The organism is Pedobacter nutrimenti (genome assembly GCF_032678445.1).
Lineage (GTDB): Bacteria > Bacteroidota > Bacteroidia > Sphingobacteriales > Sphingobacteriaceae > Pedobacter > Pedobacter nutrimenti_A.
Map to the genome: position 1 here is coordinate 403,700 of NZ_JAVTSQ010000004.1, position 57,671 is coordinate 461,370.

Here is a 57,671-nt window from a genome sequence, read left to right on the forward strand (position 1 = left end):
AAGCCTAGCAAAGCGCAAATGGAAGCAGACAGAAAAAAAATGGCCGAAGCCCAGAAACAATTGGAGGCTAAAAAGGCAGCCATGAGCCCCGAGGCCAGAAAGAATTTTGAGGATATGATGGAAAAAATGGGTGCCAATAAAGCCATGCAAAATGCACAGCAGGGTTTAAACGATAATGCAAAAGGCAACATGAACGTAATGGTACGGAATACCGATCCGAATATTGTTCCCGATAAAATCTCTGAATTTAAAATTCCCGGCACACCCCAAACCAAGCCTCAGCTAACGGCTTATCTTACACCCATTTTTGCCGAAGCAGATAAACGGATAAAGCCTGAAAGTAAAAGCGCTGTAAAAAGTCTTTTGAACAAAGGCGAAAAAACCGGAAAGTATGCCATGATATTCTGGGCAAACAATGAATTGGACAAAGCACTGTATCTCTTGCTGAATGCCTGTATAACCAATCCAGACGATATGGTTTCCCTCAATAACCTAGGTAGCCTGCTCACCATTTCAGGTTACGCACATAAATCCCTTCCTGTATTATTGTATGCCCAAAAGTTGCTGCCTGGTAGTAGTACCGTTCTCAACAACACTGGTCAGGCTTTGCTTAGCCTGGGCAATGTAGATAAAGCAAAAGGGTTGTTGCTTTCTGCCGTAGCTAAAGATTCTACCAATTCCCAAGCCTACCGCTCGTTAGCATTGATTGCAAAGAAACAAGGCGATAAACCGCTGTGCGCTGGCTATCTTCAGAAGGCCATTGCACACGGTGGTGCGACCACCCAAAATATTAACCTTTTGCAACAGGTGTCACCCACAGCCGATAAATCAGCTATGTATAAGGCCATACGCAATAATTTTAAGCGCTTTTATAAAGATCACAGCATCACCAAACGCTTTGTCATTCCCCCAATACCTAATAGTTACGAAAATGCAGTTTCTGTCTATCCAGAAGTAAATGGCTTTTTCCGTAACCTGGATGCGACCATAAATGAAGCAAAAAAAACAGGTGCACAATTGCAAAAAGAGTACGGCAAACAACTGACGGATAACATGAGTAAACGGATGGCACAAGTGCAACAAATTGTGGCCAATGCCGGAAAACCCGGTGCTGCTAAAATGGTAAAGGATTTAAAAGCTGGCTTTACCAATCCATTTATGGCCCAGGCCAGTATTATGCTGAATGCCATTGATAACCCACAATACAGTGTGTCTTACATCAGCCGGATGAAAAAAGAAACGGCAAACACGAAACAAGGAATTGAAGAATTGAAGCAGGGATTGAAAACGGATTTTGATGATAAAATTGACGCCCTGGTCAAAGAGAAAAGTAAACTGGATGACGGAGAAGGCAAAGGAGCAGCAAACGATCGGGCTGTACAAATTGAAAAAGAACTCTGCGAACTAAAAACAGCAAGACAAAATAAATGGCTGGAAAAATCGGCTGAAATCAATAATCAATATATCCGTAATATGGAAGATCTGATGAACCAGCGTTTGCAGGAATATCTATTTTGGAATACGATTGTGATGCAGTCCATGCAAGATCCCACACCTGTAAACTATCAGGCTTATGCCGGCTACCTCAACGATCTAAACGGTTTCCGTTCGTTGTTTCCATTTTATGTAGATGGCGGTTTGTCAAAACCATGTGGCGATTATTTAAAACCAGATAACAATACAAAAGGAAAAATACAGCAATGGGAAAGAGAACATTGCGAAGTGGATTTTGGATTTGATGCCAAAGTGTTTGGCGGAAAGATGAACTGCGAAGGATTTTCAGTGTATGGCAGTATTCCGGCGGGCGAATTTAGTTACAGCAGAAGCTATGATCCGGTAACCTGGGAAACCACAGGGCATAGTTTTACTGCAAAGGCCGGAAAAGACAAAGAATTTGAGATTGGCAAGCTGGGCGGAAAAATTGGCGCATCTGTAGAAACCACTATCCAGTTTGATGGCAATATGAACCCTGTTGATTTGATCGTTACCGGATCGGCAGAAGCAGAAATAAAAGGACCGATGGGTGGCGGGGTCTCAGCAGATTTAGGTTCTGTAACGGTAAGTGTAAACAGTGGCTTTAATAGTTCAGGACCTGGATTTACACCCTTTGGTAGCAATTTCTTAAAATAGATTATATTCCAATGAAAAAAATAGTATTCATTAGCCTGTTACTTTATGGATTTACCGCACAGGCCCAACAAACCCAACAGGATTGCACTGCCGAAAGTGTACAAAAAGAACCGGGCAGGTTTTTGGATGCTCATATTGGTTATGCAACAGGCGGAGGCAAAGCGGGTTATTCTACAACCGAAATAGCCAACGCAAAAAAAATGATGACCGTGTTTGAAAATATTTGTAAGCCAAAGTTGCAATTTACCGGAGGACAGGCAAAAGCTAGTTTTGGATTAAATTCAAAATCATTTTATAATCAGGAGCAGGTGGGCAGCTATACCTACAACCTAGGTTTTCATCAATTTGTTTGTAACATACAAACACATAAACTGGCCATTGTTGATGAATACCAGGGCGTGCTCAGGGTAATTGCAAATCCGTCGTTTCAAACGGTGTTCCATTCCTTAGAGGGCAGAACTGAGGCCTATAAAATTCCCGCAAACAGCCAGAATATCAATGCCCCCTTTATTGCTGTATATAATTACTATGCTTTTATAGATAACAGGCTGGCGAATGCGATCAATAAAGGAAATGGTTTTATTGACCTGACTACTCAAGGAATAGGCGATCAACTGACCCAAAGCCAGGGAATGGTGCTTGAAAATAAACCCGGCAAAGGTTATGGCTGGAATGGCAGTAATGGCTTTGTGACAATGGGTGCCGTTAGTTTGATATACCGCCATGCCTTAATTACGCATACCGATATTCCTTTTTTTATTCCTGTAAGCCGAAAAAAATTCCTTATCGACTTGCTTGAATTTTATGACCGGGAAAAACCCGAGTTGGTGGCGAATATGCAGGATAGGATAAAGAACCTGGCTAAAACAATAATCGAATCGCAGAAAAATAACAGTAGTTATTTGCAGGATCAAAAAAACAGGCAGGCTGCACAGGAGCAAAGTGCAAAAGACATACTTACAATAAGTGAGCAGAAAAAACAAACTGTCACTAAGTTGCTGCAATCGAAAGATGAAAACTGGCTGAATCAGCAGGCTATTGTCCAAGGAGATAATAAGGCTTTTGCCGTTCCTAATAACCGCAACATCAATGCAAAAGAAATATATGGAAATTTTTACTTCACTGAATTTTATACCGGCACCGAAGGTTTAAAACTGTACCAGATCAACCCGGAGTACCTGAAAAAATATCCGCCTGGCGGCGCCAAGCCAGCTGTTATAGATGTGATGTATCGTTTCAGAACAGGCGAAAAGTTTTTAATGGGCATTAAAGAAACTTTTATCGATCAACTTAACCCAGACGAGTTTAGGAAACTGTTACAATAAGCCGAGGAAATTTGCGAAACGCCATAATCATTTCATCACTATTAAAATTCCAAAAATCATCTTTTTTAATGATTGACTTTCAAGTATTTCCAGACTAGGTTTATAAGAAAAAATTAAAACCATGAAAAAAGTAATTTTTATCGTTTTCCTCACTATAGGTGTAGGAGGGATAGCACAAGCGCAGTTTTTAAATAAACTTAAAGAAAAAGCAAAAATAGCTGCAGGAAATTCAGTCGACCGATCGACCGATAAAGTAGTGGATAAAACAGTAAATAAAACTACCGAGAATGCTACTGATAAGGCATTAAACAAAGTCGGAGAAAAACTGAATAATCTATTTAAAAAGAAAAATAAGAAACGTACAGATACTGTACCATCCTCAATTCCCGATTCAAATAAAACGGCTATCAAGCCCGAAAATCAAAATCAATAAATTATACCGTATAAACCCATACCATCCCTTCCGTCTTTTTTGAAGGATCAAGATTGTACAATTTATAGACGTTATCTAAGGTTATAAATAGAGCCATGTTCAAATGTCGGAAAAAAAGCGTGTCTAAAGCAAATCCTAATGAGGTGCTACTTTGCAAATTGTATTGTAAAAAGAATTGTTCTGTAATAGCTGTGCCGATTTACGTTTTTGCAAGTTAGTTATATATTTATTTCTAACGCTTTGTACTTGTAAAAATATATCTATCTTTGTGCCGGAGGCTTTGCTAGAAATAGCATTGCCTTTTCTTTTTTTATACTACGGCAATACTCCACACAGTACATTTTTGAATATCTCCAATTTCTCTCGAAGTGATATACCTCATAGATTTTACCAATTCCAGGTAGCTGTCTAATTCTCCTCTGCAATCTTTAACTAATTTTCCTGCTCTAAAATTCCAGGATATTATGTAGGCAATAAAGTCTACAATCTGAATTCCTGTAGTCAAGTCACTATGGACAAAAAATGGTTCCGGGATAATTAGAGCTGACCGAGTTCGGCCTTTTAAAGTAGATTTGAAATACCTATCCATTTGACTTAAAACCAGATGACTTGCAGTTTTATCAAGTTCATCAAATACAACAATACCTTGGGGCTGTTCATTTTTATCTTCTAAGAAATAATAAAACCTTTCGAATAGATAAACATAATCCTTCCGAAGCATATTCCTATCACTAGGTATAGTGTCCGGATCAGCAATTATTGAAGCAAATATTTTGCATCTAAACCTTATACAAAGCTCAAAAATTTGTTTAGCATAGTCCAATTTTGCCTGTGCAAGTGCAGTTAGGCCTAGTTTCGTCACAGGTAGATTAGGATCCAAAGCTTTTCTTGCGTGTTCTGTCCGAGTAATTAAAGGTATCGGAGGTAGCTGATTTGCTAAACGAAATGTCTTTCTTTTAAGAAAACTCCTTGCTTTAATTTCATTTTTGTCGTTTCTGTATCTTTTTCCAAAACAAGTAATTTCAAGATCGTGGATAGTTTTAATTAGATTCCATAAATCTTCATCTTTTATAGTTACACCTGCAAGTACCTCATAAGGAGAATCATGATGATCCTGACCACTCTCATCTATAAATAAAAAATACGCCATTTGCTTGTGTTCTTTTAGTTCAAGCCAAATCTAGACAAACTGTTAGCGATAACCAAAAAGAAATAAAATAAAATATAATGATATAATATTGATTATTACTTCTGTTTTTTGTGCGTTAATCTATTTTATTGATATTAAAATGTTTTGGTTACCTAACCATCAGGAGTCTACTAGGGGAGATCCGGTTGAATGGAAAACAGATGGTTACATCTTTAAAACCGGAAAGCAACCTTAAACTGGCAAATAGAGGAAGCTATTAACCTTTATCGAAGGTTGGTCTTTTCCTCCTTTAGCAGAATTATTATTCATTTAAAACAAAAAGATCATGAAAACAGTCTCAAAAAACATCAGACAACCCTGTCAAAAAATGGGTGGAGGCAACGTGAAGTAGCGAACTGACACCCGTCATCGTGAGAAGGAACGACGACACGATCTGATTACAGTATCTATTGTCGATATGTTTTCCAGTGATGTTACAGCACTCAAATCAGATGATACTTTGAAAATTGACGAGCTCAGTGAGAAGTTGCACCAAAAAGAAAGCTAGACTTTCAAATGAAGCTATTGCGCATATCAGTGTTCTATTAATTCTTTAGTAGTATTCATTACGCTGGCATTTCGTAAGTGTACGTTTATAGAAGAAGTTAGTTTATAAGGTCTGTTAAAAGCCTCCTGCCTAACTTTAAAATATTCAGATAGTTTTCTAATTACTTCTTTAGATAACCCCTTTTTGTAATGCAGGATATCAGATACATAACCTTTACTAATTTCAAGTATAGTCGCTAAGTCCTGGGCTTTTAAATGATGATCATGCATAAATGAACGAAGCAGAGCAATAGGATCTTTAGTCACAAAGATATTATGCTCCTCATCGTATTTTTTAATAAGAAGTGTGAGTAATTCAATCTCATCTTGTATTTCCACGCTGCTTGCCTGAGTAAGCAATTCTTCAAGATATGTACAGTACTGATCATACTGATTTCTTGTTTTAATGATGGTGTATTTCATAATGCTATTTTTCATATCTAATACCTATTGATCGTATACTGTAATCGTTGAGTACAGATTTTATCATAATCTGTATGTGTTCCCAGCCAGCAAATAAATAAATGTACTTGTTTAATGCCAAAAGCATATTTACAAATCATACGATAATTATTGCCGCCAATATCAAAAACTACTCTATTGCTGCCCTGCCCTAAAATATCTGCTGTATTGAAAGTGTTTTTAATATCAAGGGGTTCTTCCCAATCAGCGTAGTTTATCTTTTCAATCCAGTCTTCTAATGGAATTTTGCTTGTGGAGTATTGTCGGACAAAATCCTCTAAAGTTTGTTTTTTGATTAAATGAATCCTCATTAGTTATGCAAATATAAGTAATAGTTCTCTTTTTGTGAACTTTTTATGAAATTGATTTGTTTTTACTTTTTTAAAAGTATAAATAATAGTTTAGTAAGAAAAAAAATGTCCTTATTATACTTAGATATGTTTTCTGATCTTAAGAATAACTTATGGTCAATTTCGGAGATGCGTATATGCTGGATGTCGTCTGGTATTTCCTCACTTACCGAGAGGTTGAGGCCCAACCGATTTACGTTTTTGCAAGTTAGTTATAGCTTTAGGCACCCGAAATAATTATCTTCACAATTAGTACGGATAAAAGCGGTAATTTTATTGGTATTCAATCTGGAGGCAAAAATTGCAGTGTAAGTGATTGGAATAAACAACTGGTGATAAAAAATACAGAGATAATGAAAAATGTATATGTCATTTATATAGTCTCCGCAATGTGGACTGCGTGGATAGTCTCGTTTTCTTTAGGGTTTTCATCTGGTTTTGCGAGTTACACTCCTGTAGCGGCATTATTTGGCTCTGTTTTGCTTTTTACAGTGGCCCCACCAGTAATAATTTATAAAACTAATCTTGGACTAAAATTAGGACTAATAGGATGTCTATTCACTATTCCTTTTAATTTTATTTTTGTCAAAGGGATTTTAGAAGACAACGTTTTTAATTGGATAACATTATTAGGACTATCAATACTAGTTTTAGTAGTATTGGGCTTCTTTGTTACGATGAAGTTGATTTTTAAGAAAAGTAATCACCTAAATGAATTCAACGGTAAGTATATAAGACTCGCGCTCTCATCTACACCGATAATTTTGTTCGCTTTATATCTTATTTTATATGGGAAGTACAGGAGTTGGGCTATGTTTGAGGTGTAACGATTGAAAATAAGGTAAGCAATACGATTACGGAGCAAGGTTTTATGATCCTGCAGTAGGGAGATGGAGTGTGGTGGATCCACTATCTGAGAAGAACAGAAGGTCCTCGCCTTATGTTTATGGGAATAACAATCCTATCAGATTTGTTGATCCTGATGGGATGATGGCTGTGCCTCCTTCGACCTTCATTGATGAAAAAGGAAACACTAAGCATGTGGAAGATGGATCAAATGCTATTTATATAGTAAAGGGATCAGGAACTAGTAAGCACTACGAATACTTGGGGTATTCTGGTTACGATACTGATCCAGGAGCTGCCCCCAATTTAAAAACCTTAATTCAAGAATCACAAAATTTAAACGCGTCGAATCCTTCACTTGTGCCTGATGGTCAGACATATTGTAATTTTGCAACTCAAAATGTCATGAAAGCAGTGGAATCAACGATAGAGCCTGTGTTCAGTATGAATAAAAACAATGATGTTGTTATTAATGGAAGAGCTAACGATATGGCTCCTAAGTTAGATGCTTCTGGGGCATATATTGCAACTGATAAAGCAGGTGCATTAGATGCAGCCAAGAGTGGAAACTTAGCCGTTATGTCATATGTTAACCCTCAGCCTGGAAAAAGCGGACATGTGGCCACTTTAAGTGTAGGTGATAATTTATCAAAAGGTCCAGTAGCTAATATTGGCGGAAGTAATGGCTTCAAGAGTATAAGTAAAAGTTTTGGAAACTTACCAGTTAAATACTATATTCTTAATCCAAATGTGCAAACAAAAGATAAACCGAGTACACTATCATTTAATAATCAGCTATGAAAAAAAGATATGTTTATTTATTAATCATTTTTAACTTGTGTTTTTTAAGAAATCTATCTGGTCAGGGAATTACTCCAAGTTCAATAATTGGAGTTTGGCAGGTTTCTACTATAAAGAAGGGATCGACATTGTTAGCCCATTATCAGTTCTTTAAGGATGGGAAATTTATCTATAACTTTAATGGTTATGATGATAGGGGTAGAATTACAAGTGCTGAAGGACTTTATAAGTTGACTGGGAATAAATTATTATTATATATTAAGTCAAGAAATGAGCTTACAGGAGGTGAATTGGTACAAGGAATAGAGGGCTTTCAACAAGAAGAAATTGTTTTGAAGAATACCAAAACAATTAAGATATCTCAGGCATCTAAAGAGCCAATTGAACTTATAATAGAACCCTGTAAGATGAAAAACTCGATTAAATGTATGAAAGTTCAAAATAACGTATATTATCAAATATCAAAAAATCCGGAATTGAAATAGTCTATATTTTAAACAGCAAATGCGTGACAAATGTGTAATGCAATTCATAAAAAAATAGGAATTATTGTAGTTCTATTAATTAATACTTTGTGCCAGTATGTTCAATTTATCGGTAAATTGCTAGGGATGTCACCTCCAGCAATTTCTAAGTGAAGCTGTTGCAGTATTATGAAAAGAAGCCAACTGTGATCAACACCCGCTCTTTATTTTTTACTGCAATAGTTGAGTGGTCCATAAAAATTGAGTGTATTTTTATTAAGTTAGTGCTGTGGATAAATGCTAAAAGCAAAATGAAAAATTCGTGATGCCCAATACATTAAATGTCATTTTAAATGACACATGGATAATATGCAAAGAATATTACTGACCGTTCTCATTTTTTTAAGTAGCTCCTCATTTGGGCAAAATAACCCATCATTTATAGATACCTTATTTTATGGAAAAAACGGATTAAAGAATAAAATGCCAGATATTGGTATAAGTATAGGGATTTTTAAGGACGGTAAGACAAAATTTTATTCATTCGGAAATATAAGTCATGTAAGTAAACAAAAAGTTGACAAGAATACAGTCTTTGAAATTGGTTCGAACACAAAATTATTTACAGCACTCTTGCTCGCAATTGAAATTAAAAAAGGCAACATACCTGATTCCGCATTTATTGACTCTTACGTGCCAAATGAAGTGACTTTGAACCCGGATTTAAAGAACAAAATACGCTTTACAAATCTGGCTTCCTTTTCTTCTGGTTTGCCGACTTTACATGATGACATGTACGATAGCTTACTTTTAGCCAAAGATGCATTACAACCTTACAAACTTGTTGACAAAAAATACCTTTATAATATTTTGAACAATACGTCAAAAGTATCTAACTATGGAAGATACGAATATTCAAACTTTAACTACGGTTTAATTGGCGCTATTCTTGAAAATTTTACAAAGAAGAATTATGCAGACTTACTTCAAAATAATATTTTTAAGCAGTTAGGATTAAGAAATACTTGGACAAGCATCGTTAGAGGCGAAAACAAAGCCGCAGGTTATTACGAAAATAAACAGGTTGAATATTTACAGTTAAATGCATTGGGCCCTGCTGGTATAATAAAGTCTGATGCAGTAGATATGCTTAACTTTATTAAGTATCAATTGCATCCACCAAATAATACATTAGGAGAGGCAATTGTTTTAACACAGCATGTCTTTGTAAACGACATTAATATTAAAACCGGTTTAGGCTGGCATATTCTTAATGATGATATGCACGGAGCATTCTATGTTATGCAAGGAGATACAATTGGCAACTCTTCTCTTTTATACTTTGATAAGAAGTCAAATACTGGAATCGTGATTCTTATTAATCAAAGTAACCATGATTTAACAGGTGTCTTACTCAATTATTTGATAAAAGGTATTCGTGTTGATAAATAGAAAGCGGCGTACAGCATGGGGCTTGTACCATTCTAAAGAATCACCCGTGTCGCTTCAATCAATCTACCCTCAATGCCATAATTGTTTCCCATTCTTATAAAGAAATATTCTTACCAGATTTTTTTCAGCGGTAAGGTATTGATTTTTTGCAAAATTAAATCTCCGGTATGTTTCCAATCAGGTTTAGAAAAAACTATTACACCCGCGCTATCTAGAATAAATGGCTTTTCAATCAGTTTATAGCTTTCATTATGAGGAATTGCAATGTGATAGGCCATATCTTTCGCCATATTATTAAATTTAGCTGATTTTCCATCTGCCGAAATTTTTCCATAAAACAGATGCCGCCATGCTCCATAATTATACACACAAATGTAGGTGATAATATGTACTTTCATATTTAGTAAAAGTGCAATTGGAATTAGCCTGGTTATTGTAACTTCAGTTCTTCCTCTTTCAATATTTGCATAAGAGTGCGAGGTTATTTTTAGTATTATGGATCAAATTGAGATAAAGGAAATTAAGGTAATTAATGCGACACATTTCTCTTTATTTATTCTAGTTTACTTACTGGGGGGATTGGCGTTAACTGCATTTATAGCTAAGCAATCGGGCCATGAGTTTATTTTATGGATTGGCGGTGTCATTTTTGCCCTTTGCCCTATATTGTTTAAAAAACAATACCGAAGTTACTTTACAAAGCTTATCTCCATCAGAATTTCTAAAAATTCTATTGTTGTGGAACATTGTAATAAAGCAACAGGCGAAGTTGAACAAGAAACCGAATATAAATATGATGAAATTGAGTCTTATCAAATGATAAAATCTGGATATGATTACTCCTCGTTTATAAAATTATACTTTAAAGATGGAAGTAAAATCGGTTATACCTTCTTAGAGCAAAGGAATAGTGATAATAGTGGAATAATCTATAAAATATCAGAATATATAAGAGAATATAATGCATCAAGTGCAGACAATAACAATATTTTGCTTAAGCCCAACTTACTTGCTTCACCGTCTGGCGGATATATTATGGCTCTGATAGGTATCGGGTGGTTAGCCTTGCTTATATTTATTATCATATTTAAGCACAAGGCAATTCCGATTGCAGTGATTTCCGGACTCATACTTTTCTTTCAGTTGTGGACTCAGCGGAAGCGTGACGTAGAAAGATATATGGAGGAAAAATAAAACATCACCAAATGTTTGGTAATGAATATAGAAAGTATATTACATGTCCTGCTTGCCACCTCCTCCGGTGTTGGTTGTTCGTTGATCCGGCCTTTTTGCGGTGATTGTTCGACTAAAGTACCTGTTTGCCTAAGTTACGGCGCAGAGAGGGCGGAGAAGCAACGAATCAAGACGAAGCCGGGTATCACCTTTTGGGGCTGCTTTTGCATGGGGCGTGTCGTTTTATAATCCGGCTAAAACTGGGCATCGCTATTTTTTAATCCTAAATTGGCTTAACGGTGAAAATATGTTTTCTGATCTAGCTGAATCTTACAGATTCTGAGGCTTGATCATAAAAACATATTTTCTTGGGTGCAGACCTGGGAGGGTGGTGAAAGAGAGGGCTTTCGTTATTGTTGATTAATTTTTTGAGTTCAGATTACTGTATTTTGTAACGACCTATTTTTATTTTAAAATGACTTCAAAATATTGAAGTACAGGTTTTTATGGAATTTTTTATTTGGAAAAACTATCGTTACACTTGAAGTCATTTTTAAAAAATCAAGTGTAAATTATGAGTAATACGAAGTATGTTGATCCACTTCTTGACCTATCTTTTAAGAGAATTTTCAGTGTTGACCAAAATCGGGACTTGTTGATTGCCTTCTTAAATGAAGTTTTCAAGGGTAGAAAACGGATTGTAGATCTTACCTACAATAAAAACGAACACCATGGGAATAACAACGAGGAGGGATCTGCGATATTTGATCTCCTTTGTACCGGAGATCAGGGCGAAAAAATTCTTATAGAAGTCCAAAACGGCTGGCCCGTTAATTTTAAAAAGCGAGCAATATTTTACACCTCCCGGCTGATTAGTGAGCAGGCCCCCAAAGGAGAGATGGATAAGTGGAAGTATAATATCACTGAGGTGTATTTTTTAGCCATTTTGGATGAGAAACTGAAAGTAGGTGAGGAATACTTTCAAGATATTTGCCTCTGTAACAGGAAAACAGGCGAAATATTTTATGAAGGTTTAGGCTACACATTTATAGAATTGAGTAACTTTGTTAAAACCGTGGATGAATTGGAGTCTGATTTAGACAGATGGCTGTATTCATTAAAATATCTGGGAGAAATGGATGATATGCCGCTACAATTACAGAATAACGCGGTTTTTGAGAAACTTTATAATATTGCAGAATATTCTAATATGACACCGGAAGAGCAAGAAATATACGACAGGGAATTAAAAAGGAAATGGGACAATGAAGCCGTTAAAGAGCAGCAACGCCTCGATTTTGAAGAAGGGCTGACACGTAGCCGTATAGAAGGTGAAGAACTTGGAAAGGAGATTGGAAAGGAGATTGGGAAAGAGCTTGGGAAGGTTGAAAAAGCAATTGAAATTGCTGTATCCTTAAAAAAAATGGGATTGTCTAATGAACAAATCTCAGAAGCTACTGGCCTGTCTATTGAAGAAATAGTAAATCAATAATACCATAAACCAAAACTAACTAACAAGCCCTGGAAGAATTTACAGGGCTTGTTAGTTATCGATCAATTTCATAGTCAATACCCAACAATTCATTGAAAATATTTACTATTGCATCTTGTATTTTGTAAATTTATACATGAATTCATACGGTAGCCTTTCAGATAATGAATTGGTTGATCTGCTTAAAGAAGATCAGCAACAGGCTTTATCTGCCTTGTATTTTCGTTATTGGGATAAACTTCTTTCTGTTGCTGGAAACAGATTAGACAATCCCGAAATTGCCGAAGAATGTGTGCAGGACGTTTTTTTTAGCTTATGGCAGCGCAGAAATGATCTGAAACTCAAATACTCCTTAGCAACTTATCTTGCTGTTGCTGTAAAATATCAGGTGATCAAACAATTGGATAAACAATACCGGTTGCAGGACCGTAAAGATAAATCGCTTTATGCCAGTCAAGAAGTATTTCATCCGTCGGCAGATGAGCACCTATTAGAAAAGGAACTGATGGATAGGATAGAGGTTGCAGTGAACCGGCTTCCCGAAAAATGCCGTATCGTATTTAAATTAAGTCGTGAGCAGGGGATGACCAATAAACAAATTGCAGCAGATCTAGATATTGCCGAAAAGACAGTGGAGGCCCATCTTTCTAAAGCCATTAAAGATTTACGTAACGATCTAAGTTCAATTTCTCCATTGATCCTTTTGTGGTTCTTTGGAAATAATTATTAAAAAAAAATTAAGGAGCACTAAGGGGTATGTGTTTTTTTTCGGACTATAAGGCAAAACAGGTCCAGAATGGAACAGCAATATGATAAAAAACTGTTACGAGAGATTGCCCATCAGCTAAGGGAAGGGACAGTTTCGGATGAACAGCAAGCTTACTTTGACCAATGGTATGTACAGCATGAAGATGAATTGCTGGAACTACCAGAGGGCTATGCTGAAGATTCTTTAGTGATTCGTGACCGAATGCATTCCAATCTTATGGACGCAGTAAAACTGGCTGAAGCTCCTTCTAAAAAAGCATTTATACTTTGGACCAAGTTTATTGCTGCAGCCGTATTCCTGGTTGTTATTGGTACAGTTTTCTACGTTAATCGCAGAAACTTCTTAAGTACTTCGGTTCCTGTGTCTCAACTGGCAGATGTGGTTGCTGGATCAAACAAGGCCATTCTAACTCTTGCTGATGGGAAAAAAATCACGTTAACTGATGTAAGTAAAGGTAAAATATCGGAGCAGGCCGGTGTCCAAATTTCCAAAACACGAGGCGGACAAGTGATCTATCAAGTTGTGGGTCAACAAAACAACGCTTCCAATAGCTATAATACAATAGAAACACCGAATGGAGGACAATATCAAGTGATTCTTCCCGACGGCACAAAAGTTTGGCTTAATGCCGCCTCAAAACTGACTTATCCTGTTTCGTTTACTGGGCGTGCGAGACGGGAAGTCACTTTAGGCGGCGAAGCTTATTTCGAGGTGGCTAAAGATAAGAGCCATCCTTTCCTGGTAGAAAGTAGCGGACAGGAAGTAGAAGTATTAGGTACGCACTTTAACATTAGCAGCTACAAGGAAGAACCCCATACAAAAACTACTTTGCTGGAAGGCAGTGTGAAAATCAGATCTGCTAAAGGCAATGCAGTTGTCCTGAAACCTAATCAGCAAGCAGAACTTAACGGTGACCACTTGCAGGTTAAAGAAGTAAAAGCAGCCTATGCCGTTGCATGGAAGGACGGATACTTTATGTTTAACAATGAAAATCTTGAAACAGTGATGACCAGGATTGCCAGGTGGTATAACGTTCAAGTCGAATTTAAAGATGAGGCGGCTAAAGGCGGTACTTACTTTGGAACCATTAGCAGATATGAAGACATTGCTAAAGTACTGAAAATGCTGTCCAGAACCGAACTGGTCACATTTGAACTAGAGGGAAATACCATTAAGATCAATAAAAAGAAATAAAACAGGCTGACCACCTGTAAAAAGTCAATACCTATTCAACTAAAGACTTCAGTGATGAGGTCAAATCAATTAAACCAAAAACTAAAAATGATGAAAGATCAAAAAAGAATTCCTTGAGAACAAAATGAACAAAATGCATAAATAAAGGGCTTCGATTTGCCGTCGAAACCCTTTGAGCCTGCATTTAGAAACATTGATTAAACAATTATTTCATGAACCGGTAGTGTGTACTAGCCTTCTTACAACAGACACAACACCTTAAACAGACCAATCAAATGTATAAAAATTATACTAATTTTTTTTGTACGCCTCAAGGTTACATTAACAAACTGATATTAATTATGAAACTCACCACTTTCATATTAATGATTACCCTGATGCAGGTAAGCGCTGCATCCTTCGGCCAAAGAGTTACGCTAAAGAAGCGTGGAATAGCTTTGGAAGATGTCATTCTTGAAATCAGGAACCAGACCGGATACGATGTACTCATAGGAACCAATAAGTTCCAAACTTCGCAGAAAATTGACGCAAATTTCCAGGAAAGTAAGCTTTCTGATGTGATGGATCAAATTGTTGAAGTTAGCGGACTATCTTATACCATCGAAGGTAAAACGGTTGTAATTAGAGAAAAAGCCGTGCCCTCCTTTATTGACAGGCTTATGGATAAGTCTGCTCATATTGATATTCGAGGTCGCGTTCTGGATTCTGATGGAAATCCGTTATCTGGAGCAACTGTAGTTGTAGTTGGAAGTAAAAATTCTATAACCACATCTACATCTGGCGAATTTCATTTAAGCAATGTCAATGAGAATGCAAAAATCCGTATTTCTTACGTTGGATACATCACTAAAGAGATCAAAGCAAATGCTGATCTGACCACTATTAAATTAGAATTAAATAATTCTAAGCTAGACGAAGTACAGGTAATCGCTTATGGTACCACAACCAAAAGACTCAATACAGGTAATGTTACAACCGTTAGCGGCAAAGATTTTGAGAATGAGCCAGTATCCAACGTACTGTCAGCACTTGTTGGACGGGTTTCGGGAATGGACATTACTCAGGTTTCTGGACTGTCGGGGGCAGGCTTTAAACTAGATATCAGAGGCAGAAACAGCCTGACCAGCGGCAGCGACCCATTGTATATTATAGATGGTGTACCTGTTCCTTCCGGACCAGTTAATATCATTTCAAATGCAAATAACAATTCCATTGATGGGCTGCAACAGACCGCCATGAATAGCCCAAATGGATACATTTTGAACTATATTAATCCCTCAGATATTCAAAGTATTGAAATCTTAAAAGATGCCGATGCTACTGCAATTTATGGTTCCAGAGGCGGTAATGGGGTAATACTGATCACCACCAAAAAAGGAAAGACAGGTAAAACAACTGTTTCTCTTAATGGTCAGACAGGCTTTAGCCAAATGCCACAGTTAAAAAGCTATTTAAATACCCCGCAATACCTGGAAATGCGCCGGGAAGCTTTTAAAAATGATGGTGTAACCCCTTCCATTCAAAATGCCCCGGATTTACTGGTGTGGGATCCTGCCCGTTATACCAACTGGCAGAAAAAAATATTAGGGGGTACGGCCAATTATACTGATATACAGGCATCTGTTTCTGGCGGAGTTTCAAATTTCCAGTATCTCCTCAGTTCAGGATATAAGAGAACTACAACGATACTTCCAGGAGATTTTGATGATACCAAACGCAGTTTTCATTTTAATATGAACGCTAATTCACAGGACCAGAAATTCAAGGTGAGTTTAACCGGAAATCTGATGGTAGACAATAATCAACTACCGCAATATGACCCCACTGCTGGCGTGCTGCAACTGGCCCCCAATGCTCCTGAACCACTTAATCCGGATGGCACCATCAATTGGGCAAATGGAACCTGGCCCGCTAATCCCATGTCCTATTTGCTGAAAAGCAACAGCATAAAAGTGACCAATCTGGTGCTCAATACCAATCTGAGTTATGAGCTTTTCCATGGCATGCAACTGCAAACAAATTTTGGGTATACCAATTTTTATACTGATGAAACTTCTTTAACTCCCATTGCCGCTCAGATGCCGAGGACAAATAGAACAATAACCGGTAATGGTTACTACGGGAACAACAGTAGCAATACTTTGATTATTGAGCCGCAGGCAAACTACAAGGTATCCATTGCTAAAGGAACGTTATCATTGTTAGCGGGTGCCAATATCACCAGGACTTTTACCAAAGGGCAAAGTATTTATGCTACTGGCTTTAATAGTGATAATATGCTAGAAAATCCAATGGCGGCCACTTCAGTAAATGTTAATTCTGTTAGCAATAGCCAGTACAGGTATGCTGCGGTATTTGGAAGACTGAATTATAATTATGAAGATAAGTATATTCTTAATATCACAGGGAGGAGGGATGGTTCCAGCCGTTTCGGACCAGGTAAAAGGTTCTCTAACTTTGGAAGTGGTGCTCTAGCCTGGATATTCACAGAGGAGAAATTTATAAAGAGTGCGCTACCGTTCCTGAGTTTTGGTAAACTTAGAGCAAGTTATGGCAGTTCTGGTAACGACCAGATTGGTGACTATAACTATCTCCAAACATATGTGCCGCCATTTTTTCCAATCTATGGAGGAACTACCGGAATTTACCCCACCAATCTTTATAATCCTACCTATGCCTGGGAAGTCAATAAAAAAGCAGAAATGGGCTTAGATCTTGGATTTTTACAAGACCGGCTCGTGTGGAATATCAGTTACTATCGAAACCGGAGTTCAAATCAACTCATTTATAGCCCTCTTCCCGCTACAACGGGTTTCTTTGGCATATTGGTTAATCAACCGGCAATTATACAAAACATGGGTATTGAATCTGTTTTGAATACGGTCAATATCAAAACCAAAAATTTCAATTGGTCAACGTCGTTAAATATTACCATACCTAACAGCAAGCTTGTTGCTTTCCCGTATCTGGACCAATCTCCTCTGAAAGACCAATATATTGTGGGAGAACCGATCACCATTAAAAAAGTATACCAAGTGATTGGCGTTGATCAGGCAACAGGCCAATATTCTTATATGGGCAAAGACGGCAAACCAACATTTGATCCAATAGTAGGAACAGACAATATTAGTACGGTCAATGTGGGTAAGAAATTTTATGGCGGTTTAGATAATAACCTTCGCTATAAAAGTTTCACATTAAGTTTCCTTTTTAGATTTGTTAAACAAATAGGCTATAATACACTTTATAACTATATGCCAGGTTCCATGCGCAATCAGCCCGTAGCGGTTATGAATCGCTGGCAAAAACCTGGAGACATCACTAATATCCCACGCTTTAGTCAGAATACTGATTATACCACCGCTACCAATCCATTTTTCAGTGACTTATTTTACTCAGATGCGTCTTTTATACGATTGAGTAATCTTTCCCTGTCCTATGACCTTTCAGATAAGATTGCTAAAAAGCTGCATCTGCAACAATTCAGATTATACGTTTCGGGCAGTAATCTGCTTACAATTACCTCTTTTAAAGGACTTGATCCGGAAAATAACGCGTTCAATTCATACAGCGGCGGCAGTCTTCCTCCTTTACGAACGATGACAGCAGGAGTTAAGGTTTCATTATAAGCCCGGTCTATAAAAATAAATTTTATGTCACTAAAAATAAGCGTTATGTCACTAAAATATAAAACACGCCTTTCTTCAAAGTTATTTTGTCTGACTTTGATTTTCGTAACTTTGTTGTCCGGATGTGAGAAACTTGTAACTGTACCAGATCCTGTTACGCAATTGGTTAGTAATTCGGTTTATTCAAATGATGCAACTGCGGCTGCTGTCCTGACGGGAATCTACGGTAAAATGTCTGGCGATTATGATATGGCTTCTGGCTATACAGGTGTCAGTCTGTTGATGGGGCTGGCTTCGGACGAATTAACAGGCTATACAACGGATCTTACTCAAAGTGCTTTTTATACAAATCGTTTTGCAGGAGGTGCTGATTTTTGGAATGCCCCGTATCAATACATTTTTGTAGCTAATGCTGCTTTGGATGGTGTAAACAATTCGACAACGATCTCTGCAAGTTTGAAGCAGCAACTTCTTGGCGAAGCGAAATTCATGCGTGCTTTCATGTATTTCTATTTGGTCAACCTGTATGGTGATGTGCCCCTGGTTCTTGGCACAGATTATAAGGTAAATGCGGTGGTTACCCGAACTGCCAAAGAAACGGTATACGCCCAAATCGTTCAGGATCTGATTGACGCACAGCAGAGACTTTCAGACGACTATCGGGCACCAGATAATAAGACGACCACGGAGCGAATTCGTCCCAACAAAGGTGCCGCAACTGCATTGCTGGCGAGAGTTTATTTGTATATGGGGAAATTTCCCGAAGCTGAAAGTGAGGCTTCTTTATTAATTAACAATGCGGGAAAATATAATCTTGTTCAGGATTTGAATAATGTATTTCTTAAAAACAGTAATGAGGCCATCTGGCAATTATACCCATCTACTCCTGGCTATAATACACAGGATGGAGTACATTTTGTGTTAACAGATGCTCCAGACAATTACACTAATACGGTTTCTATTAGTCCTTCTCTAATTAGTTCTTTTGAGGCCGGAGATAGCCGTCGCAGTAATTGGGTTGGAAGTATTACTGTTGACAAGAAGACAACTTATTATTATCCTTTTAAATATAAGCTTTACAATTATGGCGACCCTGTTAATGAGTATGTAATGGTCTTTAGGCTGGCCGAACAATATCTCATCCGGGCGGAGGCAAGGGCACAGCAAAACAACATTGCGGGTGCTCAGGCAGATCTTAATATGATCCGGAACAGAGCAAAACTTCCCAATACAAGTGCAAATACAAAGTCAGATTTGTTAAGTGCTGTTTTGCAGGAAAGACGTATTGAGCTCTTTACTGAAATGGGAAACCGGTGGTTTGATTTAAAGCGGTCAAATTTATTAGATCAGGTCATGTCAGTGATTACCCCGCTAAAAGGCGGTGTCTGGACTAGCGATCGCAAATTATTGCCAATTCCCTTAACTGAACTGCAACGCAATTTTAACCTCACTCAAAATCCAGGATATGTTGGTCGTTAGGCAAAAAAGCTAATTTTTAAAGTTTCTACTCATTTTTTAAAATTTCATTTTATGGTTTCTATTATTAAAACTGTGGGGCTTTCCCATAAGTATGGTAGTTCATGGGCAATCCATGACATTAATATCGATATTGGCAAGAAAGGAATATATGGATTATTAGGGTCAAACGGCGCTGGTAAATCAACCACTATGAATATTATTTGTGGTGCACTGAACCAGACGCAAGGGGAGGCTTTTATTAACGGGATTGATATCCGAAAAAATCCGCTTGAGGCAAAAAAGTCATTAGGATACCTGCCCCAACAGGCTCCACTATATCTTGATCTGACCATAACGGAGTATCTGCGTTACTGTGCAAATTTGCGCGATGTAGACAAGAAAAAGATACCTGCGGCTATTGATGAAGTGATGGAGAAGTTTTCGATTACGCATATGAAAGACCGCGTACTAAAAAATCTTTCCGGTGGCTATCGTCAACGGGTTGGCTTTGCTCAGGCTGTTATTCATAGACCGAAAGTTGTGATCCTGGACGAACCTGCTAACGGACTAGACCCGGTTCAAATAGCGGATATGCGAAATCTTATTAAAGAGATTTCTTTTGAGAGAACAGTTATTCTTTCTTCTCATATTTTGCAGGAGATCCAAGCGGTATGCGATGAGATCATTATGATTGAACAAGGTCAACTTGTATTTGCCGACAGCATTGAAGCATTTAACAATTATGTCGCTCCACAGAGCATCATTCTCCTTTTTGAGAATCCACCAGCATCAGATGCGCTAGGTGTTATTCCTGGTATAAGCAGAGTAGAAAAGCTTTCTTCTAAATCATTCAGGGTCTTTTATGGTGGCGATAACAAAACAAATGAATCTATCATCACAGAAAGTGTACGCAATGAATGGCGACTAACAGAACTGACCGTAGAAAAGAATTCTGTTGATGAAATTTTCAAAGAGATAACAAAAAAGGCTATAAAAAGGAAATAATGAAAAAGATATTACATATAACCCGAACAGAACTCTATAATTTTTACTATTCTCCAATTGCCTGGTCCATGTTAGTGCTATTTATGGTACTGACCTGTGCAGACTATTTTAGTGTGGTTCAAAAGTTCTTAACTTTTTATGAGCAGGGTGGACCCTATCTGGAATTTACGAAATACCTTACAGACATAATCATAGACGATGGTCGGCATCCAGGATACTTTGTCAAGATCATCAGTAACCTTTATATCTTTTTTCCCTTGCTCACCATGGGGCTGATCAGCAGGGAAATAAGTAATGGCACTATGAAATTGCTGTATTCATCCCCGGTGCGGATAAGCGAAATCGTTTTGGGGAAATTTCTTGCGATGGTCGCTTTTACTTTTTCTCTGATTGTAGTGATCTTATTTACTTATGTAGCATTATCCATGAGCTTATCCCATCCTGACTATGGACATATGATAGCTGCTTTGGTGGGACTTTTTCTCGTGCTTTGCGCATATGCTGCAATAGGCTTATTTATTTCATCATTAACTTCCTATCCTCTTGTTGCAGCAATAATTACTTTTGCTGTGTTTGCCCTTTTTTCACGAATTGGTGGATTGTGGCAAGATATAGACTGGCTTAGAAATATTACCTATTATCTCAATTTGAGCGGTAAATCAGACCAGCTGATCAACGGGTTTACAAACTCCAGGGATATTGTCTATTTTCTGATTGTTATTGCAACATTTCTCATCTTCACTGTAATTAAAATTAAATCGGGTACCGAATCCATTTCTGTGGGTAAGAAAATACTCCGCTACACAACAGTGGTGTTGATGGCCTCTGTTTTAGGCTATATCACCAGTAGACCGGCTTTAAATATTTACCATGATGCGACCGAGGATCAACTCTACACTATAGCTCCTCCAACTCAAAAGATGGTTTCAAAGCTCAATGACGGGCCACTTGAAATTACTGCTTACGTAAATGCATTGCAATTCAGGTTAGCCAGTTTTGTACCTGCGCAACAAAATAATCTAATTGCTAAATTGTTTGAACCCTATATACGTTTCAAATCAGACATCAAGATTAAATTTGTATATTATTATAATGCAGATTCAACCAATTATTGGTTTAAGCTAAATCCCGGAAAATCAATAAAAGAAATAGCTGCAATTCAGGCCGGCGCGGTTAGCATGAGTATTGACCAGTTTTTACCTCCCGCAGAAGTACATAAACTGTTCAATGTAGACAAGGAAGAAAACCGGCATTTTTTCGTATTGAAATATAAAGGAAAAGAGACCGTTGTTCGAACCTTCGAGGACATTTTGTTCTGGCCTTCGGAAAATGAAATGGCTGCTGCCATTAACAGATTGATCAGTACACCTCCTAAAATTGCTTTCCTAACGGATGAATTAGAGCGGGGTCCGTTCTCTTTACAGACAAGAGATTACAATGCATTGGCAAATAAACTGGATTTACGTTCTTCACTGATTAACCAGGGGTTTGACTTTGAAGCCATCTCCTTGAAAAACATTCCGGCCATACCATTGAGTTATGCAGCATTAACTATAGCAGATCCGCGCACGCCATTTACTGCTGAGAACCTGCAAAAGATTAATGCTTATATAGCTGCCGGGGGGAATCTATACCTAGGTAGCGAACCAGATCGAAAACACATCATTAAGCCGATTTTTGACGGCTTAGGCTTGTCGCTTAGGGAAGGTATGCTGGTTCAGTCGAGCGATAAATACTCAAGTGACTTTATATTCAGTCGACTAACTGATCGGGCAAAAAATTTCTCTCCACGATCCAAGCGTTTTACTGAAGAGCAAATCACCTATTATGGCGACACAACATTAAGAATTGCGATGTCTGGAGCAAGTGCATTAAATTATGAAGAGAAGGATGGATTCAAAATTTCACCACTGTTTACAACCGATCCAAAACTCTGCTGGAATAGGGTTGCTCCAATCAGCAGCGATTCTCTGTCTTTGAAGGTAAAAGAATTGCCCAGCGACGAGCATGGTCGTTTTGTGACCTCACTTTTAATGGAAAGAAAGGTAAATGAAAGAGAACAACGTATCATAGTGGCATCTGATGCCGATTACCTTACAGGAGCTATGTTTGGTGACGAGCCAGAAAGGTATAATAAGTTTTACCCGGCATGGTGCTTTGGCTATTTCTCCTATGGAAAATTCCCTGCAAATACTTTGCACCCAGAGACAGACAATTCATTTAAGATCAAAGTGACAGATTTAGGGATCCAAAAGATCTTCCTGTTCTATTTAATTCCAGGAATTATAATTGTCATTGCTTCGATCATACTTATCCGTCGTAAACGTAAATAATCTGTAATGAAATATTTATTAACCGATGAGCAGACAATCGCTGATTTATCCATCTTTGATAAACCAGGTAAAACGTCTATCTATACCATTTTTAATAAAACAAAAACTCAGGGCGGGGCGCATCGTTTGGAAATGATTTTCAAAAATCCCTGGGCTGATGCGTCTTCCATAAACAGGCATGCAGCATTGTACCAGTTCTTCAGCCAAAAAGAGTTTGTTTATCCTGTTGATCCTATAACCATAGGCATCATTGCATTTTATTTGGAGAATGATGATGTCCGTACCCAAATTAAACCCGAAAGTGAAAGTTTTGGAGAGAAAATCAGGAACATGGTGTCAATTGATGCTGAACGCCAACTTATCGAAGATGGCGTTCAAGCCTGCCTGCGGGTATTCTATCAGCTAAACATTTTTCTGCAGCAGGAGGACAGTATTGCTGCAGAATCACCATATTATGAGCAATTTCGTCGGTTAGAGCAGATTGTATATCATGATTCGTTTAATGGGTTAAGAGAAGCGATGAATAAAGATGATCGTAAACTAGATACGATCAGGTTGGCGGAGTTCGATAAACGGTTACGCTTTGATCATCGGGAATTTGTGTTACAGTTACTCGAACTCTTATATGACCTGGATGTGTACATAGCGGTTGGCCAGGTAGCGCGAAACAGAAAATTCTGTTTCGCCAAAGCATTAGCCGATCGAGAAAACTTTCTACATCTTCATCAAGTATTTCACCCTGCATTGGAGCAGCCCATTGCAAATAACCTCGATATGGATCGTGAGGGTAATCTGATATTCCTTACAGGAGCGAATATGGCCGGAAAATCCACCCTTATGAAATCTATAGGCCTTTCACTGTACTTAGGCCATATGGGTTTTCCGGTTCCTGCAGAAAATATGGAATTTGCAGTAAGGGATGGCATTTTTACCAACATTAATCTGGCAGATAGTCTTAGTGCAGGGGCAAGCCATTTTTATGCAGAGGTACTGCGCGTAAAAGAAATAGCCAAAACTTTGCAAAGCGGCAAAAGGCTGTTTGTGGTTTTTGACGAATTGTTTCGTGGAACCAATGTGAAAGATGCCTATGATGGTACCATTGAATTGACACGGGCTTTTTGCCGCAAGAAGGAAAGCCAGTTCATTATTTCAACTCATATTATGGAAGCTGGTGAAGTCCTGTTAAAAGAAAACCTGAGCATTCAATACCTGTATTTGCCTACCATCATGGAAGGGAATCATCCCAAATATACAAGGGTACTTAAAACAGGAATCACAGACGACAGACAGGGAATGATCATTATTAATAATGAAGGTATCCTGCAAATGCTGGATAACGGATTAAAAAAACAGAAAGAACTATGCAATTTATAACCGATAAGCAAACCCTGGCAGATTTGAATTTGCTGGGAAAATATAAATCAGGCTCTCTGTTCAACTTTTTTAATCGCGTAAAAACAAAAGGGGGAGAGTTGCTGCTGGAAGAAATGTTCCGTACACCGCTTACGGATGTTGTGGGCATCAACAGCAGATCTGCATCTATTCGTTACCTGCAAAAAATAGGTATTGGGTTTGAAATGGATAACGAACCTTTAGAAGACGCCTTACAATATCTTACAGGTGCAAGACCCTCAGGATTTATTGCAAGCCTTTTAGGCTGTTACAGATTGAAAATTCAGGAGATATTGTATCATTCTGATAGTTTTCAAGTACACCAGCAACAAACAAAAGCCATGCTACAGGTATTCAGGTCAGCAAATATCCTTTTAGGGAATTTGGAAAAGCTGGAAGAAAAAGATAATTCATGTAAGTCTTTACAGAGCAGGTTATCTGAGGTCATTAAAAATGTCCCAATCCAGCATTTTGAACTCGATCGGCCGTACTCTCTGCAAGAAACAGCTCAATTTCAGGACTTGTTTCTGAATAAATTTAGAAACCAGGTAGAGCAGTTATTTCATATCCTTTATGAATTTGATGTTCTCATCTCAGTTGCATCTGTTGCCACAGAAAGAAAACTGTCTTATGCTAAGGCAAGCAAAGAAGATTCAGATATTCTTATGGAAGCAGAAAATTTAAAGCACCCCACCTTGAGCGATGCTATTGGTAACAGCTTTTCACTGTCCCGGGAAAAGAATCTGGTTTTTCTTACCGGTGCCAATATGGCTGGTAAATCAACCTGGATGAAAACTTTAGGCGTGTCCTTTTACCTTGCCCATATGGGCTTTCCAATAGCGGCTGACCGCATGACCTTTCAGGTGATGGAAGGTATCTTTACCTCCATCAATGTACCGGATGATATAAATGCAGGGTGGAGCCATTTTTATGCAGAGGTAATGCGTGTGAAATCTGTTGCGAAGGAAGTTAGTGATGGAAAACGATTGTTTGTGCTTTTTGACGAACTTTTTAAAGGAACGAATGTCAAAGATGCTTATGACGCAACATTAGCTGTTACTGAACGCCTTGCCGGTTATAAAACCTGTGCCTTCGTCATCTCCACACATATTATCGAGGTGGGTGAAGCACTGTTAAATACCCCTTCCGTTATTTTTCGATATATGCCAACCATTATGGTTAACTCAAAGCCTCAATATACCTATCACTTAACCGAAGGGATTACTACAGACAGGCAGGGAATGATCATTATTGAGAATGAGAAAATCCTGGAAATACTAGGATAGTCTATTAACCAATTTTAAAAACAAAATGAGATATAAATTTTTAATGACAATACTGCTTTCCGGAATATTTCTGGTAAGCAACGCACAGCAGGTAAAGTTTACCGAATATAACCTGGACAATGGTCTGCATGTTATTCTTCACCAAGACAAAACCGCTCCCGTAGTGGCCGTTTCTGTCATGTACCATGTGGGTTCTAAAGATGAAAATCCTTCCAGAACCGGATTTGCCCATTTTTTTGAACACCTCTTGTTTGAAGGAAGTGAAAACATACAGCGGGGTGAATTTATGAAGATTGTAAGCAGTAATGGCGGAGAGTACAACGCCAATACTTCTCAGGACAGAACATTTTACTTTGATATTTTTCCATCAAATCAATTAGAGCTTGGATTATGGCTGGAAAGCGAACGTATGCTGCATCCCAAAATCGATAATGCAGGTATTAAGGTCCAGAATGAAGTAGTTAAAGAAGAAAAACGTATGCGTAACGACAATAAACCTTACGGTAAGTTTGATGAAAAAATATTTACACATTTATTTGAAGGGCACCCTTACAGCTGGCAGCCGATAGGCTCTATGGCACATCTGGATGCCGCAAAACTGGATGAATTTCTTGCTTTTTTTAAAAAATATTATGTGCCTGATAATGCGGTTTTAACAATTGCCGGGGATCTGGACATAGAAAAAACTAAAGTTCTTGTGGCTAAATATTTTAACGAAATACCAAAAGGTACTCCGGTGGTGAAGAGCATATTCGAATTAAAACCGATGACAAAACAAATCGTAGATACAGTTTACGATGCGAATATTCAAATTCCAGCCATATGTGCAGCCTACCGTGTTCCAGGAATGAAAAGCCGGGACAACAAGGTGTTGGAAATGGTCAGTTCCATTTTATCTGGAGGAGGCAGTTCCAGGCTGAAAATGAAAATGGTAGATGACAAGAAAACAGCTATAGAAGTTGCTGCATATAATTACACACTGGAAGACTATGGCGCATATATAACCTATGCTTTACCCAACAACAATACATCGTTAAATGATCTTTTGACCGACATCGATGCCGAGGTTGTTCGCCTTCAAACTGATCTGATCAGTGAATCGGAATTCATAAAGTTGCAAAATCAATTTGAAAATGGCTTTGTAAGTAACAATACAAAAATGATCAATGTAGCTGAAAACCTTGCAAATGGCTATACATTTCAAAATAAAAACACCAATGATTTGAACGAACAGCTTACCCATATTAAGTCGATCACCCGTGAGGAGATCAGAGATGTAGCTAAAAAATACCTCAACAAGAACCAGCGTGTTGTACTTTATTACTTACCAACTAAATAGACATGAAGAAGATATTTACATTTTTTATTGCGGCTTTATTTGCACAGGGTGCAGCAGCGCAAAAATTAGACAGAAGCCAGAGGCCCAAACCAGGACCTGCACCTATCATCAAATTTGAAGACCCCGTAATCTATAAATTACCCAACGGCATTACTGTTCTGGTGGTACACACCCATAGATTACCGAAGGTTTCCGCAAGTTATAGTATTGATGCGGGGCCAATTTCTGAAGGATCAAAAGTGGGGGTTCTTGGATTATTGAGTGGGATGCTCAATGAAGGAACGACAACAAAAACGAAAGTTCAGTTTGATGAAGCCGTTGACCAGATGGGTGCAGAGGTTAGTTTGACTTCTGGTGGCGGACAGGCTTCGGCCCTGAGCCGTTATTTTAAGGATGCATTTTTATTGATGGCTGAAGCCCTGAGAAATCCATCTTTTCCGGAAACTTCCTTTGAAAAGCTAAAATCGCAGGCCCTTACTAATCTGAAATCTAGTGAACGAAGTTCATCTGCCACATCAGAACGTGTGGTTAATGCGCTTTCATTTGGACTCAACCATCCTAAGGGGCAATTTGAAACGGAACAAAGCATCAATTCCATTACACTTGAGGATGTCAAAGCTGCCTATAAAAACTATGTAACACCTTCAAGAGGCTATCTGACCTTTGTTGGAGATATTGAACCGGAAGACGCAATTGCCCTGGCAACTAGAGCATTTGGAGACTGGAAAGGTAATGCCTTGATTTTACCTGTTTTAACTAAAGTCAATAACCCGGTTAAAACGGAGGTAAATGTTGTAAATATACCTAACGCAGTTCAGTCGGAGATTACGGTAACTAATCTGATAGATCTGCCACTAAGTAGCCCAGATTTTCATGCCGTATTGCTCGCTAATGAAATCTTGGGTGGTGGTGCCGATGCCAAACTTTTTAGAAACCTGCGGGAAAAACACGGTTTTACCTATGGTGCTTATTCCCATACAGGTTCTGGAAGATGGCAATCCACCTTTTCTGCATCAGCATCGGTAAGGAATGAGAAAGTGGACAGCGCAGTGGTTGAATTTTTAAGGGAGATTAATGTAATGCGTATGGAAAAAGTTAGTCCTGAACTCTTACAGAGTGCAAAAAACCTGTATAATGGTTCTTTTGCTTTGGGTTTAGAAAATCCTTCGCGTGCAGCAGGCTTTGCCAGCAATATTTTGATTAATAACCTGCCCAAAGATTTTTACCGTACTTATCTTCAGAAATTGAATGCGGTTACGGCAGATGACGTTTTGCGTGTTAGCAAGAAGTATTTTTCCTACGACAATGCAAGGATCGTTATTGTTGGTAAAACAGATGATTTTTTACCTGGATTAATAAAGTCGGGATATCAGGTTAAACACTTCAACCGCTTTGCGGCACCAATTGAATGATAAAATAAACAAGAAGAGCTTACCAGCGCTTTAGTACTTTGTGCGCGGTATTATTTTTCGATAATAGTTGAAAAAAGACATGCAGTGATGGATTTCCTGCATGTTAATATTAAACAATACATTACATAGGAGGGCGTTCGGTATTACAAATTCCATCATGATCATTTGTGCAGGAATTTACAATTTCGATATAAATGCAGATATTGCGCCTTCATAGGCAAAACTGTAAATGGAAAAACTAACCAAAGACGAGCATTACTGGATTGATGAATTCAGAAAGGGCAATGAAAAGGCCTTAGCTTACTTTTTTAGGTTACACTACCGCTCCTTATGCTATTTTGTGAGTAAGATGATCCAGGATGATGCCGAAGCTGAGGACATAGCAGCCATTTCATTTATAAAACTCTGGGACCGAAAAGATAGCTTTGAAAAGAATGAAAATATCAAAGCATTTTTATTCATAACATGCCGAAATGCAAGCCTAAATTTCTTAAAACAATTGGAACGTAGAACCATCAGACAAGAAGAATACGTTAGGCACCTTAGTGATATTGATGATGTGGTTTTGAACCAAGTCGTAGAGTCAGAGTTTTTAAATGTATTGAATCAAGAGGTGGAGCAACTGCCAGAGCAATGTAGTAAAGTCTTTTCGATGATCTACTTTGAAGGTAAAAAGACTGATGAAATAGCAGAAATCATGGGCATTTCTGTTAAAACAGTCCGTAATTATAAGTCACGTGCTATTGAAATATTGCACAATTCATTTCTAAAAAAGAAGGTTTCTGACGCCCTAATGCTGGCAATGTTCATTTTTTTAAATAAAAAATAAAAATATCAGATTTCACTAGGGCGTTTTCCCGATTTGTTGTTTCTATGTTATATGTGGGTTAATAATAATTGACCAAGTTTATAATTGGCGCTAACAAATAGAAATATGTTTGACAAAGAATTTGATATTGCAACTTTAATCAGCCTCTACCAGAAGGGAGAGATCGATATTAATTCCATGCAAAGGTTAGAGACCTGGCTTGCCGCAGATCAAGCCAACCAGAATCTTTTTGAAGAATTAAGTCAAGAAAACAAACTACAGTCCAAGCTTGCAAAATTCAGGACATTTGACGAGAATTTAGGCTGGGAAAAAGTGAGGAGCGGAATTCCAGAGATTTCTCAAAATGTCCAAGCTGTAAAAAGAATTCCATTGTGGCCTCGTTATTTCTTAGCGGCCGCTATTGCAGCAATCGTCGTTGGTGCCGGATTATTTTATTATAAAGGAACCAAAAACAAAGAATCAGTTAATCATGCCTATGTAAGTGACATTGCTCCAGGTAAAGTCGGCGCTACATTGACTTTAGCCAATGGTAAAAAGATTAGCCTTGGAGATGCACGGAAGGGGGAACTAGCAAATGAGGCAGGAACCAGTATCCTTAAAACTGCTGATGGACAGGTTGTCTATGAAATGAAAGGACACTCCGGAACATCTGACAAAATCAATACTTTGACCACCGCGAATGGTGAAACCTACATTTTAACTTTACCAGACAAATCTAAAGTCTGGATGAACGCAGCCTCAAGTTTGACCTATAGCACTTCTTTAAATCAGCACGGAATTCGAAAAGTACAACTCCAGGGAGAAGCTTATTTCGAGATTTTCAAGGATAAAGCCCATCCTTTCGTTGTACAAACCAATAAACAGGAAATAGAGGTTCTGGGTACCCATTTTAATGTAAACAGCTACAATGATGAACCAGGAATTGAAACAACTTTAATGGAAGGTTCAGTTAAGATAACATCAGGAAGATTTCAGAAGATTCTCAAACCAGGAGAACAGGCAATTAATAAAGGCAACTCGATGGCTGTAAATCATGTCGATGTACAAACTGTAGTGGATTGGAAGAATGGTGACTTCAATCTAGATAAGGTTAATTTTAAGGTAGCGATGAGAAAAATTGCGAGGTGGTATGATGTTGAGATCATCTATGATGCCTCCATTACAGATGATATGGAAACAGGAGGTTGGGTTTCGCGGGGAAGCAATCTATCTTCAATTTTAAAATTAATTGAATCCTCAGGCTTAGTCCACTTTAAAGTCGAAGGGCGGAAAGTATACGTTTACAAATGATTATATCAATTGAACAGATGAATGAACTCAGGCAAATCATCAAATTACAGAAAGGACTTATGGATTAAAAAACAAAAAAATAACCAGATCTTAAAGTAAGACCTGGTCATATTTGGCTCAAGCCAATAAAATTATCAACTAGAAACAGCAGTTGCCTTGTCCGTGGAAAGTAGAGGCATTCTGCATTAACCAAATCAAACAAATGTATAAAAATTATACTAAGAAACTTGGTATGCCTAATAGGCTATACCATAAAATGCTGCTAATTATGCGACTAACCACCGTGATTTTAATAGCGTCTCTCATGCAAGTTACAGCTGCAACCTTTGCACAGCGAATCACAATAGAGCAAAAGAATATACCGCTAAAATCTGTTTTGAAGGAAATCAGGAAGCAAAGCGGATTCGATTTCTTCTATGATGGAAAGATTATATCTGATGATCAAAAAATAGATATAAGCATTCACAATGTAAGCATTGAAGAAGCATTGCGCAGCACTTTTAGCGGGCTTGATCTCAGCTATGAAATTGAAGGGAAAAAAGTAGCTATAAAAAAGAAATCTATGGCCTCTTTTATCGAAAAAATAAAACTGTACCTAGATGATATTAAGGTGTCTGGCCTCGTAACCGATGAAAACGGAAGACCTCTTATTGGAGCTACTATTAAAGTAAAGGATAGTAAAATAATAACTAAAACTGGTCAGGATGGTTCGTTTACATTAAATGGCGTTGATGAGAAAGCCACTTTAATCATTTCATTTATTGGGTACGCTGACAAAGAGGTAAAAGCTAAGTCAAGTTTAGGGTTTATTAAACTTAAATTAAGTGATAATCCACTAAATGAAATTCAAGTTATCGCATACGGTGCACAATCCAAGCGTTTTAGTGTTGCTTCTGTAAATACAGTTACCGCCGAAAATATTGAAAAACAACCTGTAACCAATCCTTTATTGGCCTTGCAAGGACAGGCTCCCGGGTTAGCCGTAACTTCAACCAGTGGTATTCCTGGCTCACAAGTACTGGTTCAGATCAGAGGGCAAAATACCTTAAACTCTACTTTAAACCCTAAAAAACCTTATGATCAGCCCTTATTTATAGTTGATGGCGTTCCGTTTGCTACCCAAAACAATAATGTGAGCCAATTTGCTTCACTTTTGGCTGCTCAAGGCGGATCCGCAAATCTCAGCCCAAGCTCCGTAGGTATCAGCCCATTTAATAATATCAATCCCGCAGATATAGAAAGTATCAGTATTCTTAAAGATGCCGACGCAACCTCTATTTATGGATCAAAGGGTGCTAATGGTGTTATTCTTATTACCACTAAAAAAGGAAAAACTGGTCCTACCTCTTTCAGCCTAAACGTAAACACAAGCGTTAATTCGGTTGGTCGTCCAGTTCAATTGCTAAACACGGCGCAGTATTTGCAGTTGAGGAGAGATGCTTTTGCTTCCGACGGCTTAACACCAAGCAACAATCCGAATAATTTTTCTTCTTATGCCCCCGATCTGACCATCTATGATCAGAATAAATATACCGATTGGGAAAAGGTCATCTATGGTAAAAACCCAACAAATACCGATATTCATGCCACCGTGTCTGGAGGAGCTGTAAATAATACCTTTCTGATCTCCGCTGGTTACAATAAGTCGAGCTATAATTACCCAGGCGATTTTGCTGACCAGCGGTTCTCCCTCCACAGCAATCTGCATCACATCTCCAGTAATTCCCGGTTGACCATCGACCTGATCAATGATTTTGGATATGAGCAAAATCATTCAGCGGGCTATGACGGTGCTCAGGATGTGATTTTTTCGCCTAATTTACCAGACTTGTTGAGTCCTTCAGGTAGTTTGAACTGGAGTTATAAGGGAGTAGATTTAACCACTTACCAGTTTTATGCCTCTCTGCTTCAGCCTACTTATTTGCAAAATTATAATTTTAATACCTCATTTCATATTTCCTATAAATTGCTTAAAGGTTTAACTATTGTAGCTAATATGGGCTATAACCGTAATACAACGAATGAAAACTCTCAAGTCCCAGGTATCTCACAAAACCCAGCGAACATTGTCAGGACAGCCAACTTTTCTACCAACAACGCGCAGGCCATCAATATCGAACCACAAATTAATTACAGCAAAACAATTGGTAAAGGTGAGCTTAGTGCCCTAATCGGCGCAACTTACAGAAAAACGCCAACCACTTCAACCTACACAACCGGAACCGGATATTCGAACGATAACTTTCTAGGGTCAATTAATGGTGTCGCGGTAACTGCCGGTGACGATATTAGCATTGATAAATATGTTGCAGCTTTTGCCCGGTTAAACTATATCTACGATCACGAGTTTATCATCAATTTAACAGGCAGACGTGATGGTTCCAGCCGCTTTGGCCCTGCAAACCAGTTTGGTAATTTTGGCTCTGCTGGCGCAGGATGGATATTCTCGGAACAGGACCTGATCAAAAAATCACTTCATGTATTAAGTTATGGTAAAATTTCCGGCAGTTACGGAACTTCTGGATCGGATGGTATCATGGCTTACCAATATCAATCTTTATTTAAGCCTTTTCCATCTGTTCCTGCTTTTCAGGGTATTGGGCCAAGTTATTCTTCAAACCTGTATAACCCAAATTATAGCTGGGCAACAAAAAAATCACTTAACATATCGTTAGACCTTGGCTTTTTTAATAACCGTCTTTTATTTAATTCTACTTACTACAGAAACCGGGAAAGTAACCAGTTGGTTAATTATCCATTACCTATACAAGCCGGTATTTCCTCGGTACTTGGTAATTTAGATGCAACTGTTCAAAATCAAGGATTTGAATTTTCTATATCATCAACTAACGTTAGAACCAAAAATTTTTCATGGCGAACAAATTTCAACCTGTCGTTTAACCGCAATAAATTACTGTCGTATCCTAACCTGGAATCTTCTTCTTACAGTACTCAGTACGCAATAGGGCAGCCAACTTCTATGGTATATGGCTATCTGTACAAAGGAGTAAACCCAAGCACCGGTCTTTTTGAATTCTATAAAAAAGACGGAACTGTTACCTCTAATCCTGCTTTTGGATTGGCCTCAGCGGGTGGAGATCAGGTCGCTATCGCAGACAGGCAAATTAAATATATGGGTGGCTTTGGAAATACTTTTACCTATAAGCAATTCAGTCTTTATGTTTTCTGTCAGTTTGCCAGCCAGAACGCGCCTAATTATATGTATCAGATATATGGCAGTAATCAACTTGGTTTCTCATTTAACCAACCTTTGGCAGTGCTTAATAATTATTGGAAGGCACCTGGCGATGTTACTCAATTGCAGCGGCTGGCCAGCAGTTACAGCACTCCATTTATTGCTAGCGCAGGTGCATCAGCTGTAAGTACGGCATTGAAATTTTCGCAATCAAACGGGGCTTATAGTGATGATACTTACCTGCGTGTAAAGACCGTGTCGTTTTCTTACGAATTGTCTAAAACACTTATTAACAAGATGCACATAAAAGGAGCGAGTGTTTTTATAAACGGGCAAAACCTACTGACCTTTACGAACTATAAGGTGGGTGATCCCGAGCAACCTGGTTCATTTACTGCCTTTCCTGTACAGCGTGTGCTCGCGTTTGGTCTAAATCTTAAATTTTAAGCAAGGATATGATTATGAAAAAGATAACTTCTAACAGCTATTTAATAGTGATTGTCGTATTATTGATTGCCGGGTCATTTGCATCCTGTAAAAAATTAATCGAGATCCCTAACCCGCCGTCATCGATTACCCGGGAAGAACAATTTGCCGATAGTCTAACTACATTGTCGGCTGTTGCAGGCGTGTATACTTATTACAATTCCGGAAGCGCTTTTGCCTACAGCGATGCGCGTTTAACCTATTTGCCAGGCCTTTCGTCTGATGAATTGATTTATATTAATACGAACGACAATCAGCAGTTTTATAACTACTCATTAACCCCGTTAAACACCGGGATAATTTCATTATGGTCATCTGCTTATCAAAGTATTTACCAGGTAAATACGGTGCTGGAAGGTGTTACTAATAATAACCGCTTATCGGCAAGTTTCCAAAGGCAAATTAGTGGCGAAATGGAGGTTATGCGTTCACTGTATTACTTTAATCTGGTTAATTTATATGGCGATGTACCACTTGTAACGGTAACAGACTATAATACAACCACCCGTTTACCTAGAAGTTCTGTTGCTGCTGTATATCGCCAAATTATGAGCGATTTGGCAGATGCTCGCAAAAAATTAACTGCAACCTATCCTTCAGCAGGCCGGGCGAGGCCAAATTTGTATACGGCAATAGCATTGCAGGCAAAAGTTAATTTATACCAGGGGAACTGGCAAAGTGCCTATAATGGCGCTGACTCGGTTATCCGCTTGAGTGGTTGCAGTCTGGTACAAACCGGACTTGGTAAGGTGTTTTTAACTGGAAGTTCCGAGGCAATATGGCAAATTCCAGGTGCCCAACCATTTGGTGCCGGAGTAGCAGATGCAGTATCTTTTGTGCCCACATCCGGTAGTGCTTTCCCTAATTATTTAATCACATCATTTTTATTAAATGCGTTTGAAACCGGAGATCAACGTCTGGCAAATTGGACAGCTTCAAAAGTTCGGGTTGTTAACGGAGTAAACCAAACGCAATATTACCCTTATAAGTATAAAAACCGCTTATCAAGCGTTACGCCAACCGAAGATCAAATGATATTGAGGTTAGCAGAGATGTACCTGATCCGTGCCGAAGCTGCCGCACATTTAAATAACCTCAGTCAGGCTTTAACAGATGTAAACAGCATACGAACCCGGGCCGGCTTATTGGCCAGTACTGCAAATCCAACATCCCAAACGGCAGTATTAGCCGCTGTTATGAAAGAAAGGCAAACAGAACTTTTTTGCGAATGGGGCAACCGCTGGTATGATTTGAAGAGAACCGGAACTGCTGCAGCAGTACTCGGTGCAGAAAAGACGGGCTTTAGTGCTAATGCTGCTTTATATCCGTTGCCACAGGTACAACTTCAATTAAACAACTTGCTTACGCAAAATCCAGGATATTAATTGAAGCCCTCACGGTCTTATCATCATACAATGGAATGATTATAAGATCGTGAGGGCTTCATCAAAAATAAAATCAAGAAATAAACAGATGAAAAAAAAGAATTTATTAAGCAACATGCTGCTCATTTTACTTTCTGTATTAAGTATTACCACATGTGCGCAAAACAACATAGAGCTTTCTGGCCAGTTGAGGGGGTTGTCCGGGGCAACTGTTAAAATTGGATATAACAAAGACGGAATATTCAAAACCGATAGTTTAAAAGCATCCAATGATAAATTTATCTGGAGGGCAGAATCATTTGATCCGCAGATCATTTCTATTACCATTGGTCATAGTGGCTACTCCTTTTTTGCGCAGCCAGGCCGTATTAGTTTTACTGGTGTTAAAGATTCCATGCAAACTTATCAGATTAGTGGTTCGCAAATGCAGAAAGACGCTGTGGCGTTTAGTGATTATACCAAATCAATAACAGAACTGGAAAATTCGCTGCGGTCTGGCTATAAACAAGCAATTGCAGAAGAGAAGGTGGTATTGGACAAAAAACTCAGCGAATTGGAACAGCAAAAGGAGGGCTTGACCAAACAGTTTATAGTAGCGCATGCTAAAAGCTATTACTCTATCTATCTAATCACCAGACGTACTGGAGGTGGTACTGATTACAAAGAGGTTAAAGCGTTGTACAGCCTGCTCGATGAATCGGCCAAACAGACTGCTGCTGGTAAGAAACTTGCCAGTAAACTAGAAGTACTGAAAAAAAGCATGTTAGGCACTCAAATGACAGACTTTGTACAGCCCGACACCAGTGGGAAACCGATACATATCAACAGTTTTAGAGGAAAATATGTATTGGTAGATTTTTGGGCCAGCTGGTGTGGCCCTTGCCGTGCGGAAAATCCCAATATACTGAAAGTTTACAATGCCTATAAAGACAAAGGATTTACAGTTGTGGGTATTTCACTGGATGATAAAGTTACCAATTGGAAAAAGGCGATTCGTGATGATAAGATGCCATGGACACAATTGTCAGATCTAAAAGGTTGGAAAAATGCTATATCTACCAGTTTTGGGATACAGGCAATCCCAAGTAACCTGCTTATTGATCCTTCCGGGAAAATTGTTGCAAGGGATCTTAGAGGTGCATTGCTTGAAAACAAACTGAAACAATTATTGAATTGATTACTGCTAAGCAATTAGCATCATAAGAAAAAAGAAAAATAATGACGATCAACCTTCGAATAAAATCACTCGCAATATTGCTATTTACATCTTGTGCATTATTTGCACAAAGCTCTAAAAAACATGTTGGCAATTTGCCTCTTGACCCAGCTGTACGCACGGGTAAATTACCTAATGGCTTTACCTATTATATCCGTCATAATGAAGAACCTAAAAACAGGGTGATATTTTACCTGGCGAATAAAGTGGGATCAATATTAGAAACCGATGATCAGCGCGGCCTTGCTCACTTTATGGAACATATGAGTTTTAACGGAACTAAGCATTTTCCTAAAAATGAACTGGTTGATTATTTGCAAAAATCGGGCATAAGATTTGGTGCTGACTTGAATGCTTACACCAATTTTGACGAAACTGTTTACCAGCTACCATTGCCTTCCGATAAGCCAGAACTACTGCAGAATGGATTACAGATCATGCGCGATTGGGCGCAGGAGGCTACGCTAGACCCAGCGGAGATCAATAAAGAACGTGGGGTTGTTCTTGAAGAAAAACGGCTAGGTAAGGGAGCATCCGAGCGTATGCGCCGGGTATATTTTCCTATAATTCTAAACCATTCCAGGTATGCAGAACGCCTACCCATTGGTGTAGATACAGTATTGAATAATTTCAAGCCCGCTACTATCAAGAGTTTTTATCAGGATTGGTACCGACCTAATCTTCAGGCCTTGATTGTAGTTGGTGATGTCAATGTAGACGAAATGGAAAAAAGTATTAAGGCAAAATTCAGCGACCTGAAGAACCCGGTGAAAGAAAAACCACGTACTAATTATACCGTTGCGCTTACCGGGAAAAATCAGTTCATTTCGGTTACCGATAAAGAAAATAGAGTTACTTCTGCAGAAATCCTGATCAAACATCAGGAACAGGAATTAAAGACTGCTGCTGACTATCGCAACTTGATCATCCGCTCACTATTTAACGACATGCTGAGTGCAAGGTATTCAGAATTGACAAGGGAAGCAGATCCACCGTTTATTTCCGGGGGGGCAAGTATCAGTAATCTCATAAAGAGTGTTGACCTTTATTCGGCCAGCGTAGTCGCTAAACCAGGTGAGCTTGAGAAAGGCTTGAAGTCTGTATGGCGCGAAACAGTAAGGGCCTATAGATTCGGTTTTACAGAATCTGAACTGGAGCGGGCGAAAAAGAACTATCTGTCTTTGATAGAGTTTAGTTTTAAACAAAAAGAAAAGACGCCTTCTAATCGCTATGTTAATGAATATCTCCAATACTTTTTAAAGGGTACGGCTGCACCGGGAATTGCTGAAGAATATCGATTAACGCAAACTGATTTGGCAGGCATTACCGTAGCTGACCTGAACGCAGTTTGCAAAGCATATGTCAAAAAAGTAGATCGGGATATTTTGATTATGGCTCCTGAAACAGAAAAGGCGAATTTGCCCAATCAAAGAGCTGTAGAAAATTGGCTTGCACAGGTAGAAGCAGAATCCTTGCAACCATACAAAGATGAAACCAGTAAACTGCCTTTCCTTTTACATGAACCTGTGGCAGGTAAAATCATTAAAGAGGAAAAGGACGAGATTCTTCACACCACTACACTGACCCTAAGCAATGGGGTTAAAGTGGTTCTAAAGCCAACAGATTTTGAGAACAACCAGGTTTTGTTCAATGGATTTGCACCCGGTGGTAGTTCGTTATACAGCAATGCAGATTATCCATCTGCCTATTATGCAGCTACGGTTATAGCGGCAGCAGGCATTGGCAATTACAGTGCAGCGGAACTGGAAAAATATCTCAGCGGCAAACAGGCGAGTGTTGGCATTGCCCTTTCTGAACGCCATGAGCTTGTTAGTGGTGGATCGGCTACGAATGACGTGGAAACGATGCTGCAATTGACCTATGCACGTTTCACCGAACCACGTATGGATAAAGCCGTGTTCGATAGCTTTATCAGCCGCAATAAAGCTGGTCTGGCTAACCGCAAGAACGATCCAAACAGTGTTTTCGCTGATACTGTTAATGCCGTTTTATACCAGGGCAATATCCGACGCAGTGGCTCATCGATCACTAAGCTAGAGCAGGTTAATCTGAAGCGTGCATTTGAGATCTATAAGGAACGTTTTTCTGATGCATCTAATTTTACTTTTGTTTTTATGGGTGATTTTGAAATTAATGCAATTAAGCCTTTGCTAGAGAAGTATTTAGGTGGGTTGCCCGCAACTCATAAAGGGGAAACCAGTAAAGATCTGGGAATACAGCTGCCAAACGGTAAAATTGAGAAAACAGTTTATAAAGGTACTGAACCTAAAGCAAGGGTTAGTCTTATTTTCTCTGGAGCCTTTGATTACAGTGCTGCTGAAGAAATTCAACTGGAGGCCTTAAAAGAAGTGCTGCAGATCAGGCTTACTGAACGCTTACGTGAGGACGAAAGCGGTGTATATGGTACCAATGTAAGTGAAGACGTGAGCAAATATCCGAATTCACGTTATGGTTTTACCATTTCGTTTGGCTGTGGCCCTCAGAATGTAGAAAGGCTGATTACCTCGGTACTGGATGAGATAAACAAACTAAAAACATCTGGACCGTTACAGGTAAATATTGATAAATATAAGGTTGAGGATCAGCGCACCCGGGAAACATCGTTGAAGACCAACAGGTGGTGGATGAGTTATTTAGTTGAGCAACTTCAAAATCAAGAAGATTTGCATGAGCTGAATGCTTATGAGAACAATATAAATAATGTAACTCCAAAGAGTTTAAAAGCTATAGCCAATAAATATTTAAGTGGAAAGAATTATATCCGGTTAGTATTGATGCCGGAAAAGGAGGTAGAAACCAAAACCTCAAAATAACAAAGCATACTAGTAATAACAGTTTAGTAAAATCTAAACAAAAAAGTTCTGGAAATCTTTCCTGGTTTTTTTGTTTAGATTTTCTTTTAAGGTTGTTTTTGGACTCTTTAGTGTAAAGAAAAAATTTCTATTCCTGCATTTTCAAAAATTGAAATGGGGTAACGGATGTCAATATTAATAGGCTCCGTCAAATTGCAGATCTTTTTAAAGTACCTATTGTTGATATGTTTTCCAATGATGTTACTGCACTCAAATCAGAAGATACTTTGAAAATTGAAGAACTCAGTTTGAAAATTGAAGAATTGAGTGAGAAGTTGCATCAAAGAGAAAGCTTGCTGGTTGACCTTCTGATGATTTGTTGCAGTATTATGAGAAGAAATAAACCCATCTAAAAAAAAGTTATCCACATTTTCTTTAGTGCAATCCCACTGCACTGAGTTTGTTTTACTTAGCGTCAAATCTAAAGGCGTTATGAACGAAAACTTATCTTATCTGCTCTTCTTTTTTCCAGGAACCGCAAACTCTGACCAGAACACACCCATATTTAGTGGCAAACAAATAACAGCCCCGGGGATTGATGTTGGGCATACGTCAGACGCGAAAGAAGCCCAGGTATAGGGGAAATCGCTTTTCGTACAGATAAAAATCTCGCTCAAAGATCAGCTTAATGAAGAAAAATAAATGCGTTTTGATAATGAGATTCAAAGCGATGAAGAAAAATAAGATAAATGTTCAGGCCAATAACTAAGACATAAGTACTCACATATGCAATCCATTAATTGCTTTATCATTGACGATGAGCCATCCATACATTTATTGTCCAACCTTCTTGGAGAAAACTCTAGATTAAAACTAGGCGGATATGCCATAAATCTACTCGCCGCCTTAGGTTTATTGCTATCCGCAAGCAATCCTGATGTTTTATTTATAAATATTGATCTTATACTCGATTTTGATTCAAATCTGCGGGAGTATATTTTGAACCATGAAATCTTAGTTGTTGTAACCTCTGCCTATAAAGAGAATGCTTTTCATGCCTTTGAATTAGGTTGTTTTGATTTCTTATTACGACCATTATCCTCTGAAAGGATTTTAAAAACCGTTGGAAGGGTTATTAATAGAAAGAAATGGGCAAAAGAAATTGATTGTTTCTATATTCAATGTGATACCAAAGGGAAGATTGTAAAAGTTCTTTATGAGGAGATTAAGTATGTTGAGGCCAATCAGAACTTTATTGTTATCAATACCGACAATAATAAATATACAACTTATCAAACCATGAAAGGGTTTGAACAAAAACTCCCGGCTCACTTTATCAGAATACATAAGTCATTTATTGTCAATGAAAGGAAAATATGTTCCGTCAATAATGATTGCGTTTATCTTAAAGACAAAACAATTATAAAAATTGGTCCAAACTATCGTGAAAGCCTGCTCAATAAATTATTAGTGAGGCATTAAATTATTTTTGTCCTTTTAAAAGCCATTTTCGTCATTCAAATAGGAGGTTTGATGTGAGAAATTTCGTAATCATATCAATATTAATGAGTTTAGGCATTCATAATTAATGTCTTGGAATGAAAAAAATAGGTTTAATTCTTGCCATGGCTCTAATGTTTCTGTTAGATGCATCCGCCCAAAATGGGGTTGTTAGTCTAGAAAAGGTAATCCCCTTATCACCAAATGCGTCTGCTATTCAGCGATTTGGCAATATTCCTGTCGGGTACACCACGGGAACCGCTGATATTAGCATCCCATTATTTGAATTGCAATCCGGACAATTAAAAGTACCAGTTTCCATCTCTTATCATAATGGTGGTGTTAGAATGAATGATCAGGGTTCGGATACAGGTTTAGGCTGGGCCCTTTCTGCTGGGGGTGTGATCAGCAGAAGCATGATGGGCGGCCAACCAGATGACAGGGTTGATCAGGGATATTGGTATGCTTACCCTGTCAATCTTTATTCAGATCCTTACTTGCAGTATGCGCAGATGCATAAATATGCAGATGGGATCTTTGATACCCAGCCAGATGTATTCAGCTATAATTTTTCTTCTTATTCAGGTAAATTTTTATTTGATAACCAGCGGAACGTATCAGGCATACCTTATACGAATTTAAAAATAACCCCTAACATCGTACCGGGTTCGGGAATCTCAGCATATACCATTTTAACACCCGATGGCACACAATATTTTTTTAATGAACGGGAAAACTCTGATAACAGGGCTTGGGTCTATGATAAAGATCATGATTTTAACCCGTTGTCAATGGATGCAAGTGTGGAAACCATTCAAAAAAATAGTTATTTCAACAGCTGGTACTTGAGCCAAATCATCAGTGCCGATAAGAAAGACACCATTAAATTTGAATATAACACATATGAAGTTACCTATTCCTCTCCAGGAGCTAGTACTTATAAATATGCGATACAAACCGACGCAAATATGAGCCAACAACTGCCTGGCCGGTATGACATGCGTACTGTTATGAAAAACAAGCTGTTTGCAAAGAAAATAAGCAAGATCACCACCAGAAATGGTTTTTTGCAATTTTACGGAACAACCATGAGAAAGGATCTTGCTGGCGACAAACGTCTGGATAGCGTTGTTTTATATACAAATTCAGGGAAGAGGGTTAAAGGATATACGTTGGGATACTCTTATCTTGACGGAACTAGCTTCTTTGCTGATGCCCAGGTTCCTGGTGACCCACCAGACAATTTACGCTTATTTCTGACTTCAGTACAAGAGGTAGGTGCTGGTAAATCACTTCCGCCTTATTTATTTGATTATGAACATTCAATTGCTCTTCCAGCTAAGAATATATCTGGAGGTGACTATTGGGGTTTTGCAAACGGAAAAACCTGGAAATACATAGGCGACTCTCTCACTATTGCACCAGGTTTACCTAGCCAAATATATGATAACTTAACTTCCAGTATAATTGACAGAGTAAAGCAACCTAACTTTGCCTACGCCAAGCAAGGAATATTAACAAAAATCCAGTATCCCACCGGTGGATATTCAACATTTGACTATGAACCTCATAAAGGTATAGGATCCGTTGTCAATGTACCTGTAACTACCTGCGATGGGAACCTTTCATTTACCATATCCAATCAGGATTTTATCAATAATGCCATTATAGGCAAAATTAAAATCACCAATGGAACCTCTGACCTAAGCCCCCTGATCAATTATATGCTTATGGGAAATTATCAGCAATATCCCATTGCTTATGAAGTTGAAATCCGGGATAGTGCAACCAATCAATTACAATTTACCTTTAGAAATAAACCAACAGAGGGGACTGCCAATGGTGGTATTTATAATCCGACACCTACACCTCAATATAAGCGCAGTCTTACCTTTTTACCTGGAAAAACATATCTGATCAAGGCGAGAAACAATGGATATATCTATCCGTCATCAGATCCTGATCTTGCATTTGCCACTATAAGTGTGCCGTCTTTCAATTGTGCTACGACATACGTTCCGCGGACCGACAGCCTAATTGTCGGCGGGGTAAGGGTAAAAAGAATAACAGATTTTAGTGCGCCTAATGGTAAAGCAACGGTAAAAGAATATGAATATGCTGATCCTTTCAGGCCATTACTTACAGGTAATTACATAAATGAACTATTTTACGAGTTTGATACCATGTCAAGCCCCGACCATGTATCAGATCCACCTAATGGTAATGGGTGGTTTTTTTCCTATGAAAAGGAGAAAACCTTATCTGCGATGAGCTCTTATCAATTGGCTGATCTGAACGGTCCTTGCCTCAAATATGGAACTGTAAAAGAAAAACAAATAGATTTTAATACCCAAAAAATTAATGGTTATACCTCTTATAATTTTGATGTCGTTATGGATGGACAGGATGGTGGATACAATATGCCACCATATCCCCCTTTTGTAGACAACACCTGGGCATCTGGTACCTTAATCAACAAGACGGAATGGAAAGTAGATAATAGTGGATTCAAACCAGTCAGCAGTCATGATTATGTGTATTCCGGTATCAAAGACAAAAAGAGCATTTATGGTGAAGCCTATATTAATACCCATCTTGTTCTGCCTCCTACAGCACCTTGGTTTTTGCTTCAGAATAATTATTCTGAATATGCGATTCAACGTTATGTAACCCACAGAGCTTTCCATTATACCAGTAATTACCACACCTTAGATTCAGAAATCACAAAAACCTATACGGATTCAGGAGATACTATTGTTACTACAAAAAACTATACTTACGATTCTAGTACACTGCTTCCTAAAAAGATAGAAACAACAAATAGTAACAAGGATAAAACAGTTCAGTCTATTATCTATCCCTCTGATCTTCAGAATTTGACAGCAACAGATACGCTCACACTCGGCATAAAAGCCCTGCAAAATAGTAATGTACTAAATGCTGAAATAGAAAAGACGACCTATAAGTCTAACCCTGATGGAACTAATAACAGATTTGTTTCTTCTATAATGACCTATTATAAACCTGATGTGGTTTTACCAGGAGGCATAAAGGTAGTTGAAGCCTCCCCACCACCAGTAAATTTTGTGCCTGTAAATGTTCAAAATGGCGCTGTAAGTGTTGATCCATTAAATCAGCTCCGGGTTAAATTTGATAAATATGACAGTTACGGTCATTTAATTCAGCAGCACCTTGAAAAGGGTATGTTTATGAGTTATATCTGGAGTTACAACGGGCAATATCCAATAGCGGAAATCAAAAATGCAGATTATGCAACTGTACAAACCATATTGGGTGCCTCTGCTTTGCTCAGTTTCAACCTGAAAACAAATCCGACAGATATAGAGATTAAAACGTTTCTGACCCCCCTTAGGACTAATTTGCCAAATGCAGAGATTGTTACCTATACTTATATTCCCCTTATCGGGATGACCAGCAGTACCGATGCTAAGGGTCAAACGACTTATTATGAGTGTGACGAATTCCAGCGATTGAAAAATATAAAAGACCGAAACGGAGATATTATTAAAAATTACACTTATTACTATCAACCCTAAATACGCTCATATATGAAAAAGATATTTGTTTTTTTTCTCCTTTTGCTATTTAATAAGGTTTTGCAGGCTCAAACACCAAGCGCAGATCAGAACTATATAATAGAAACTACCCTTAGGACTCCAGGTAAAACCACTGAAAGCCAGCTGATCGGGCTTCCTGTGGCTCAAGCCAACCGCAGTATTAAGTACTTTGATGGATTAGGTAGGCCTCTTCAAATTGTAGATTGGCAGGCAACTCCCACATTGAGAGATCTGGTTACCCCAATTGCCTATGATGCTTTTGGGAGGGAAGAGAAGAAATATCTTCCGTATTCAGGTATTGTAGCCCTTAGTAACGGAAGTTATAAACCCAATGCCCTCAATGAACAGGCTGCTTTTTATACAGACCCAACTAACACTTCAGGCTGGAATGCACCGGGAGTAACCCTTATTCCAGGGACAGCCTTTTCTAAAACAGTATTTGAGGCCAGTCCCCTAAACCGAATCCAGGAGCAAGGTTTTCCGGGAAGCACCTGGCAACCTGTGCCTGGAAGCAGCTCCGGCCATACGGTAAAAAAAGATTATGGAACCAATGCAAGCGACGTTAAACTTTGGAAAATAAATACAAATGGTGCAAGTTCAACAGGTAATTATCTCCCCGCAAAATTATACAGGACTACCTCAAAAGATGAGAACTGCGTGAGTGGAAAGACTGGAACCATTGATGAATACAAAGATTTTGAAGACCATGTGGTATTAAAACGGATCTGGGAGAACGAAACCAAAAGCCTGTCTACTTATTATTTGTATGATGATTTGGGCAATCTGAGTTATGTACTGCCGCCCGCGCTGAATGAAAATGGATTAAACATCAATAGTTTTGCAGAAAATGACGTCAACTTTAACAATTACATCTATGCTTACCATTATGACGGTCGCCAGCGTCTGATTGAAAAGAAGATTCCAGGCAAAGGCTGGGAAGAAATGGTTTATGACAAACTGGATAGGCTGGTATTGAGCCGGGATGCTGTGCAGGCAGCTGCTAATAAATGGTTATTTACCAAATACGATACATTAGGTAGAGCGATTATTACCGGAATCATGAGCAGCGTAGGCACGCGTATTTCCTGGCAAACCCTATTTAATGCAGCAAGTAAAAACTGTGAACTCAGGGACAGTACCAATACCAATGTAACAGGAACTGGCTATACCAATGTGGCTTTACCTGCACATGCAAATGTACTATCTTACTATACCTTGAATTACTATGACGATTATGCTTTTTATCGCAATACTTTTGGCGGCCCAACAGGTACCCAAAGTACGGGTATAGCCGTTAAGTCATTGCTTACCGGGTCTAAAGTGAATATTCTGGGGACTACGACCATGCTGTTGACCACGAACTACTACGATAGCTTTGGAAGGGTTATTCAAACAAAAAGCACGAACCATCTGGGCGGTACAGACGTAACAGATCTGGCTTATAATTTTCCGGGCCAAATAACCAGCAACACCAGAACACACACCGTTGGCTCAACTGTCACAACCATCTACACCGCTTATGATTATGATCATATGGGTCGAAAAACAAAAACCTATGAAAAGATCGGAACCTTGGCAAGCCCACAGGTAGTACTTTCAGAGCTGGTTTACAATGAGGTTGGGCAAGTGACCACTAAAAAGCGAAATAATGGATCAAACACTAATCTTCTCGGTTATAATGAACGTGGCTGGTTGAATGGGAGCAACTCACCAGGTTTTATAATGGCTCTTGGCTATGCAGACGGTGCTATCCCTCAATATAATGGAAATATAGCTAATCAATTTTGGAGTACAGCGGGAGGTGCTGTAAAAGGATATGTCTATGCCTATGATAAACTGAACCGCTTAACCTCCGGAATCTCTTCCGATAACAAAAACGAGCAGGGGGTCACCTATGACCTGATGGGTAATATACTAACCTTGACTCGAGACGCTTTATCCCCGCAAGTGTATACTTATACGGGCAATAGGTTAAATGCAGTAACAGGAGGCTTAACCAGGACCTATACCTATGATCTGAACGGAAATGCCTTGACCGATGGAACAAATACCTTTACCTATAATGTGCTGAACTTGCCAGCGACCGTTACCGGACCTAACGCTTCAACCTACACCTATGACGCTACTGGTAAAAAACTGACCCGGGTAAAAGGATCGGTGACCACGCATTACATTGACGGGATCCAGTACAATGGAACGGCTATAGATTTTATCCAAACCGAAGAGGGGATAGCCAGACCGGTTTCCGGAGTTTACAATTATGAGTATACTTTAAAAGATCATTTGGGCAATGCGAGGTATTCCTTCAACAGTGCCGGGATACAGATCCAAGCGGATGATTATTATCCTTTTGGAAAAACTTTTAATAGTTATGTATTAGGTGCCAGAAATAATTATCTTTATAACAGCAAGGAGTTGCAAGATGGCTTAGAGCAGTATGATTACGGGGCTAGGTTCTATGATCCGGTGATAGGAAGGTGGAATGTGGTGGATCCGTTGGCAGAAATGGATAGGAGAACAAGTCCTTATGCTTACGGGTTTGATGATCCGATAAGGCATACAGACCCGGACGGGATGTTTGGTGAGGATTTCAATGAAGATGAAGATGGCCCTGGACCGAGAACGATGAGCTTATCAAAAGCTACTCAACCCACTGGATCAAGAGCAGGAAATATATTCAAAAATACTTTAAAAGCATCCGGAGCTGCAATTGTTATAGGTTTGGGACCAGAAGACCCAATTGCCGATCTTGTAGCTGGGGGGATTTTTCTCGGTGGTGCTAGTTACGCTTTAGGGACATTAATTTATGATCATTTAAACGGGTCTAGTTTATCATCGGCTGAAGCTAATGTTTCTAGCAAGACAGAGAAAGAGGCTACTACTTCTGAGCCAAAAACTGAGAATTCGGGAAGGGCTGGAAAACAGCAAAGACTTAAGGACATTGCAAATGATGATAAAGAAAGCTCTGCAAACCGAGGTTGGGTAACTCAGGAAAAAAATCAGATAGATCGCGGTAAGAGGACAGGTATTAGAAATCCTCCCGGAAAAGAGTTGGCTCATAAGAGAGGAAAAGAGGCTGCAAAGGGCTATAGTTATGAACATTCGAATTTGCAGGATAAAGACTTACATCGATTGCAGCATAAGCATGATCAAAATGGCAGAAAAAATAAAGAAAATCCAAATTAAATGATAACAAAAGAAGAAGTTGCAAGCGTTTCTCAATTGGACGCATTTGCCAGATATAAATATTTCATAAAAAGAGTTGCAGATAGTGAAACGATTTATTCGTTATCTAAAAATAATGAATTAGCACTTGCCGAAATCGATGGCATGAAATTAGTTTCAATTTGGAGTGCTCCTGAATTCGCTAAAGAATGTGCAGTTAATGAATGGACAGATTATAGTGTGATTAAATTAAGTCTAGATGACTTTAAAGAGGAGGTAGGAATATTGATTTCTGAAAACGCATACTTGATTAATGTTTTTTCAATTAAAGATAAAACTGGGTTTGTAGTAAAATGGGAGGAGCTTTGGAGAGATATAGACGATGAATTAGATGAATATATTTAACAGCATAATAAGAAAAGCCTAGTCCAAAGTCGGGCTTTATTGTTTATTGCCCGTAAGCCTTTCTGGCTTTTGCGTCCCTAAGAAAAGTGTCTATGATGTAAAACAACCAGTAGAATCGGGGTATGCTAATAGAGGGCAATAAAGCCTGGTTCAATCCATAACTTAGAGAGGGCTTATTGAGTTTTAATGGTTTTTGAGTAAATGGGGTAAGGATCATAAGGGACCAAGCGGAACAGTTTTATCTTTTTATGACTAATATTGTTGTGATATTTGTTATATGGAAATGCTAAGTATTCAGGAAAAAAGAGTAATTGTAGTTTTTTGGAAAAATAATATAGAGAATCCTTTTGAAGTGTTTTCTAATTTAAAGAACTTTTGTTTAAGCTATCCGCAGTTTAATTACAACACCATAAGTAATTATTTGAGTAAGGCTAAAGTTGCTTATGAAAATCAGGAAATACGAATAGAACGTAAAAACATTATTTCTAAGCCTAAGCCTGCTCCTGAACCTCGAATTAGAAAAATAGCACCTGTACTAAGAAGGGTTATGATGAAAAATGCCAATGATGAACAACATGACCTGAAATATTGGTTGGGCCGACCAGTTAAAGAGCGAGCTGCTGCAGTTACTTACATTATTTCTCAATCTTTAACAAATGGACAAAGAATGGATAAAACTAAGCTGGTAAAGAAAAGAATGCACGCATGACGTTAGCCGAAGATTTTGAAGATTTTGTTAAATTGTTAAACCAGTACAATGTTGAGTACATGGTTGTAGCTCAAAGTTGTGAGTGATTTTGGATTGCAATCTCTTGGCTTCCAGAAGGAGGATTTTTTAACTGAAGGATTAATTAGCCAAATCGGATACCCACCATTAAGGATTGATGTTCTGAACCTCATTGATGGAGTTAAGTTTAGTGAGGCGATCTTAAATATGTAAAAGATAGAACTCGATAATGATCTTGTCATCAACGATATCGGCCTTAGTGATCTCGTAAAAAATAAACAAGTCTCCGGCCGCAGACAAGACATCACCGATGTTAAGACATTACAAAAGTTAATGAAATCTAAAAAGGGCAGTTTTCCAGATACGTCTAGTGAAAACTAAAACATGTAAATAATAGATATAGTCTGTATCGCTGGTTATTAAAACAAAAGATTAATAGTTTTTTTACGTTTGCGTTTGAATTTGCTCTTCCGTTTGCAATACTTAATTATTTTTTTGATTTTTTATAAAAATAAATATGATGTAATTGTTGAAAAATATAAGAGAATCAATGTCAAATATGCGCTGGTCTATTCATTTTCGAGTGCAATATTCGCATTTGTTTCTGCTATATTACATGGAATGCTAAGGTAATTAAGATGAAAATAACATTGAGCATAAAAAAGGAGTTACAACTAGATCCCGAGAAAGCAGAAGAAAAAATTTTAAAATATTTACAGAAAAAATCATATAAGATTATTAAAGATGCTGCAGGATCAATATCTTTTATTGATGATGAAAACGATAACAGAAAAAGGTATAGATCAGACTTTCATACCAGAATTGGCGAGGGAAGATTTGAGATACAACCAGGGAGTCAATGTACGACAGTAAAATTAATATACTACACTCCAATATTGTTCCCGATATTAATGATGTTGGGATTTATAGTGATTGGAATTTATGCGCAGTCATTCGCAGCGCTTTTGGGAATTTTTATGTTTTTACCTGTATTATTTAAAATTGCTTCAATGAATGAAAATGTATTTAAAGAAATATTGGAATGCTAATTTTGGTGGTGTGTGTCAATAAACACACAAAAATGCCTTGGAGGTAAATAATATGAATTTTAATAATTTGAGATTAAAGTATGAGATATTGCAAAAAACTCATCTTGACTTACATATTGTTCGTCAAAAAGCCATTTCGGAACTGCGAGAAGATAAGTATAGAATAACCCAGGAAACTGATGAACGTATTATATTTGACAATTCTGGTCCGCCTAGATTTGAAATGCGAGGTACGTCTGCGTCCAAACTGCAAACTGGTGTTTTGGAGTTATTAGATATTCCGACGAAAGTCGTTCAGGAGTATATTTGGTTTTAACCTTCTCATGAGAAAGATAGTCCAGCACACGGTTTTTTACTGCTATATATAAATAGGAGGTAATGGAACTTATCTAGGATAAATGAGCCTTTTTTTTCCAAAGCTTTAAAAATATATCTTGTACTGCCGATGAATTACTGGAGCATTTGATAGGCATGTTTGATCAATAAATGATTGTAGCGGTCAAATATTTCGGTATGCGCATAATCATCCCCGCCACGAAAAAGCATGGTCAATTCTTTGTCAAGAATCCTTTTGTAATTTTTCCTGCTCACTGAATCACGAATTTACGCAAATCGTAGACAATTTCATAATTGTTTCCCTCGTTGCTCCAGCGAGTCCTAAATAGAAATATATAAAGTTTGTTCAAGTACAGTAATAAAGGATTCTACAGGAACTTAGCTTATCCCTATTACTGACACGGATAAAAAGTCTAGAAAGAAAGATTAAGAAAAACGTAAGAGAGATGGAGTGAAATGATTATAATATTTGAAAGGTGGCATCCATATTCTGGATGTCACCTTTCTGCAAAATAGAAATGGTTTATTTAGCGTTCTTTTTCTCAGTCACTTCTATGCGGATTTCCTGAGCTAATATTTTCAGATTCTGCATTGCTTTACGTAATCTTGTGCCTGATACGGCGTTGCCAAGGCTGTAAAATTTATCAGCATCCTTTTCTACAGAAGCTACCAATTCTTTGATTTTTGACAGTTTTTCCATTTCTTTTCGTTATTGGATTGGTTCGGCGTATTTACTAAATTGTTTAACAACAAGACCTGATTTTTTCAACCCGGGTAAAAACTGGTCGGTTTTACCTACAATAACGATTCTGGCATTGTCATGACTGAAGTATTTTTTGCTGACACGCTGGATGTCATCTGCAGTAACCGCATTTAACTTCTTAAGATAGGTGCGGTAAAAATCTTTTGACAGGTTATTGATCAGGATGCTGCTCGCAAAACCGGCACTACGCGTAGGGTTCTCTAAACCTAGTGCAAAAGATCCGTTGTATAAGTTCTTCGCATTCTGAAGTACATCAGGGTTTACCTTTTCCGTACGCATCACATTGATCTCTTTTAAAATCTCTACTACAGCGCTATCTACTTTTTCATTTCTTACGGATGCTGTGGCACTGAAAGTCGATTGCAATCGCCCTGACCCTGTATTAGAATAGGCTCCATATGTAAAACCATGTTTTTCCCGCAGGTTTCTAAAAAGTTTGGCATCCGCACCACCACCCAGAATTTCATTGGCGAGCAATACCGCATGATAATCAGGACTGCTCATGGGTAAATCTATAAGATTTGTCACCGTGATTTCCGACTGAACCGCAGATGGCACATTTACGACATCTACTTCAGTTTTGGCAGGATTGTTTACTTTTGCCAGAGCAGGAAAGGTCAAAATCTCACCTTTCCAGTCGCCAAAAGCTTTTATAGCAATTGCCCTTGCGGCCTCTGGTTTAATATCGCCGACAAAAGTCAGGTAACCTCTTGAAGGAGTCACATATTTTTTATAAGCAGCTTTAATATCATCAAGAACAATAGAATTGATGCTTTGCTCGGTCTCAAATTCTCCATAAGGATGATTCACTCCGAATGACAGCACGTTAACCACACGTCCTGAGATAGCCGTTGCGTTGCGCTCGTTGGATTTTAAATTGGTAAGGCTTTGTGATTTCAGTTTATCAAATGAAGCTTGCGGAAAAGCAGGATTTCTCAGGGCATCGGCCATTAATAAAAAAGCATCATTAAAGTAACGGGTCAGCGCAGATGCTTGTCCCCCACCGGCCGAAACGCCGACTTGTGCACCCATCTGATCAACAGCCTCATCAAACTGGGCCTTTGTTTTTGTAACCGTGCCTTCATTAAGCATGCCGTCCAGTAATCCAATCACTCCGGCTTTTGCTCCTTCGGTGATCGGCCCCGCGTCAATCTGGTAACTTGCAGAAACCTTTGGCAATTTATGGTTTTCTACAACGAGAACAGTAATTCCGTTTGGTAAGTTATAGATCACCGGGTCGTCAAATGTAATGGTAGGGGCGGGCCCCGGTTTTGGTCTTTGGCTCCTGTCTAATTTCTGTGCGGATACTGACTGAACAAACAGCGCAGCTACAGCAAATATAAATATCTTCTTCATGTTTATTTCTTTGGAAGGTAATAAAGTAGTATACGCTGATCTTTGTTTAGGTATTTCTTAGCCACATCCCTGATTTCCTCAGGACTGATCGATTTGATCTCTGCAAGCTGTTCGTTAAGGTCATTCGTGTTCTTATTGTGAAAAGTATAGCCATTGGCAAGATTCTCGGCCACTCCAATCATTTTTGTGTTGGCACTCACATACCCGCTCTCAAACTGATTTTGCAATTTTTTAAACTCAGATTCACTAATCAGATCAGTCTGAAGGCGAACAACCTCAGCATCAATGTCTGTCAAAAGATCATTTAAAGGAGTATTGTTGTTGGGCAGGGCGAGTGTAATGTAGGCGCCATGATCTTCCAGCGTATAGTTGAATGCTGAAACCTGCAAAGCGGTCTTTTTTTCATCGACCATTTTTGTGCTCAATCTGGAGCTTCCACCACCTGATAAAATGGTGCTGACCATTTCAAGTACCTTGTTGTCACGGCTTTTCATTCCCGGAGCACGGTAAGCGGCAAATATTGCCGGAATTTGGATGTTAGCGTCATACACCGTGTCCACGATTTGTTTCGTAATAGGTTTCAGGGCAAAAGTGCCTTTAACCACAGGGGCTCCCTTTGGTACCTCATTAAAATACTTAGCAACGAGGGATTTGGTTTTTTCTATATCCAGGTCACCGGCAATGGTCAGCACAGCATTATTGGGTGCATAATACTTTTTGAAAAAAGCAATAAATTCTTCCAGTTTGGCGGCATCCAGGTGCGCCATTGACCCTATTGGCTGCCAGCTGTAAGGGTGTCCTTCAAACAAGTTGGTGAATATGTTCTCAGCAAACTTGCCATAAGGTTTGTTGTCAATGCTCATGCGCTTTTCTTCTTTGACCACTTCGCGCTGGGTTTTTACTCCCGCATCATCGATCTTCGGATGAAGCATGCGCTCACTCTCCAGCCATAACCCGAGTTCAAGTAGGTTTGACGGAAATTCTTCATAATAAAACGTCCTGTCCTGTGAAGTATTGGCATTGTTTTGTCCGCCATTACTGCTCACAATCTTCATGAAATCGCCGCGCTTCATGTTTTCGCTTCCTTCAAACAAAAGGTGCTCAAAAAAATGCGCAAAGCCGGTCCTTTCAGGATCTTCATCCTTGGAACCTACATGATACATTACAGAGACGGCTACCACCGGAGCTGTTTTGTCTTGATGGAGAATGACATGCAAGCCATTTTCCAGGTCGTATTCAGTAAACTTTATCTGTTGCGCACTGCTGCGAAGAAATAGTCCTGATAACGAAAGAATCATTAAAAATTTATATCTCATTTTTTACATTTTTATAAGGGGAATATATTTTCACATGAATTTAACGTCCCTTTAATAGTTAAGTAGAACTGCGGTGACTTTCGGGGTAGTCGAAATGAATTTTTTTATATAAGCAGCTTTAATATCATCAAGAACAATACAATTGATGCTTTGCTCGGTCTCAAATTCTCCATAAGGATGATTCACTCCGAATGACAGCACGTTAACCACACGTCCTGAGATAGCCGTTGCGTTGCGCTCGTTGGATTTTAAAAGCCTCATCAAACAATACGTCACAACAGTTTTGCGTGCTAAAGCACATTTTATTATGGCGACAGTATGTGCTGTGGTCTATGACCACCACGAAAAACAAGACAAAACGATAAATGTTAAAATCCGCGTCTATCACAAAGGTGAGAAGAAAGTGAGCTAGGGTCAAAACTGAACTTTTTTTTCATGCGAAGATCTCAGAGACTACCTGAGAGACAAAGACAGCGATGTGGATTTTATCAAATTCAGCAGAAAACACATTAAAAATCTCATCGAAGTTGCCCGCACCGGAACTGCGAGTAATCAGACAACAGTAGTAAACAGCCTATGCGACTACTTAAAAAGGAAAAGCATATCCATAAATGAAATCTACTCCAATATGCTTACTGTTTACAAGAAATGGTTACGAAGTAACAGAACCATGATACGCATAAACCAATTGGGTAAGCCAGTAGAAACAACAGAGAAGGGCTTAAAAGATGGGGGTATAATCACATGTGTGATTTAAGAACCCTGTTTAACGAAGCAAGGAAATTATACAACAATGAAGACCTCGGAATCATTAAATCAAACAAACATAAATTTAAACAGGTGTTATCTTTCTGATGATGCCCGTTTTCTTATTTAAAGTCCATTTTATATTTCGAGCTGTAAAACGAAAGGAAGCTGACTTTTGTAATCCAAAAATTATCCACAGCTTTGTCATGAAAAATCCTTAAATTGTATTGGGGATAATAACCAGTTAATTTTCATGGAGGAACGACCATTACTAGCTGATTCAGAATTGCTGTTGAGAACAGCAAAGGGAGATCAGCGTGCCTTCAGTGCGATCTATCATCTGTATTACGATAAGATCTATAAATTTTCCTACCGTTTGTTGCTTTCTGAAGAGTTGTCCGAAGAAGTTGTGCAGGAAACAATGCTGCTTATCTGGCTGGGTGGCGATAAGCTTAAAGAGATCAGAAACCTGGATGCTTACTTAAAAGCTGTTGCAAAAAGGAAAGTAATTGCGCTATTTCGCCGTAAGGCCATTGAAGACCGCGCGGTCAAAGAACTAAAAGCGGCCTATTCTGACGTGGACAATGAAACAGAAGAAGGTATCTTATACAGGGAATCCCGTAAAATCCTGGAAGAGGGCATCATGCTATTGCCGAGTCAGCAGCGATTGGTTTACCAGTTGTGTTACCAGGATGGGCTGAAATATGAGGAGGCGGCCGAGAAGCTCCGCATTTCCCCTGGTACAGTTCAAAGCCACATGAAGCAAGCATTGAGATTCTTACGCAATCATCTTTCCAACCATTCGGATATTGCGGCGCTTCTGGTCATATTCCGCCTGCTTTAAAAAATATTTTCATTTCGACTACCCCGAAAGTCACCGCAGTTCTACTTAACTATTAAGGGGAGGTTAAATTCATGTGAAAATATATTCCTTATCCCTTACAAAAAATGAAAAACGAAAGAGCAGTTTATCTTTACAACAAATACTTCAAAAGCGAACTCAGTGCTGAAGAACAGCTGGAATGGGATGCCCTCGGTCTGGATTTCGACAATGACCAAATTTTTCAGGAATTGGTTGATGGTTTTTGGGAGAGCAAAAAAGAAGATGTGCCCGGAATGAATGAGGTTCATGTTTCTTCTGTGGAAGCGTATATTCTTGCGCAGCCTCAGCCGGTTCTAACGGAAGACAAACCGTTTGTTAAAAAGCTATGGCCAAGAATTGCGATTGCCTCGGCGATTGCGTTAATCGTGATTGGTGCTTATTTCTTCAGATCGACATTCACTGAAACCGATAGCAACAACACAGGCCTAGCAGCAGATATTGCTCCGGGTAAGAACGGGGCTACATTGACTTTGGCCAACGGTCAGAAAATTTTCATCGATGATGCTTTGGCTGGGAATATCGCCAATCAGTCGGGCGTGAAGATTTCTAAAACCAAAGAGGGGCGGATCATTTACGAGGTAACGGATCAGGGAACGGATAAGATCGAATACAACACATTGACCACTACACGGGGGGAACAAACCCAGGTGCGTTTGCCTGATGGCTCCCTCGTGTTTTTAAATGCAGTTTCTTCGCTGAGGTACCCGACAAGTTTTGCGAAATCGGCAAAAAGGAGCGTCGGTTTAACAGGTGAGGGTTACTTTGAAATTTCTAAAAATAAGACGCAGCCTTTTGTGGTAAATGCGGCTGGTCAGCAGGTGGAGGTATTGGGGACGCATTTTAACATCAATGCCTATTCGGATGAAAAAGCAGTTAAGACAACTTTACTGGAAGGTTCGGTGCTGGTTGCTCCTGTTTCGACTGACGGATTGGGTGCGGATAACGCTAAAGGCAAAATACTTAAACCGGGTCAGCAGAGTTCGCTGACAAAGCAGGGGATCCAGGTAGCTAATGTGAATCTGGATGAGGTGATGGCATGGCAGAAAGGCTATTTCAGGTTTTACGATGAGGACATTACTTTGATTATGCGTGAGATATCGAGATGGTACAACATAGAGGTGGAGTATTCTGGGGTGTTGCCTAGGATTGGTTTCAATGCCAGAATTGATAAGAACAGCACCATCATAGAAGTTTTGGGGAAACTGGAAAAAACAGGGGACATACATTTTAAAATAGAAGGGAGGAAGGTTATCGTGAGTAAATAATTACTAAAATAGCCATTAATGCCAAATCCCGATTGGAGTCGGGATTTGGGCTATGTTTGGCTTTGTATCATTAAAACTAAATCAACTAAACGCAGTCGGCCTGATGTTTTCGAGGCAATGGCTTACTGCTCAACCAAACTAACTACGAATGTATAAAAAATATACTAACAAATGGGGTGTGCCCAAGGGTCATGTCCATAAAGTTCTATTGATTATGAGGTTAACCACCATCATCTTAATCATGACCATCATGCAGGTAAGTGCATCTACTTTTGCACAGCGCATCACGCTGTCGGAAAAAAATGCGACGCTGAGTCAGATTTTTGATCGCATTTCTGATCAGTGCGGCTATGATTTTGTGTTTAATAGTGATTTGATGAAGGGGACTAAGTTGGTGACAATCAACGTGAAGAATACGGATCTGGAGAAGGTGCTGGAGCAGGTTTTTAAGGATCAGCCGGTTTATTTTTCCATTGAAGATCGGACGATTATAATAACGGGAAAAGAGTCCTCCCTATTAAACAATTTGAAAGACAAAGTCACCAATTTAATAGAACCAGTCGGCGACATCCGCGGAACGGTGACCGACAGCTTAGGGCAACCATTAGCTGGAGCAACTGTAAGTCTTAACCTAAAGGGACACATTCAAGTTGCAATTACTGATAACAAAGGTGAGTTTTATTTCAATAATTTACAACAGGAGCGTTATACCTTGCTCGTTACCTATGTTGGCTACAGCAAACTGGAAAAAGCGGTTAAAGTCGGCGGCAAGGAGGTATCACTTAAATTGGTAATGCACATTGTCCCTTCGGCACTTGACCAGGTACAGGTGATTGGCTATGGTACAGAATCTAAACGTTTTAGTGTTGGATCAGTATACACGGTC

45 protein-coding genes and 1 pseudogene (2 of these 46 running past the window's edge) are annotated in these 57,671 nt (G+C 38.7%); 38 read left to right on the plus strand and 8 right to left on the minus strand.

The annotated features are described in order from the left end of the window. The 3 genes from R2S08_RS09215 to R2S08_RS09225 all read left to right on the plus strand — a co-directional run. Positions 1–2,130, plus strand: the 3' portion of a protein-coding gene (locus R2S08_RS09215) for a hypothetical protein (RefSeq protein WP_316834890.1). 57 nt of this gene lie to the left of the window's left edge; 2,130 of the gene's 2,187 nt are visible here — the last part of the coding sequence; its start codon lies off the left edge, out of view; it ends in the stop codon at positions 2,128–2,130. An 11-nt stretch (positions 2,131–2,141) separates the two neighbouring features. Further along, positions 2,142–3,455, plus strand: coding sequence for a hypothetical protein (locus R2S08_RS09220; RefSeq protein ID WP_316834891.1), 1,314 nt, complete (start codon positions 2,142–2,144; stop codon positions 3,453–3,455). A gap of 121 nt (positions 3,456–3,576) precedes the next feature. After that, complete coding sequence (locus R2S08_RS09225; protein ID WP_316834892.1) at positions 3,577–3,888, plus strand: hypothetical protein; 312 nt, start codon at positions 3,577–3,579, stop codon at positions 3,886–3,888. Between the two features lie 310 nt (positions 3,889–4,198). Here the strand turns inward: R2S08_RS09225 and R2S08_RS09230 are convergent, their stop codons facing one another. From R2S08_RS09230 to R2S08_RS09240, 3 genes are all read right to left on the minus strand, one after another. Next, complete coding sequence (locus R2S08_RS09230; protein WP_316834893.1) at positions 4,199–5,038, minus strand: DUF3800 domain-containing protein; 840 nt, start codon at positions 5,036–5,038, stop codon at positions 4,199–4,201. Positions 5,039–5,611: 573 nt separating this feature from the next. Then, positions 5,612–6,046, minus strand: coding sequence for a type II toxin-antitoxin system HigA family antitoxin (locus tag R2S08_RS09235; protein WP_316834894.1), 435 nt, complete (start codon positions 6,044–6,046; stop codon positions 5,612–5,614). Between the two features lie 17 nt (positions 6,047–6,063). Beyond that, a complete protein-coding gene (locus R2S08_RS09240) occupies positions 6,064–6,396 on the minus strand; it encodes a type II toxin-antitoxin system HigB family toxin (protein ID WP_316834895.1) in 333 nt (110 codons plus the stop codon). A gap of 897 nt (positions 6,397–7,293) precedes the next feature. Between R2S08_RS09240 and R2S08_RS09245 the strand changes: the two are divergent. From R2S08_RS09245 to R2S08_RS09260, 4 genes and pseudogenes are all read left to right on the plus strand, one after another. Continuing rightward, a pseudogene (locus R2S08_RS09245) lies at positions 7,294–7,413 on the plus strand (RHS repeat-associated core domain-containing protein); the annotation flags it as partial. A gap of 9 nt (positions 7,414–7,422) precedes the next feature. Then, complete coding sequence (locus tag R2S08_RS09250; RefSeq protein ID WP_316834896.1) at positions 7,423–8,082, plus strand: hypothetical protein; 660 nt, start codon at positions 7,423–7,425, stop codon at positions 8,080–8,082. Continuing rightward, positions 8,079–8,567 carry a hypothetical protein gene (locus R2S08_RS09255; protein WP_316834897.1) on the plus strand — a complete coding sequence of 163 codons (489 nt, stop codon included), beginning with the start codon at positions 8,079–8,081 and terminating at the stop codon, positions 8,565–8,567. The genes R2S08_RS09250 and R2S08_RS09255 overlap by 4 nt, the downstream gene beginning before the upstream one ends. Before the next feature lie 348 nt (positions 8,568–8,915). Continuing rightward, positions 8,916–9,998 (plus strand): serine hydrolase domain-containing protein, encoded by a 1,083-nt coding sequence (locus tag R2S08_RS09260; RefSeq protein ID WP_316834898.1) that lies wholly within the window; start codon positions 8,916–8,918, stop codon positions 9,996–9,998. A gap of 110 nt (positions 9,999–10,108) precedes the next feature. On the opposite strand, the gene R2S08_RS09265 is transcribed toward R2S08_RS09260, so the two are convergent. After that, the gene (locus R2S08_RS09265) at positions 10,109–10,396 is read right to left on the minus strand and encodes a hypothetical protein (protein WP_316834899.1); all 288 of its coding nucleotides are present in this window, start codon (positions 10,394–10,396) and stop codon (positions 10,109–10,111) included. Positions 10,397–10,493: 97 nt separating this feature from the next. Here R2S08_RS09265 and R2S08_RS09270 point away from each other — a divergent pair, with 97 nt between their 5' ends. From R2S08_RS09270 to R2S08_RS09400, 27 genes are all read left to right on the plus strand, one after another. After that, positions 10,494–11,192, plus strand: a complete 699-nt coding sequence (locus R2S08_RS09270) for a hypothetical protein (RefSeq protein ID WP_316834900.1) — start codon at positions 10,494–10,496, stop codon at positions 11,190–11,192. A gap of 553 nt (positions 11,193–11,745) precedes the next feature. Further along, positions 11,746–12,663 (plus strand): Rpn family recombination-promoting nuclease/putative transposase, encoded by a 918-nt coding sequence (locus R2S08_RS09275; RefSeq protein WP_316834901.1) that lies wholly within the window; start codon positions 11,746–11,748, stop codon positions 12,661–12,663. Between the two features lie 136 nt (positions 12,664–12,799). Beyond that, complete coding sequence (locus R2S08_RS09280; protein WP_316834902.1) at positions 12,800–13,393, plus strand: RNA polymerase sigma-70 factor; 594 nt, start codon at positions 12,800–12,802, stop codon at positions 13,391–13,393. Between the two features lie 66 nt (positions 13,394–13,459). Continuing rightward, a complete protein-coding gene (locus R2S08_RS09285) occupies positions 13,460–14,626 on the plus strand; it encodes a FecR family protein (protein ID WP_316834903.1) in 1,167 nt (388 codons plus the stop codon). 341 nt (positions 14,627–14,967) lie between these two features. Then, positions 14,968–18,255: a SusC/RagA family TonB-linked outer membrane protein gene (locus R2S08_RS09290; protein ID WP_316834904.1), complete on the plus strand. Its 3,288-nt coding sequence runs from the start codon at positions 14,968–14,970 to the stop codon at positions 18,253–18,255. A gap of 45 nt (positions 18,256–18,300) precedes the next feature. After that, positions 18,301–19,734, plus strand: a complete 1,434-nt coding sequence (locus R2S08_RS09295; protein WP_316834905.1) for a RagB/SusD family nutrient uptake outer membrane protein — start codon at positions 18,301–18,303, stop codon at positions 19,732–19,734. A gap of 51 nt (positions 19,735–19,785) precedes the next feature. Beyond that, entirely contained in the window at positions 19,786–20,718 is a 933-nt protein-coding gene (locus tag R2S08_RS09300; protein WP_316834907.1) for an ABC transporter ATP-binding protein, read from the plus strand. Further along, entirely contained in the window at positions 20,718–23,051 is a 2,334-nt protein-coding gene (locus R2S08_RS09305) for a Gldg family protein (protein WP_316834908.1), read from the plus strand. The genes R2S08_RS09300 and R2S08_RS09305 overlap by 1 nt, the downstream gene beginning before the upstream one ends. 6 nt (positions 23,052–23,057) lie before the next feature. Beyond that, positions 23,058–24,425, plus strand: a complete 1,368-nt coding sequence (locus R2S08_RS09310) for a MutS-related protein (protein WP_316834909.1) — start codon at positions 23,058–23,060, stop codon at positions 24,423–24,425. After that, the gene (locus R2S08_RS09315) at positions 24,413–25,729 is read left to right on the plus strand and encodes a MutS-related protein (RefSeq protein ID WP_316834910.1); all 1,317 of its coding nucleotides are present in this window, start codon (positions 24,413–24,415) and stop codon (positions 25,727–25,729) included. Before R2S08_RS09310 ends, R2S08_RS09315 begins: the two co-directional genes overlap by 13 nt. Before the next feature lie 25 nt (positions 25,730–25,754). Beyond that, entirely contained in the window at positions 25,755–27,068 is a 1,314-nt protein-coding gene (locus tag R2S08_RS09320; protein ID WP_316834911.1) for a pitrilysin family protein, read from the plus strand. Positions 27,069–27,070: 2 nt separating this feature from the next. Then, on the plus strand, positions 27,071–28,480 hold the full coding sequence (locus R2S08_RS09325) for a pitrilysin family protein (protein WP_316834912.1): 1,410 nt from the start codon (positions 27,071–27,073) through the stop codon (positions 28,478–28,480). Between the two features lie 229 nt (positions 28,481–28,709). After that, positions 28,710–29,309, plus strand: coding sequence for an RNA polymerase sigma-70 factor (locus R2S08_RS09330; RefSeq protein WP_316834913.1), 600 nt, complete (start codon positions 28,710–28,712; stop codon positions 29,307–29,309). A gap of 105 nt (positions 29,310–29,414) precedes the next feature. Beyond that, complete coding sequence (locus R2S08_RS09335; RefSeq protein WP_316834914.1) at positions 29,415–30,599, plus strand: FecR family protein; 1,185 nt, start codon at positions 29,415–29,417, stop codon at positions 30,597–30,599. A 304-nt stretch (positions 30,600–30,903) separates the two neighbouring features. After that, positions 30,904–34,242 (plus strand): SusC/RagA family TonB-linked outer membrane protein, encoded by a 3,339-nt coding sequence (locus tag R2S08_RS09340; RefSeq protein WP_316834915.1) that lies wholly within the window; start codon positions 30,904–30,906, stop codon positions 34,240–34,242. A 14-nt stretch (positions 34,243–34,256) separates the two neighbouring features. After that, positions 34,257–35,666, plus strand: a complete 1,410-nt coding sequence (locus R2S08_RS09345) for a RagB/SusD family nutrient uptake outer membrane protein (RefSeq protein WP_316834916.1) — start codon at positions 34,257–34,259, stop codon at positions 35,664–35,666. An 88-nt stretch (positions 35,667–35,754) separates the two neighbouring features. Continuing rightward, a complete protein-coding gene (locus tag R2S08_RS09350; protein ID WP_316834917.1) occupies positions 35,755–36,843 on the plus strand; it encodes a TlpA disulfide reductase family protein in 1,089 nt (362 codons plus the stop codon). Between the two features lie 41 nt (positions 36,844–36,884). After that, positions 36,885–39,716: an insulinase family protein gene (locus R2S08_RS09355; protein WP_316834918.1), complete on the plus strand. Its 2,832-nt coding sequence runs from the start codon at positions 36,885–36,887 to the stop codon at positions 39,714–39,716. Positions 39,717–39,940: 224 nt separating this feature from the next. After that, positions 39,941–40,108 carry a hypothetical protein gene (locus R2S08_RS09360; protein WP_316834919.1) on the plus strand — a complete coding sequence of 56 codons (168 nt, stop codon included), beginning with the start codon at positions 39,941–39,943 and terminating at the stop codon, positions 40,106–40,108. A 79-nt stretch (positions 40,109–40,187) separates the two neighbouring features. After that, positions 40,188–40,334 carry a hypothetical protein gene (locus tag R2S08_RS09365; protein ID WP_316834920.1) on the plus strand — a complete coding sequence of 49 codons (147 nt, stop codon included), beginning with the start codon at positions 40,188–40,190 and terminating at the stop codon, positions 40,332–40,334. A 147-nt stretch (positions 40,335–40,481) separates the two neighbouring features. After that, positions 40,482–41,177, plus strand: a complete 696-nt coding sequence (locus R2S08_RS09370; RefSeq protein WP_316834921.1) for a LytTR family DNA-binding domain-containing protein — start codon at positions 40,482–40,484, stop codon at positions 41,175–41,177. A 116-nt stretch (positions 41,178–41,293) separates the two neighbouring features. Beyond that, the gene (locus tag R2S08_RS09375; RefSeq protein ID WP_316834922.1) at positions 41,294–44,752 is read left to right on the plus strand and encodes a hypothetical protein; all 3,459 of its coding nucleotides are present in this window, start codon (positions 41,294–41,296) and stop codon (positions 44,750–44,752) included. A gap of 12 nt (positions 44,753–44,764) precedes the next feature. Beyond that, positions 44,765–47,959, plus strand: coding sequence for a DUF6443 domain-containing protein (locus tag R2S08_RS09380; protein WP_316834923.1), 3,195 nt, complete (start codon positions 44,765–44,767; stop codon positions 47,957–47,959). Next, a complete protein-coding gene (locus tag R2S08_RS09385) occupies positions 47,960–48,343 on the plus strand; it encodes a DUF2750 domain-containing protein (RefSeq protein WP_316834924.1) in 384 nt (127 codons plus the stop codon). It begins immediately after the preceding gene. A gap of 277 nt (positions 48,344–48,620) precedes the next feature. Continuing rightward, complete coding sequence (locus R2S08_RS09390; protein WP_316834925.1) at positions 48,621–49,052, plus strand: hypothetical protein; 432 nt, start codon at positions 48,621–48,623, stop codon at positions 49,050–49,052. A 656-nt stretch (positions 49,053–49,708) separates the two neighbouring features. Further along, a complete protein-coding gene (locus tag R2S08_RS09395; RefSeq protein ID WP_316834926.1) occupies positions 49,709–50,119 on the plus strand; it encodes a hypothetical protein in 411 nt (136 codons plus the stop codon). Positions 50,120–50,171: 52 nt separating this feature from the next. Further along, positions 50,172–50,435 carry a hypothetical protein gene (locus R2S08_RS09400; RefSeq protein WP_316834927.1) on the plus strand — a complete coding sequence of 88 codons (264 nt, stop codon included), beginning with the start codon at positions 50,172–50,174 and terminating at the stop codon, positions 50,433–50,435. 134 nt (positions 50,436–50,569) lie between these two features. Here the strand turns inward: R2S08_RS09400 and R2S08_RS09405 are convergent, their stop codons facing one another. The 4 genes from R2S08_RS09405 to R2S08_RS09420 all read right to left on the minus strand — a co-directional run bounded on the left by R2S08_RS09405 (position 50,570) and on the right by R2S08_RS09420 (position 53,890). Next, the gene (locus tag R2S08_RS09405; RefSeq protein WP_316834928.1) at positions 50,570–50,710 is read right to left on the minus strand and encodes a hypothetical protein; all 141 of its coding nucleotides are present in this window, start codon (positions 50,708–50,710) and stop codon (positions 50,570–50,572) included. A 268-nt stretch (positions 50,711–50,978) separates the two neighbouring features. After that, complete coding sequence (locus R2S08_RS09410; protein WP_316834929.1) at positions 50,979–51,155, minus strand: histone H1; 177 nt, start codon at positions 51,153–51,155, stop codon at positions 50,979–50,981. Between the two features lie 9 nt (positions 51,156–51,164). Further along, complete coding sequence (locus tag R2S08_RS09415) at positions 51,165–52,574, minus strand: pitrilysin family protein (RefSeq protein WP_316834930.1); 1,410 nt, start codon at positions 52,572–52,574, stop codon at positions 51,165–51,167. Between the two features lie 2 nt (positions 52,575–52,576). Beyond that, positions 52,577–53,890: a pitrilysin family protein gene (locus R2S08_RS09420; protein WP_316834931.1), complete on the minus strand. Its 1,314-nt coding sequence runs from the start codon at positions 53,888–53,890 to the stop codon at positions 52,577–52,579. Positions 53,891–54,368: 478 nt separating this feature from the next. Between R2S08_RS09420 and R2S08_RS28875 the strand changes: the two genes are divergently transcribed. From R2S08_RS28875 to R2S08_RS09435, 4 genes are all read left to right on the plus strand, one after another. Then, positions 54,369–54,647, plus strand: coding sequence for a phage integrase SAM-like domain-containing protein (locus R2S08_RS28875; protein ID WP_410479519.1), 279 nt, complete (start codon positions 54,369–54,371; stop codon positions 54,645–54,647). Between the two features lie 243 nt (positions 54,648–54,890). Further along, positions 54,891–55,481 carry an RNA polymerase sigma factor gene (locus tag R2S08_RS09425; RefSeq protein ID WP_316834932.1) on the plus strand — a complete coding sequence of 197 codons (591 nt, stop codon included), beginning with the start codon at positions 54,891–54,893 and terminating at the stop codon, positions 55,479–55,481. 104 nt (positions 55,482–55,585) lie between these two features. Continuing rightward, positions 55,586–56,785 (plus strand): FecR family protein, encoded by a 1,200-nt coding sequence (locus R2S08_RS09430; protein ID WP_316834933.1) that lies wholly within the window; start codon positions 55,586–55,588, stop codon positions 56,783–56,785. Positions 56,786–56,933: 148 nt separating this feature from the next. Next, on the plus strand, positions 56,934–57,671 hold the 5' portion of the coding sequence (locus R2S08_RS09435) for a SusC/RagA family TonB-linked outer membrane protein (RefSeq protein ID WP_316834934.1). 2,718 nt of this gene lie beyond the right edge of the window; only the first 738 of its 3,456 coding nucleotides appear in the window; the start codon lies at positions 56,934–56,936; its stop codon lies beyond the right edge, outside the window.

Coding starts and splice junctions, on each gene's coding strand:
- R2S08_RS09300 (WP_316834907.1), top strand. CDS start 19,786: ATGGTTTCTATTATTAAAACTGTGGGGCTTTCCCATAAGTATGGTAGT.
- R2S08_RS09275 (WP_316834901.1), top strand. CDS start 11,746: ATGAGTAATACGAAGTATGTTGATCCACTTCTTGACCTATCTTTTAAG.
- R2S08_RS09385 (WP_316834924.1), top strand. CDS start 47,960: ATGATAACAAAAGAAGAAGTTGCAAGCGTTTCTCAATTGGACGCATTT.
- R2S08_RS09290 (WP_316834904.1), top strand. CDS start 14,968: ATGAAACTCACCACTTTCATATTAATGATTACCCTGATGCAGGTAAGC.
- R2S08_RS09430 (WP_316834933.1), top strand. CDS start 55,586: ATGAAAAACGAAAGAGCAGTTTATCTTTACAACAAATACTTCAAAAGC.
- R2S08_RS09420 (WP_316834931.1), bottom strand. CDS start 53,890: ATGAGATATAAATTTTTAATGATTCTTTCGTTATCAGGACTATTTCTT.
- R2S08_RS09365 (WP_316834920.1), top strand. CDS start 40,188: ATGAACGAAAACTTATCTTATCTGCTCTTCTTTTTTCCAGGAACCGCA.
- R2S08_RS09260 (WP_316834898.1), top strand. CDS start 8,916: ATGCAAAGAATATTACTGACCGTTCTCATTTTTTTAAGTAGCTCCTCA.
- R2S08_RS09340 (WP_316834915.1), top strand. CDS start 30,904: ATGCAAGTTACAGCTGCAACCTTTGCACAGCGAATCACAATAGAGCAA.
- R2S08_RS09220 (WP_316834891.1), top strand. CDS start 2,142: ATGAAAAAAATAGTATTCATTAGCCTGTTACTTTATGGATTTACCGCA.
- R2S08_RS09355 (WP_316834918.1), top strand. CDS start 36,885: ATGACGATCAACCTTCGAATAAAATCACTCGCAATATTGCTATTTACA.
- R2S08_RS09380 (WP_316834923.1), top strand. CDS start 44,765: ATGAAAAAGATATTTGTTTTTTTTCTCCTTTTGCTATTTAATAAGGTT.
- R2S08_RS09350 (WP_316834917.1), top strand. CDS start 35,755: ATGAAAAAAAAGAATTTATTAAGCAACATGCTGCTCATTTTACTTTCT.
- R2S08_RS09225 (WP_316834892.1), top strand. CDS start 3,577: ATGAAAAAAGTAATTTTTATCGTTTTCCTCACTATAGGTGTAGGAGGG.
- R2S08_RS09410 (WP_316834929.1), bottom strand. CDS start 51,155: ATGGAAAAACTGTCAAAAATCAAAGAATTGGTAGCTTCTGTAGAAAAG.
- R2S08_RS09235 (WP_316834894.1), bottom strand. CDS start 6,046: ATGAAATACACCATCATTAAAACAAGAAATCAGTATGATCAGTACTGT.
- R2S08_RS09415 (WP_316834930.1), bottom strand. CDS start 52,574: ATGAAGAAGATATTTATATTTGCTGTAGCTGCGCTGTTTGTTCAGTCA.
- R2S08_RS09240 (WP_316834895.1), bottom strand. CDS start 6,396: ATGAGGATTCATTTAATCAAAAAACAAACTTTAGAGGATTTTGTCCGA.
- R2S08_RS09315 (WP_316834910.1), top strand. CDS start 24,413: ATGCAATTTATAACCGATAAGCAAACCCTGGCAGATTTGAATTTGCTG.
- R2S08_RS09320 (WP_316834911.1), top strand. CDS start 25,755: ATGAGATATAAATTTTTAATGACAATACTGCTTTCCGGAATATTTCTG.
- R2S08_RS09325 (WP_316834912.1), top strand. CDS start 27,071: ATGAAGAAGATATTTACATTTTTTATTGCGGCTTTATTTGCACAGGGT.
- R2S08_RS09330 (WP_316834913.1), top strand. CDS start 28,710: ATGGAAAAACTAACCAAAGACGAGCATTACTGGATTGATGAATTCAGA.
- R2S08_RS09270 (WP_316834900.1), top strand. CDS start 10,494: ATGGATCAAATTGAGATAAAGGAAATTAAGGTAATTAATGCGACACAT.
- R2S08_RS09400 (WP_316834927.1), top strand. CDS start 50,172: ATGAATTTTAATAATTTGAGATTAAAGTATGAGATATTGCAAAAAACT.
- R2S08_RS09255 (WP_316834897.1), top strand. CDS start 8,079: ATGAAAAAAAGATATGTTTATTTATTAATCATTTTTAACTTGTGTTTT.
- R2S08_RS09370 (WP_316834921.1), top strand. CDS start 40,482: ATGCAATCCATTAATTGCTTTATCATTGACGATGAGCCATCCATACAT.
- R2S08_RS09335 (WP_316834914.1), top strand. CDS start 29,415: ATGTTTGACAAAGAATTTGATATTGCAACTTTAATCAGCCTCTACCAG.
- R2S08_RS09310 (WP_316834909.1), top strand. CDS start 23,058: ATGAAATATTTATTAACCGATGAGCAGACAATCGCTGATTTATCCATC.
- R2S08_RS09390 (WP_316834925.1), top strand. CDS start 48,621: ATGGAAATGCTAAGTATTCAGGAAAAAAGAGTAATTGTAGTTTTTTGG.
- R2S08_RS09425 (WP_316834932.1), top strand. CDS start 54,891: ATGGAGGAACGACCATTACTAGCTGATTCAGAATTGCTGTTGAGAACA.
- R2S08_RS09280 (WP_316834902.1), top strand. CDS start 12,800: ATGAATTCATACGGTAGCCTTTCAGATAATGAATTGGTTGATCTGCTT.
- R2S08_RS09285 (WP_316834903.1), top strand. CDS start 13,460: ATGGAACAGCAATATGATAAAAAACTGTTACGAGAGATTGCCCATCAG.
- R2S08_RS09360 (WP_316834919.1), top strand. CDS start 39,941: ATGTTTTCCAATGATGTTACTGCACTCAAATCAGAAGATACTTTGAAA.
- R2S08_RS09230 (WP_316834893.1), bottom strand. CDS start 5,038: ATGGCGTATTTTTTATTTATAGATGAGAGTGGTCAGGATCATCATGAT.
- R2S08_RS09250 (WP_316834896.1), top strand. CDS start 7,423: ATGATGGCTGTGCCTCCTTCGACCTTCATTGATGAAAAAGGAAACACT.
- R2S08_RS09395 (WP_316834926.1), top strand. CDS start 49,709: ATGAAAATAACATTGAGCATAAAAAAGGAGTTACAACTAGATCCCGAG.
- R2S08_RS09295 (WP_316834905.1), top strand. CDS start 18,301: ATGTCACTAAAATATAAAACACGCCTTTCTTCAAAGTTATTTTGTCTG.
- R2S08_RS09305 (WP_316834908.1), top strand. CDS start 20,718: ATGAAAAAGATATTACATATAACCCGAACAGAACTCTATAATTTTTAC.
- R2S08_RS09345 (WP_316834916.1), top strand. CDS start 34,257: ATGAAAAAGATAACTTCTAACAGCTATTTAATAGTGATTGTCGTATTA.
- R2S08_RS09375 (WP_316834922.1), top strand. CDS start 41,294: ATGAAAAAAATAGGTTTAATTCTTGCCATGGCTCTAATGTTTCTGTTA.
- R2S08_RS09265 (WP_316834899.1), bottom strand. CDS start 10,396: ATGAAAGTACATATTATCACCTACATTTGTGTGTATAATTATGGAGCA.